38 protein-coding genes, 1 tRNA gene and 3 pseudogenes (2 of these 42 cut by a window edge) are annotated in these 57,671 nt (G+C 73.1%); 22 read left to right on the top strand and 20 right to left on the bottom strand.

Annotation, left to right across the window (positions count from 1 at the left end):
• From IH25_RS42765 to IH25_RS0102330, 6 genes are all read left to right on the top strand, one after another.
• Positions 1-5,635: the 3' portion of a non-ribosomal peptide synthetase gene (locus IH25_RS42765; protein ID WP_051753654.1), read on the top strand. 1,091 nt of this gene lie to the left of the window's left edge; 5,635 of the gene's 6,726 nt are visible here — the last part of the coding sequence; the start codon falls outside the window, past its left edge; it ends in the stop codon at positions 5,633-5,635.
• Positions 5,632-6,531 carry a 3-hydroxyacyl-CoA dehydrogenase family protein gene (locus tag IH25_RS0102350; protein WP_030601961.1) on the top strand — a complete coding sequence of 300 codons (900 nt, stop codon included), beginning with the start codon at positions 5,632-5,634 and terminating at the stop codon, positions 6,529-6,531. The genes IH25_RS42765 and IH25_RS0102350 overlap by 4 nt, the downstream gene beginning before the upstream one ends.
• Positions 6,528-8,222, top strand: coding sequence for an AMP-binding protein (locus IH25_RS0102345; RefSeq protein WP_051753651.1), 1,695 nt, complete (start codon positions 6,528-6,530; stop codon positions 8,220-8,222). The genes IH25_RS0102350 and IH25_RS0102345 overlap by 4 nt, the downstream gene beginning before the upstream one ends.
• A gap of 69 nt (positions 8,223-8,291) precedes the next feature.
• Complete coding sequence (locus IH25_RS0102340) at positions 8,292-9,182, top strand: ABC transporter ATP-binding protein (RefSeq protein ID WP_030601956.1); 891 nt, start codon at positions 8,292-8,294, stop codon at positions 9,180-9,182.
• Positions 9,182-9,961 (top strand): ABC transporter permease, encoded by a 780-nt coding sequence (locus tag IH25_RS0102335; RefSeq protein ID WP_030601953.1) that lies wholly within the window; start codon positions 9,182-9,184, stop codon positions 9,959-9,961. The genes IH25_RS0102340 and IH25_RS0102335 overlap by 1 nt, the downstream gene beginning before the upstream one ends.
• A gap of 83 nt (positions 9,962-10,044) precedes the next feature.
• A complete protein-coding gene (locus tag IH25_RS0102330; RefSeq protein WP_030601950.1) occupies positions 10,045-10,473 on the top strand; it encodes an OsmC family peroxiredoxin in 429 nt (142 codons plus the stop codon).
• 131 nt (positions 10,474-10,604) lie between these two features.
• Here the strand turns inward: IH25_RS0102330 and IH25_RS0102325 are convergent, their stop codons facing one another.
• From IH25_RS0102325 to IH25_RS0102310, 4 genes are all read right to left on the bottom strand, one after another.
• Positions 10,605-12,407, bottom strand: a complete 1,803-nt coding sequence (locus IH25_RS0102325; protein WP_051753648.1) for a carbamoyltransferase family protein — start codon at positions 12,405-12,407, stop codon at positions 10,605-10,607.
• A gap of 147 nt (positions 12,408-12,554) precedes the next feature.
• Positions 12,555-13,862: a KamA family radical SAM protein gene (locus IH25_RS0102320; protein WP_037654163.1), complete on the bottom strand. Its 1,308-nt coding sequence runs from the start codon at positions 13,860-13,862 to the stop codon at positions 12,555-12,557.
• Positions 13,859-19,681, bottom strand: a complete 5,823-nt coding sequence (locus IH25_RS37235; protein ID WP_037654162.1) for an AMP-binding protein — start codon at positions 19,679-19,681, stop codon at positions 13,859-13,861. The genes IH25_RS0102320 and IH25_RS37235 overlap by 4 nt, the downstream gene beginning before the upstream one ends.
• 47 nt (positions 19,682-19,728) lie before the next feature.
• Positions 19,729-22,935 (bottom strand): non-ribosomal peptide synthetase, encoded by a 3,207-nt coding sequence (locus IH25_RS0102310; RefSeq protein WP_157846924.1) that lies wholly within the window; start codon positions 22,933-22,935, stop codon positions 19,729-19,731.
• A 269-nt stretch (positions 22,936-23,204) separates the two neighbouring features.
• On the opposite strand from IH25_RS0102310, the gene asnB reads away from it, so the two are divergent.
• Genes asnB through IH25_RS0102285 form a run of 5 tightly spaced genes read left to right on the top strand, consistent with a single transcriptional unit; the run spans position 23,205 to position 30,476 of the window.
• Positions 23,205-25,079 (top strand): asparagine synthase (glutamine-hydrolyzing), encoded by a 1,875-nt coding sequence (gene asnB / locus IH25_RS0102305; RefSeq protein WP_030601940.1) that lies wholly within the window; start codon positions 23,205-23,207, stop codon positions 25,077-25,079.
• Positions 25,080-25,139: 60 nt separating this feature from the next.
• A complete protein-coding gene (locus IH25_RS0102300) occupies positions 25,140-27,161 on the top strand; it encodes a hypothetical protein (RefSeq protein WP_030601938.1) in 2,022 nt (673 codons plus the stop codon).
• Entirely contained in the window at positions 27,158-28,417 is a 1,260-nt protein-coding gene (locus IH25_RS0102295; RefSeq protein ID WP_030601936.1) for an MFS transporter, read from the top strand. Before IH25_RS0102300 ends, IH25_RS0102295 begins: the two co-directional genes overlap by 4 nt.
• Positions 28,414-29,190, top strand: a complete 777-nt coding sequence (gene cuyB / locus IH25_RS0102290) for a cysteate racemase (protein ID WP_063755123.1) — start codon at positions 28,414-28,416, stop codon at positions 29,188-29,190. Before IH25_RS0102295 ends, cuyB begins: the two co-directional genes overlap by 4 nt.
• Positions 29,187-30,476 carry an ATP-grasp domain-containing protein gene (locus tag IH25_RS0102285; RefSeq protein WP_051753643.1) on the top strand — a complete coding sequence of 430 codons (1,290 nt, stop codon included), beginning with the start codon at positions 29,187-29,189 and terminating at the stop codon, positions 30,474-30,476. Before cuyB ends, IH25_RS0102285 begins: the two co-directional genes overlap by 4 nt.
• 122 nt (positions 30,477-30,598) lie before the next feature.
• On the opposite strand, the gene IH25_RS42030 is transcribed toward IH25_RS0102285, so the two are convergent.
• From IH25_RS42030 to cynR, 6 genes and pseudogenes are all read right to left on the bottom strand, one after another.
• Positions 30,599-31,513 (bottom strand): SAM-dependent methyltransferase, encoded by a 915-nt coding sequence (locus tag IH25_RS42030; protein ID WP_245172661.1) that lies wholly within the window; start codon positions 31,511-31,513, stop codon positions 30,599-30,601.
• Positions 31,492-31,971, bottom strand: coding sequence for a cysteine hydrolase family protein (locus IH25_RS42025; RefSeq protein WP_342447326.1), 480 nt, complete (start codon positions 31,969-31,971; stop codon positions 31,492-31,494). The genes IH25_RS42030 and IH25_RS42025 overlap by 22 nt, the downstream gene beginning before the upstream one ends.
• Position 31,972: 1 nt before the next feature.
• Positions 31,973-32,134: pseudogene (locus tag IH25_RS42925) on the bottom strand (hypothetical protein); the annotation flags it as partial.
• Entirely contained in the window at positions 32,131-33,219 is a 1,089-nt protein-coding gene (locus IH25_RS0102270) for an isocitrate/isopropylmalate family dehydrogenase (RefSeq protein ID WP_030601927.1), read from the bottom strand. The pseudogene IH25_RS42925 and the gene IH25_RS0102270, both read right to left, overlap by 4 nt.
• Positions 33,220-33,260: 41 nt before the next feature.
• Entirely contained in the window at positions 33,261-33,797 is a 537-nt protein-coding gene (locus tag IH25_RS0102265) for an EF-hand domain-containing protein (protein ID WP_030601926.1), read from the bottom strand.
• Positions 33,798-34,075: 278 nt separating this feature from the next.
• Positions 34,076-34,966, bottom strand: coding sequence for a transcriptional regulator CynR (gene cynR, locus IH25_RS0102260; protein ID WP_030601922.1), 891 nt, complete (start codon positions 34,964-34,966; stop codon positions 34,076-34,078).
• 148 nt (positions 34,967-35,114) lie between these two features.
• On the opposite strand from cynR, the gene IH25_RS0102255 reads away from it, so the two are divergent.
• The 4 genes from IH25_RS0102255 to IH25_RS0102240 all read left to right on the top strand — a co-directional run bounded on the left by IH25_RS0102255 (position 35,115) and on the right by IH25_RS0102240 (position 38,141).
• On the top strand, positions 35,115-35,708 hold the full coding sequence (locus tag IH25_RS0102255; protein ID WP_030601919.1) for a carbonic anhydrase: 594 nt from the start codon (positions 35,115-35,117) through the stop codon (positions 35,706-35,708).
• A 53-nt stretch (positions 35,709-35,761) separates the two neighbouring features.
• The gene (gene cynS, locus IH25_RS0102250) at positions 35,762-36,232 is read left to right on the top strand and encodes a cyanase (protein ID WP_030601917.1); all 471 of its coding nucleotides are present in this window, start codon (positions 35,762-35,764) and stop codon (positions 36,230-36,232) included.
• 127 nt (positions 36,233-36,359) lie between these two features.
• Entirely contained in the window at positions 36,360-37,334 is a 975-nt protein-coding gene (locus IH25_RS0102245; RefSeq protein ID WP_030601914.1) for an L-threonylcarbamoyladenylate synthase, read from the top strand.
• 243 nt (positions 37,335-37,577) lie between these two features.
• Complete coding sequence (locus tag IH25_RS0102240; RefSeq protein ID WP_245172660.1) at positions 37,578-38,141, top strand: sulfite exporter TauE/SafE family protein; 564 nt, start codon at positions 37,578-37,580, stop codon at positions 38,139-38,141.
• A 23-nt stretch (positions 38,142-38,164) separates the two neighbouring features.
• Here IH25_RS0102240 and IH25_RS0102235 read toward each other — a convergent pair whose 3' ends face one another.
• On the bottom strand, positions 38,165-39,205 hold the full coding sequence (locus IH25_RS0102235) for a LacI family DNA-binding transcriptional regulator (RefSeq protein ID WP_030601908.1): 1,041 nt from the start codon (positions 39,203-39,205) through the stop codon (positions 38,165-38,167).
• Between the two features lie 106 nt (positions 39,206-39,311).
• Between IH25_RS0102235 and IH25_RS0102230 the strand changes: the two are divergent.
• A pseudogene (locus IH25_RS0102230) lies at positions 39,312-39,713 on the top strand (GNAT family N-acetyltransferase); the annotation flags it as partial.
• Between the two features lie 61 nt (positions 39,714-39,774).
• On the opposite strand, the gene IH25_RS0102225 reads toward IH25_RS0102230, so the two are convergent.
• The 4 genes from IH25_RS0102225 to IH25_RS40430 form a co-directional block, all read right to left on the bottom strand.
• The gene (locus IH25_RS0102225; protein WP_037654159.1) at positions 39,775-40,062 is read right to left on the bottom strand and encodes a lasso peptide biosynthesis PqqD family chaperone; all 288 of its coding nucleotides are present in this window, start codon (positions 40,060-40,062) and stop codon (positions 39,775-39,777) included.
• Positions 40,059-40,433, bottom strand: a complete 375-nt coding sequence (locus IH25_RS0102220; RefSeq protein ID WP_342447323.1) for a lasso peptide biosynthesis B2 protein — start codon at positions 40,431-40,433, stop codon at positions 40,059-40,061. The genes IH25_RS0102225 and IH25_RS0102220 overlap by 4 nt, the downstream gene beginning before the upstream one ends.
• Before the next feature lie 99 nt (positions 40,434-40,532).
• Positions 40,533-42,377 (bottom strand): asparagine synthase-related protein, encoded by a 1,845-nt coding sequence (locus IH25_RS0102215; protein WP_051753637.1) that lies wholly within the window; start codon positions 42,375-42,377, stop codon positions 40,533-40,535.
• A 10-nt stretch (positions 42,378-42,387) separates the two neighbouring features.
• Positions 42,388-42,516 carry a lasso RiPP family leader peptide-containing protein gene (locus IH25_RS40430; protein ID WP_157846923.1) on the bottom strand — a complete coding sequence of 43 codons (129 nt, stop codon included), beginning with the start codon at positions 42,514-42,516 and terminating at the stop codon, positions 42,388-42,390.
• Between the two features lie 293 nt (positions 42,517-42,809).
• Here IH25_RS40430 and IH25_RS0102205 point away from each other — a divergent pair, with 293 nt between their 5' ends.
• The 3 genes from IH25_RS0102205 (at position 42,810) to IH25_RS38405 (ending at position 46,436) form a co-directional block, all read left to right on the top strand.
• Positions 42,810-43,811: a tetratricopeptide repeat protein gene (locus IH25_RS0102205; RefSeq protein ID WP_030601892.1), complete on the top strand. Its 1,002-nt coding sequence runs from the start codon at positions 42,810-42,812 to the stop codon at positions 43,809-43,811.
• 182 nt (positions 43,812-43,993) lie between these two features.
• The gene (locus tag IH25_RS0102200; RefSeq protein WP_037654214.1) at positions 43,994-45,400 is read left to right on the top strand and encodes an FG-GAP-like repeat-containing protein; all 1,407 of its coding nucleotides are present in this window, start codon (positions 43,994-43,996) and stop codon (positions 45,398-45,400) included.
• A 184-nt stretch (positions 45,401-45,584) separates the two neighbouring features.
• Positions 45,585-46,436, top strand: a complete 852-nt coding sequence (locus IH25_RS38405; protein ID WP_051753635.1) for a DUF5995 family protein — start codon at positions 45,585-45,587, stop codon at positions 46,434-46,436.
• A gap of 64 nt (positions 46,437-46,500) precedes the next feature.
• Here IH25_RS38405 and IH25_RS0102190 read toward each other — a convergent pair whose 3' ends face one another.
• The 3 genes from IH25_RS0102190 to IH25_RS42760 all read right to left on the bottom strand — a co-directional run bounded on the left by IH25_RS0102190 (position 46,501) and on the right by IH25_RS42760 (position 49,790).
• The gene (locus tag IH25_RS0102190) at positions 46,501-47,007 is read right to left on the bottom strand and encodes an MSMEG_6728 family protein (protein WP_030601884.1); all 507 of its coding nucleotides are present in this window, start codon (positions 47,005-47,007) and stop codon (positions 46,501-46,503) included.
• A gap of 263 nt (positions 47,008-47,270) precedes the next feature.
• Positions 47,271-48,902: a flavin-containing monooxygenase gene (locus IH25_RS0102185; protein ID WP_030601880.1), complete on the bottom strand. Its 1,632-nt coding sequence runs from the start codon at positions 48,900-48,902 to the stop codon at positions 47,271-47,273.
• A 753-nt stretch (positions 48,903-49,655) separates the two neighbouring features.
• A complete protein-coding gene (locus IH25_RS42760; RefSeq protein WP_268691430.1) occupies positions 49,656-49,790 on the bottom strand; it encodes a hypothetical protein in 135 nt (44 codons plus the stop codon).
• A 580-nt stretch (positions 49,791-50,370) separates the two neighbouring features.
• Here IH25_RS42760 and IH25_RS0102175 point away from each other — a divergent pair.
• The 3 genes from IH25_RS0102175 to IH25_RS0102165 all read left to right on the top strand — a co-directional run bounded on the left by IH25_RS0102175 (position 50,371) and on the right by IH25_RS0102165 (position 52,424).
• The gene (locus IH25_RS0102175; protein WP_030601877.1) at positions 50,371-50,574 is read left to right on the top strand and encodes a cold-shock protein; all 204 of its coding nucleotides are present in this window, start codon (positions 50,371-50,373) and stop codon (positions 50,572-50,574) included.
• 50 nt (positions 50,575-50,624) lie between these two features.
• A tRNA-Met gene (locus tag IH25_RS0102170) sits at positions 50,625-50,698 on the top strand.
• 193 nt (positions 50,699-50,891) lie between these two features.
• Positions 50,892-52,424: an alpha/beta hydrolase domain-containing protein gene (locus IH25_RS0102165; protein WP_030601875.1), complete on the top strand. Its 1,533-nt coding sequence runs from the start codon at positions 50,892-50,894 to the stop codon at positions 52,422-52,424.
• A 92-nt stretch (positions 52,425-52,516) separates the two neighbouring features.
• On the opposite strand, the gene IH25_RS0102160 is transcribed toward IH25_RS0102165, so the two are convergent.
• Together IH25_RS0102160 and IH25_RS37225 are read right to left on the bottom strand one after the other, a co-directional pair.
• Positions 52,517-54,961, bottom strand: coding sequence for a SpoIIE family protein phosphatase (locus IH25_RS0102160; RefSeq protein WP_030601872.1), 2,445 nt, complete (start codon positions 54,959-54,961; stop codon positions 52,517-52,519).
• 37 nt (positions 54,962-54,998) lie between these two features.
• Positions 54,999-57,671 (bottom strand): annotated as a pseudogene (locus IH25_RS37225) (HAMP domain-containing protein); it runs 1,184 nt beyond the window's last position.

Genomic DNA, 57,671 nt, shown 5'->3' with positions numbered 1-57,671 from the left:
CACGGCCCCGCCCCAGGGGCAGGACCCCGCCGACCACGGCGTGGAGGTGGTCACCCGGCCCCGGGCCTGGAGCGAGCCGGACGGCCGGCCGCGCCGCGCCGGGATCAGCTCCTTCAGCCTCGTGGGATCCAACGCCCACCTGGTCATCGAACAGGCCCCGCCCCCGCGCCCGGCGGAGCAGAGGGACGCGTCTCCCCACCTGGACGCGCCCTTGGCCGTCGGCGTGTCCGCCCGCAACCCGCACACGCTGGCCGAGGCCTGCGAACGCCTCGCCGCCGCCCTGGACACCACTCGCCCTCCGCTCGCCGACACCGTCCTCACCCTCACCACGGGCCGCGACCACCACGACCACCGGGTGGGCCTGGTCGCCCGGACCACCGAGGAACTCGCCGGTGCCCTGGCCCTCGCGGCGCTGCGCACCCGGCAGGGCCAGGGCGCGGGCGCCGCCGCGGCACCGGCCCGCGACGGTGTCCATCTGCTGCTCTCCCGGGACATCACCGTCGCGGACCCCGCACACGACGTACCCGGCCCCGAACGCGCGCCGGACGGGCCGGCGGCCCGCGTGGTGGACCGGCAACTCGCCGCCCACCGCCGCCTGTCCGGATACGGCGTCACCGTGGCGAGCCTGCTCAGTTCCGGCGTCGGGCGCTGGGCCGCCCGGGTGATCGACGGTGAGGCGACCCGGGAGGAGGCCGACGCCGCGCTGGCCGCCGAGGACGGGATCGGCCCGGCGCCGGACGGCGACCGCCTGCGGGCCGCGCTGGACCCGCTGTTCACGGCGGAGCGACCGCCGGTCTTCGTCGCCCTCGGCGAGGACGGCGAGCTGGCCCGCGCCGTCGCCGCCCGGCTCGCCGAACGCCCCGGCGCCGCACTCGTCACCGTGGGCAGCGGTCCCGACGCCGTGCCCCGCGCGATCGCCGAGCTGTACGCGCTCGGCGTGGCCATCGACTGGCCCCGGCCCGAGGGCGCCCACCGCACCCCGCTGCCCGGCTACCCCTTCCAGGAGGAGCGCTGCTGGGTCCGTCCGGAGGGCGAGTACCTGCGCTGGGAGGAGCTGTGGCCGGGCGCGGTCTCCCAGCCGGAGACGTCGCCCGCACCCCGGACCATTCCCGCGCCGGAACAGACCGCCCTGCCCCTGTCGCCGCCCCCGGCCACGTCCGCCGGCGCTCCCGTGCCCGTGGGCCCTTCCGTCTCAGCCTCCGCCGCCGCGTCCGTGGGCGGCTCCGTCTCCGTCAACGCCTCCGTCTCCACCGGCGAGACCGTCGTCGACCGGGTCCGCCGGGCCTGGACCGACGCCCTGCACGCCGGGGAAGTCGCCGACGGCGACGACTACTTCGAGCTCGGCGGCAACTCCATCACCGCCCTGGAGGTGATCAGCGCCCTCGACCGCGAGTTCGGCGTGACCCTGAAACTCATCGACCTCTACGACCACCCCACCCTGGCCGACCTCGCCGCGTACGTCGCCGACCGCGCGGGACTGCCGAGGACCGCGCCCGAGCGGCACCGGCCCACCGTTCCGCAGCCCCGGCCGACATCGCCGTACCCTCCGCAGCCGCACACCACCGGCACGGAGCCACAAGAGCCACAGCAGCCGCAACCCCGACCACGCCCCGCCCCCGCCGGCGCACCCACCGCCCCGCCCCCCATCACCCGCGCCGACGCCAGGGTGCTGTCCTTCGGCCAGGAACGCCTCTGGTACCACCAGCAGTTGGAGCCCGGCAGCCCGCTGTACAACATCCCCACCCGCGTCCACCTGCACGGCACCCTCGACGTCGAGGCGCTGCGCGGGGCCCTGCACGACCTGGTGGAGCGGCACGAGATCATGCGGTCGTACCTGCCGGCCCGTGACGGCCGCCCCGAACTGCGCATCGCCCCGTCGCTGCCCGACCTCGGCCGGTTCGTGGACGTCCGCGGCGAACCCGATCCGCTCGCCGCCGCCCGCCGCCTGGTCGAGGAGGAGGCCACCGCCCCGTTCGACCTGGAACACGGCCCGCTGACGCGCGCCCTGATCGTCACCTACGGACCCCGCGACCATGTGCTGTGCCTCAACGTCCACCACGCCGTGGACGACGGCTGGAGCCCGGGCATCCTGGACCGCGAACTCACCGAGTTCTACACCGCCCGCATCGAACGCCGCGCCCCGCGGCTCGACCCGCTGCCGGTGCGCTACACCGACTACGCGCACTGGCAGCGCCAGTGGCTGACCGGGGACGTACTGCGCCGGGAACTCGACCACTGGCGCACCACGCTGCGCGACGCGCCCGTGCTGGACCTGCCCGCCGACCGGCCCCGGCCGCGCCGCAAGGACTTCGGCGGCGGCCTGCACACCTTCACCATCCCCGCACCGGTCGCCGCCGCGCTGCGCGAGACGGGCAGGCGGGAGCGGGCCACCCTGTTCATGGTGCTGCTCACCGCGCTCGACGTGCTGCTCGCCCGGCTCACCGGCGGGCGTGACATCGTCGTGGGCTCCCCGACCGCCGGCCGCGACCGGCCCGAGACCCGGGGCCTGATCGGCTTCTTCAACAACACCGTGGCCCTGCGCACCCGGCTGGCCGACGGCCGGCGGTTCACCGAGGTGCTGCGCGAGGTCCGCCGGGTGGTGCTCGACGCCATGGAGCACGCCGAGGTGCCCTTCGAGAAGGTCGTCGAAGCCGTCGCACCGGCGCGGGACCTGAGCCGCAACCCGCTGTTCGACGTGGTCCTGCTGCACCAGACGATCCCCGTCATCCAGGGGCGGATGCCGGGGCTGGAGCTCAGCTCCTTCGAGGCCGAGGACCGCACCATCGTCCACAACGGACTGGCGCCCGGCACCGCCAAGTTCGACCTGACCTTCTGCGTGTGGGAGCGGGACGGGCACGACGAGCTGCCGGTCGGCCTGGAGTACAGCACACAGCTCTTCGACCGGGAGACCGCCGCCGCCATCGGCGACGCCTTCCTGGCCCTGCTGCGCGCGGTCGCCGCCGACCCCGACGGCGAGGCCCTGGCACTGCCGCTGACGGACGAGGCGTCCGCCGCCCCCCTGTACACCCCGCCGCTGCCCCACGCGCCCGACGCCACCCTGCACTCCCTCGTCCTAGACCAGGCACGGCGCACCCCCGACGCGCCCGCCGTCGCACTGGACGACGCCACCCTCACCTACCGCGACCTCGACCTGTGGTCGGCCGACACCGCCGCCCGCCTGGCCGCCGCCGGGGTCGCACCCGGTGACATCGTCGCCGTACGCCTGCCCCGCTCGGCGCACATGGTCGCGGCGGCGCTCGGCGTCCTCCGGCTCGGCGCCGTCCACCTGCCGCTCGACCCGCGCCAGCCGGACGCCCGCACCGCCGCGATGCTCGCCGACGCCCGCCCGCGCGCCCTGATCACCGACGGCGAGGCCCCACCGTCCTGGACCGGACCCGTCGTCCACCTCGCCGGCCGGCCGCCGCGGACCGCCGAACCCCCGGCGGACCCGGCCGCGCCCGGCGATCCGGCCTACGTCATCTTCACCTCCGGTTCCACCGGCCGGCCCAAGGGCGTACTGGTCGAGCACCGGGGCGCGGCCACCCTGGTGCGCGCCACCCGCCGGGAGTGGGAACTGCGGCCCGGCGAACGCGTCCTGCAGTTCGCCGCGCCCACCTTCGACGCGTGGATCTGGGAGGTGTTCACCGCCCTCGCCGCCGGCGCCGTCCTCTGCGTGCCCGACCACCGCACCGTACTCGTGGGCGACGACCTGGCCGCGGCGATGACCCGGCACCGGGTGCACACCGTCATGCTGCCGCCGTCCGTCGCCGCCTCCCTGCCCCAGGACGCCGACCCGCCCGCGCTGCGGCTCATGGTGCTCGGCGGCGAACCGGTGCCTCCCGAGCTGGTACGCCGCTGGGCGGACCGGTGCCGGGTCGTCAACGCCTACGGGCCGACCGAGGCCACCGTGTGCGTCACCATGGGCGACTGCGTGCCCGACGGCTCCCGCCCCGCCATCGGGCGCCCGCTGCCCGGCACCCGGCTGTGGGTGCTCGACGAACGGGGCCGCCCCGTGCCGCCCGGCGTCCCCGGCGAGCTGTACATCGGCGGCGCCCAGGTGGCCCGGGGCTACCTCGGCCGGCCCGAGCTGACCGAGCGCCGGTTCGTCACCGTGCCCGGCACCACCGAGCGCGCCTACCGCACCGGAGACCTGGTACGCCGCCGGTCCGACGGATCGCTGGCCTTCGTCGGCCGCGCCGACAACCAGGTCAAGCACCGCGGCTACCGCATCGAACTGGAGGAGATCGAGGAGGCCCTGCGGGCCTGCGGCGCCAAGGACGCCGCCGTGGTGCTGGACACGGACACCGAGGGCGGCGTGCTGCGCGCCTTCGCCGTGCCCGGAGCCGACCCGGCCGGCAGCGGCGAGGAACTGCGCGCCCGGCTCGCCGACCGGCTGCCGCCCTACATGGTGCCCGCCGCCCTCACCCTGCTGCCCGCGCTGCCGCTGACCGCGCACGGCAAGGCCGACCGCCGGCGGCTGCTGGCCCTCGGCCGCGAACTCGCCGGCGACGAGGCGCCCGTCCCCGCCGGACCCCCGGCACAGACCCCCGCCGACGCCCTCGAAGCGGACCTGCTCGGTCTGTTCCGGACCGTGCTGGGACGCGGCGGGATCGGCGTGCACGACGGGTTCTTCGAGTCCGGCGGCCACTCCCTGCTCGCCGTCCGGCTGATGAGCCGCGTCCGGGAACTGACCGGCCGCACCCTGCCGCTCGCCACCCTCTTCGAGCACCCCACGGTCCGCGATCTGGCCGCCCTGCTGCGCTCCGGCCCGGACCCGGCCGCGCCCCGCTGCCTCGTACCCATCCGCGAGCGGGGCGACGGCGAACCGCTGTTCTGCGTCCACCCCTCCGGTGGCAATGTCCTCGTCTACCAGCCCCTCGCCGACGCGCTCGCCGGGGACCGCCCGCTGTGGGGCGTGCAGTCCCACGGCCTCGCCGAGCACACGGAACCCGACCGCACCGTGGCGGCGATGGCCGAGCGCTACCTCGCCGAGATCCGCGAGATCCAGCCCACCGGCCCCTACCACCTCGCGGGCTGGTCCTTCGGCGGCGCCGTCGCCTACGAGATGGGCGCACGGCTCCTCCAGGCGGGCGAGCGGGTCGCGCCCGTCCTGCTGCTCGACACCGACCCGACCGCCACCGTGCCCCGCCACACCGACGACGACGCCGCACTGCTGGCCGGCCTGCTGGCCCCGTTCACCCCGCCGGACACCGCCCGGGAACTGCACGCCCGCCTGCCGGGCACCCCCCTGGAGAAGGCCGTCGCCCTGGCCCGCGACCTCGGAGCGCTGCCGCCCGGCACCGGACACCCGGAGATACGGCGGCTGCTGCGCGTCCTGCGCGCCAACGACGCGGCCTTCGCCGCCTGGGAGGTGCCCGACTACCCCGGCGACCTGACGGCCGTACGCGCCACCGGCGGACGGCTGACGGACCAGGGCCTGGCCGCGCTGCGCGAGCGGGTGCGCGGCCGGCTGACCGTGGTGGAGGTGCCGGGCGACCACTTCACGATGCTCACCGAGCACCGCGCCGCCCTGGCCGAACGGCTCGCCGCGCACCGAGCGCGCGAGCGGGCGACGGGGGAGGGGCACAGCGGCACGGACAGCGCAGGACCCAGCACGGTTGGAGGAGGACAGTGAGCCAGGAAACCCAGCGGCCCGTGGGGATCGCCGGCGCCGGGGTCATGGGCGCCGGGATAGCCCAGTGCGTCGCCCAGGCGGGCCACCCGGTGGTGGTGGTCGACCCCAGCCGGGACGCCCTGGACGGCGCCCGCCGCCGCGTCGCGGACGGACTGCGGCTGAGCCGCCTGCTGCGCGGCTCCCGGGGCGGTACGGCACCGGCCGCCGGGACGGACCCGGCGGCACTCATCCGGTGGACCACCGACTACGGCGACCTGGACACCGCGTGGTTCGTCGTGGAGTGCGGCCCCGAGCGCAGGGACGTCAAGGAACGCATCTTCGAACAGCTCGACAAGGCGTGCCCCGAGGACACGGTGTTCGCCACCAACACCTCCGCGATCCCCGTCGACCGCCTGGCCGCCCGCACCCGCCGCCCCGAGCAGATCCTGGGCATGCACTTCATGAACCCCGCACCGCTGAAGGACACCGTGGAGGTCGTGCGCGGCCCCAGGACCGGCGAGACGGCCCTGCGCCAGGCCGAGCGGCTGCTGGAGATGACCGGCAAGAAGGGCATCCACGTCGCCGACGGCCCCGGCTTCGTCACCAACCGCGTGCTCATGCTCACCTGCAACGAGGCTGCCCAGGTGGTGCAGGAGGGCACCGCGGACGCCAGGACCGTCGACCGGATCTTCCGGGACTGCTTCGGCCACCCCATGGGCCCGCTGGAGACCGGCGACCTCATCGGCTGGGACGTCATCGTGGACACCCTGCACGTGCTGCGCGAGCACACCGGCGACCCCAAGTTCACCCCCTGCGAGCTGCTGGTGGGGATGGTGGAGCGGGGCGAGACCGGCCGCAAGGCCGGGCGCGGCTTCTTCACCCACACGGCGGCCGGGGCCCGGGGAGGCGCCCGGTGAACCGCGAGCGCACCCTCGCCGAGGCGTTCCTCGACGCCGTCCACGACCGGCCCGACGACCCCTTTCTCACCCTGGTGGAACCCGACGGCGACCGCACCGTCACCCTCGCCGAGCTGGCCGGGCACGCGGCCGGCGCCGGCCGGCTGCTGCGGGAGGCCGGGGCCCGGCCCGGCGACCGGGTGCCGCTGGTGTTCGACTCCGGCCTCGCCGCCGTCGCCGCGTTCTTCGGCACCCTGCTGGCCGGCATGACCCCGGCCATGGTCGCCCCGCCGATGGGCCGCCGCCAGGGCGCCGCCTACCAGGAGCACATACGCGGCGTCACCGAACGCTGCGGCTCCCGACTCGGCCTGGCCGACCGCGAGTTCGCCGGCGCGCTCGACGGCGCCGCCGCGCACCCGTTCCTGCCCCTCGTCCCGGACCGGCCCGCCCCGGTCCCCGACCGGCCCGACGCCCCCGAGGCGGCGGGCCCGGTCGCCCTGCTCCAGTTCACCTCCGGCAGCACCCGCGTCCCCAAGGGCGTCCAGGTCACCCACGCCGGAGTGCTCGACAACACCGCCGTGTTCGCCGAGCGGTTCGGCCTCGGCCCCGGCCGGCCCTTCTGCTCCTGGCTGCCGCTCTACCACGACTTCGGCCTCATCGGCGGCCTGCTCAGCTCCCTGCTGTCCGGCGGCCGGCTGATGCTGATGCCCCCTCAGGCGTTCATCCGCTCCCCGCTGGGCTGGCTGCGCGCCGCCCAGCGGGGCGCAGCCACCGTCACCGGATCACCCAACTTCGGCCTCGCCCTGTTCAACCGGCGCTTCGCCGCCGAGCCCGCCGAACACCTCGACGGCCTGGACCTGTCCGGCCTGCGCACCGTCGTCGTCGGCTCCGACCCCGTCGTCCCCGAGACGGTCGAGGCGTTCCAGAAACTCCTCGCCCCCTACGGCCTGCACGACCGCGCCGTGCGCGTGGGATACGGCCTGGCCGAGAACACGCTCGTCGTCACGGCGGTACCGGACGGACAGCCGCTGCGCACCCTCACCGTGGGCCGCCCGGAGGGTGCACGCGGCCCCGTCCGGCCGACCGGGAGTCCCTCTGACGGCCCGGTGGTGACCGCAGTATCGTGTGGCACGCCTGCCGGCCATCAGGAAGTGAGCATCGTGGACGAGCACGGAACGACCGTCGGCCCCGACGTGATCGGTGAGATCACGGTGTCGGGGCGCAGCGTGGCGCTGGGGTACCTGGACGACCCCGAGGCCACCGAGGCGGCGTTCCCCGGCGGTGCCCTGCGCACCGGCGACCTCGGCTTCCTGCACGACGGCGAACTGTACGTCACCGGGCGGCTGAAGGACGTGGTGATCGCCCGCGGCCGCAACCTCAACGCCCTGGACGTGGAACGCGCCGTGCGCACGCTGCCCGGCGCCCACGAGGGCGAGTGCGCGGCCTTCGGGGCGCGCACCGCGGAGGGCGAGGAACTGGTCGTCGCCCAGGAGGTGCGCCCCGCGCCCCCGGAGGACCACCGGGCCCTCGCCCGCGAGGTGACGGCGCTGATCGTGCGGGAGTTCGGCATCGCCCCCGCCGATGTGCTCCTCGTCCGCATGCGCACCCTCCCGAGAACGTCCAGCGGCAAGCTCCGGCGTTCCGGGTGCGCCGACCTGTACGAGCGCGGCGAGCTGGTGACGCTCTACCGCCAGGGTTCCGCCGCCGTGTGAAACGGGGCGGACGGCCGGGCGGCGGCAGGCGCTCGAAGTGACATCGGGTCCGTGTGCGAGAGGAGTGAAGTGCTCGAAGTCATCGACTTAGTCAAGCGCTACGGTGAGGTGACCGCCGTCGACGGTGTGTCCTTCCAGGTGGCGGCCGGTGAGATCGTAGGGCTGCTGGGAGTCAACGGCGCCGGGAAATCGACCACGCTGGAGACGATCGTCGGCCTGGTCACACCCGACTCGGGCACCGTCACGGTGGGCGGCCACGATGTGCGCGCACATCCGGAACAGGCCCGCGCCCACATCGGGTTCGCCGCCCAGGACACCGCCCTGTACCCGAGGCTGACCGTGCGGGAGAACCTGCGGTTCTTCGGCCGGCTCACCGGTGCGAGCCGCCACGACGCCGACGCGCGGGCGGACGAGCTGATCGGCCTCCTGGGCCTGACCGAGCAGGCCGGGCGGCTCGCGGGCGTCCTCTCCGGCGGCGAGGCGCGCCGCGCCCATGTCGCGGTCGCCCTCATGGCCCGCCCCCGCCTGCTGCTCCTGGACGAGGCCACCGTGGGCCTCGATGTCCGCACCCGCACCCACATGCTGGAGCTGGTGGTCCGGGCGGCGCGGGAGAGCGGCGCCGCCGTGCTGTTCTCCAGCCACTACCTCGCCGAGGTGGAGACCATCTGCGACCGGGTCGTGATCATCCACCGGGGCCGGGTGCTCGCCGACGGCACCGTGGCCGAGACCATCGGCCGGCACGCCAAGTCCGCCGTCGAGTTCACCTTCGGCGACGGTACCCGGCAGCGGCACGAGGTCTCCGACCCGGCGGCCGAACTGCCCGCGCTGCTGGCCCGGCTCGACACCGGCGCCGGCGCCCCCGAACTGAAGTCCGTCAACGTGCTGCCGGCCTCCCTGGAGACCGCGTTCTGGGCCCTGACCGGCGAGGAACCGGCGGGACTCGTCGAGGAGGTGGCGTGATGCGCCTCGACCGTCTGGCCGTCATCGGCGGCAACGAGTGGCGCATGCTCTGGAAGGACCAGGCCGTCGTGATGCTCCTGATCGTCACCCCCGCGGTGATGATGGGCATCATGGCGGACGGGCTCGCCCCGGTGGTCCGCGAGAGCTTCGACGCGGGCGCCACCATGAGCGGCGCCGACTTCGCCGTGCCCGGCTTCACCGTCATGTTCGCCTTCTTCATGACCGGCTTCATGGGCAACGGCTTCTTCCTGGAACGCGGTTGGGGCACCTGGCAGCGGCTGCGGGCCTCGTCCGCCCGTTCCGCGGAGGTACTGCTCGGCAAGACCGCGCCCTACGCGGCGGTCTCCACGCTCCAGATCCTGCTGATGCTCGTCTTCGGCTGGCTCGTCCTGGATCTGCACCTGCGCGGCTCCGTGGCCGGGCTCGTGCTCATGATCGTCGCGGTGGTGGCCGTCATCATGGCGATCGCTCTGTTCCTGGTCGCCCACTGCGGGTCCAGCCAGCAGATCAGCGCGCTGACCAACCTGGTCGGCATCGTCGGCGGGGTGATCGGCGGCGCCTTCCTGCCGGTGGACTCCCTGCCCGGCTGGACCCAGGTCGTCGCCTATGTCACCCCCCAGTACTGGGCGGTGGACGGCCTGTCCGGTGTCCTCGGCGCCGGGGACGGCCTGGCGGACGTGGCACCCAACGCCGCGATCCTGCTGGGCGCGGCCGTCGTACTCACCGCCGTGTCGGCACGCCGCCTGTCCCTGACGGAACAGGAACGCGTCGCCGCCTGAGGACGCCTGGACGTCCGGCGTCCGCCGGGGGGCGCTCCACGCCCCCCGGCTCCACTCGCACAACCGATAGCGAAAGGTTCACCATGGCAGTCATCCGTACCGCCGGTTCCCACTGGGAAGGCACCCTCCAGGACGGCCGGGGCACGGTCACCCTCGCCTCCTCCAACGCCGCCACCCACGAGGTGAGCTGGCCGAGCCGGGCCGAGGAACCGGCCGGCCGGACCAGCCCCGAGGAGCTGATCGCGGCGGCCCAGTGTGCCTGCTACAACATGTCCCTCACCCACACGCTGGAGAGCAAGGGCCACACCCTGGAGTCCGTGGACACCAAGGCGGAGGTCACCTTCGAACTCGGCGCGGGCCTGACCCGGCTGGCCCTGACCGTCCGCGCGACCGTCCCCGGCATCTCGGCGGAGGACTTCCGCCAGGCCGCCGAGACCGCGAAGGCCAACTGCCCGGTCACCATGGCCCTGTCCGGCATCAAGGAGATCACCCTGGACGCGGCCCTCGCCTGACCGACCCCACCCCGGCGGCCACGGAACACACCGCGGCCGCCGGGCCCGCCGTACGGCAGGCCCGGCGGCCTTGACGGAAGGACCGGGGCGGCGCGGGCCGGAAGTCCCGGAACGCGGGCCGCCCCCGCTCGTCACAGCAGGGTGTAGACGCTGTCGCTCACCTGGTTGTGGCGCGGCGGGCGGGTGCCCTTGAACCAGCTGACCCAGGACCGGGGCAGGGCCGCCCGGTCCAGGACGAAGTCGTCCAGCACCAGGCAGTCGATGTCCGAGCGCAGGAAGCAGAGCAGGGCGTCGACCGGGGTGTGCACGATCGGCTCGCCGCGCAGGTTGAAGGACGTGTTCAGCAGCAGAGGGCAGCCGGTGCGGTCGGCGAACGCCTTGATCAGGCGGTAGAACCGGCCGTTGTGCCGCTCGGTGACGGTCTGCACCCGGGCCGAGTTGTCGACGTGGGTGATGGCCGGCAGATGCAGCGGGGAGGCCACCTCGCAGGTCTCCAGCATGAACGGCGACTCGTGGTCCAGCGCGAAGTGCTCCCGGGCGTGCTCGGCCAGCACCGCGGGGGCGAACGGGCGGAAGGCCTCGCGCATCTTGACCGAGGCGTTGATCCGGTCCCGGGTGTCGTCACCGCGCGGGTCGGCGAGGATGGACCGCCCGCCGAGGGCGCGCGGGCCGAACTCCTCCCGCCCGTGGTACCAGCCGATCACCTTGCCCTCGGCCAGCCGGGCCGAGACCGCGTCCAGCAGGCCGGGCTCGTCGCCCCGGAAATCCAGGAAGGAATGGCCGGCGTACGCGCCCAGCAGTCCGGCGATCTCCTCCGAGTCGGTGCCGGAGCCGAGCAGCGCCGAACGCTGCCGGCCCTGCGACGGCCGCTCGCCGGTCAGCCGCTGATGGGCGACGGCCGCGCAGCCGAGACTGCCGCCCGCGTCGCCGGCGGCGGGCTGCACGAAGACATGCTCGAACGGCCCCTCCTCCACGATGCGGCGCACCGCGACCACGTTGAGCGCCACACCGCCGGCCATGCACAGGTTGCGACTGCCGGACATCCGGTGGGCCTTGTCGACCATGCGCAGCAGGGTTTCCTCGGTCACCAGCTGGATGGAGCGCGCCAGGTCGTAGTGCACGGTCTCGATCTCCGACTCCGGCACCCGCGGCGGCACGCCGAGCAGCTTCTCGAAGCGCTCGCCCAGCATGCCGTCCGGGTCGGCGAAGTCGAAGTACTCCAGGGCGAGCCGGAACGTGCCGTCCTCGGTGACGTGGATCAGCTGCTCGATCTGTTCCTTGAACCGTGGCTCGCCGTAAGGCGCGAGGCCCATCACCTTGTACTCGCCCTCGTTCACCTCGAAACCGAGGTAGCCGGTGACGGCGCTGTAGAGCAGGCCCAGCGAGTGCGGGAACTCGACCTGCTCGCGCAGCTCCAGCTCGGCCCCGCGCCCGACGCCCCAGGTGGTGGTGGCCCACTCTCCGACCGCGTCCACGGTGAGCACGGCGCTGTCCTCGAAGCCGGAGAAGTAGTAGGCGCTGGCGGCGTGCGAGAGGTGGTGGTCGACGAACTCGATCGGGCCCTGCCAGCCGAGCAGGTCGCGGATCTCCCGGCGCGGGCGGTCGGCGTCCAGCCGGTACCGGGCCATCGGGCCGTTGTCGGGGAAGGCGGGCAGACCGGCCCAGAGCTGGCGGTGCAGCTTCTTGGCCGGGTCCTCGTAGTAGGCCACGCAGTCCACGTCGGTGATCCGCAGGCCGGCCTGGCGCAGGCAGTCGCGGACGGCGTTGCGCGGCAGCTCCGGGTCCTGCTTGCGCCTGGTGTACCGCTCCTCATGGGAGGCGGCCACGAGCTTTCCGCCGACCAGCAGGGCGGCGGCCGAGTCGTGGAAGTGTGCCGAGATTCCCAGGATCACCGGCCCGTCGCCGGTGGTGGGGTCGGTGGTCTGCGCGGTCATCGCTGGTCTCCTTGGCTCCGGGAGGAGTACGGCTTGTCGTCGTCGGGGGTCCGGCCGTCCGGCGGTACGGAGGAGGTCATCGGGCCTCCGGGAACAGCGTCTCGGAGGCGGTCACCGTGGCCTTCGCGAACAGTGCGTCGCAGGAGGTCATCGGACCTCCAGGAACGGCGCGTCGGAGGGGAAGAGCGGTTTGAGATCGGTGAGCCAGGCCGCCCGGGGGTCGTACTCGGCGAAGAACGGCCGCCCGACGAGCTGCGGATCGCGGGCCTGGAGGTAGCGCAGCGCGAGGGCCCGCCGGCCGGCGATCTCGGTGACGCCGTCGACCACCACCTTGCCGGGGGTGGCGGACATCGACGGTCCGCGGACGGTGCGGGCCAGCCCGGTGACGCCGGACAGCGCGTCCCGGTAGATCTCCCAGGCCCGCACCAGCGGCACCCCGAAGTAGTCGCGCGGGCCGGTGTCCCGCTCCACGAAGAGGTAGTACGGGACGGCGTCGAGCGCCAGTTGGCGGGTCCACAGCTCCCGCCAGACGGCGGCGTCGTCGTTGATGGTACGGATCAGCGGGGCCTGGGTGCGGATCACCGCCCCGGCGGCCCGGACCCGCTGGACCGCCTGCCGCACCACGTCCGGGTACAGCTCGCGGGGGTGGGTGACGTGCGCCATCAGGGCGAGGTGCTTGCCGGCGGCGCGGATCTCCTCGAACAGCCGCATCAGATCGTCGGCGTCGCGGTCGGTGGTGAACCGGTACGGCCAGTAGGTCAGCGCCTTGGTGCCGATCCGGATGGTCCTGATGTGCTCCAGCTCCGGGTCGAGGAACGGCTCCAGGGCCCGGCGCAGCGGCCCGATGCCCATGATCATCGGATCGCCGCCGGTCACCAGGATGTCGGTGATCTCGGTGTGCTCGCGCAGGTAGCCGCGCAGCGCGTCGTCCTCGTCGGGGGCCGCCGCTATCTTCAGTCCGGGATCGCCGACGAACTGGGCCCAGCGGAAGCAGTAGGTGCAGTAGGCGTGGCAGGTCTGGCCCTGGCGGGGGAAGAAGAGCAGCGTCTCGCGGTACTTGTGCTGCACGCCGGAGAGCGGCTTGCCCTGCCAGTAGGCGACGTTGAGATCCGTCTGCCCGGCCGGGTGGGCGTTCATGCCCGCCCTGATCTCCCGCACGACGCGGTTCAGTTCGGCCGGCCGGGCGCCGCCGCGCAGCAGTTCGGTGACGGTCTTCAGCTCATCGGGGGCCAGCATGTCGGGCTGCGGGAAGACGAGCCGGAAGACCGGGTCCTCGGCGGCGGCGTCCCAGTCGATCAGCTCGTCCACCACGAACTGGTTGGTCTTGAACGGCAGGATCGCCGCCACCGCCCGGGTCTGCAGCTTCGTCTCGTCGTCCGCCCCGCAGCGGTCGAGCAGGGTGTCCAGGTCCCGCGCCGTGTAGGCGCGGAAGCGCGGTGTGCTGATGTCGGTCACGCTTGCTTCTCCTCCGGCCGTCCGCTGCTCGCCGCGACCGCGCGGGCGATCTGCTCGGCGGCGGTCCGGGCCGCCTGGCCGCGCAGCAGCGTGAAGTGGTCGACACCCGGCACCGAGACGGTGCCGATGTCCATGCCGAGTGCCTCGGACCAGCCGAGGGTGGGGGTGCTCCCGTCGGGACGCTCCTGGTCCCCGGCGAGCACGAGGGTGAACCGGGTGTCCCGGAACCGGGCGCGCCGCAGCCGGTAGTTCACCAGGGCGGTGGCGTGGGCGTCGAACACCCGGTACCTGCGGTGCAGGGCCCGGGTCTCGTCGTCCGCCGCCGCGGAGTCCGCCGAGGCGCCGTCGGCCGCGACCGCGCGCAGCAGGCCGGTGTCGGGCCGCTCGCCGGTCATCCGCTCCAGGTCGCGGGCAAAGGACTCCACCCGGTCGGTGGCCGGGTCGGCGAAGTGGGCGAAGGCCCCGGACCCGGGCGCGTAGCTGTCCAGCAGGGTCACCGAGGCGGTCCCGACCCCCTCGATGGAGAGCTGCCGGGCCATCTCGTAGGCGACCACGCCGCCCATCGACCAGGCCGCGAAGTGGTACGGGCCCTCCGGCTGCGCCTGCTGGATCTCGCGCAGGTAGGCGGCGGCCATCTCCTGCACGGTGCGGAAGACGGTGCCGGTCTCCAGGCCGGGCGAGCGGACGCCGAGCACCGTGATGTCGGCCGGCAGCGCGGCGGCGAGCTCGCGGAAGCAGAGCACGTCACCGCCGATCGGGTGCACCACGAAGAGCAGCGGGCCGCCGGGGGTGCCCGGGCGCAGCGGCAGCAGCACCTCGCCGGCCTGCTCGGCGGAGGGCCCGGTCAGGCCGCGCACCGTCCGGGCCAGGTGCTCGATCCGCGGTCCCTCCAGCAGCTGGCGCAGCGACAGCGACACACCGGTCCGCTTGCGTATCCGGGTGAGCAGGATGGTGGCGAGCAGCGAGTGGCCGCCGACGGCGAAGAAGTCGTCGGTGACGCCGAAGTCCCGCTGGTCGAGCAGGTCGGCCCAGATCTGCCAGATCAGCTCCTCGGTCTCGTCGCGGGGCGCGATCCGCTCGGCGGTCCGCCGGGGCGCGCCGCGGCGCAGCGCGGACCGGTCGAGCTTGCCGTTCGGCAGCAGGGCGAACCGGTCGACGAACAGGAAGAGTCCGGGCACCATGGCCAGCGCCATCCGCTGCCGCGCGTAGTCGCGCAGCGTCTCGGCGCTCAGCACGGAGCCGGGCGTCCTGACGACGTAGGCGACCAGGGTGCCGTCGCCCTCGCCGTCCTTGTCCACGTCGACGTGGACCTGCCGTACCTCGGGGTGGGTGGCCAGCTCGGCCGCCACCTCGGCCGGGTGCACCCGCACGCCGCGCACCTTGAGCAGGTCGTCGCGGCGGCCCTCGATGTGGATCTCGCCGTCGGCACCGACCACGGCGAGGTCACCGGTGCGGTAGACGAGATCGTCCGGGCCGGTGGCGCGCGGATGGGGCCGGAACGCCGAGTCCGCGCCGGTGTCACCGAGGTAGCCCAGGGTGCGGTAGGGCGTGCGCAGGACGATCTCGCCGCGCTCGCCGGGGCCGCACGGGCGGTCGTCGGCACCGAGCACGACGGCCTGGCCGCCGGGCAGCGCCCGGCCCACCGGCACCGGACCGGCGTCCTGATCGGGCGTCACCCGGTGGTAGGTCTTGATCATCGTGGTCTCGGTGGGACCGTAGAAGTTGACGATCTCGGCGTCCGGGCCGAGCAGCTTCTCGCGCAGCCGCGCGACCAGCCCGCCGTTCAGCGGCTCGCCGGCGAGGCAGAGCAGCCGCAGGTGGGGCAGCCGGGCCGGGGCCGGATCGGCCTCGCGCAGCCAGGCGGTCACCACGCTGGGCGTGGTGTGCACGATGGTGATCCGCTCCCGGGCCAGCCACTCCACGGTGCGCGCGGTGTCGTCCAGGTCGGCGGCGGACGGCAGGCAGAGGGTCGCGCCCCGGGTGAGCGGGACGAAGACGTCGCGCAGCATGGCGTCGAAGGAGAGGGTGGTCAGCTGGGCTACCCGGTCGCCGGGGCGCACATCGAACTCGGCGGTCTCCCAGTCGATGAAGTGGTCCAGGCCGCGGTGCCGGCCGAGCACCGCCTTGGCCTCACCGGTGGTGCCGGAGGTGAAGAAGATGTACGCCGGGTCGTCGGGCCCCACCGGGCCGGGCCCGGGTGCGCCGTCGGCGCTCTTGACCAGGCTGTCGAAGGACAGCCGGTTCACCTCGACGCCGGTCGGCGCGTCGGCGGCGGTGCTCGGTTCGGTGAGCAGGACCCGGCGGACGTTGGCCTTGCCGGCCATGGTTGCGAGCCGGGGCCCGGGCAGCCCTTCGTCCATCGGCATCGCCACGGCGCCGGCGCCCAGTGCGCCGACCAGTGCGGCCACCGTGGCGGGGGACTTTCCGCCCAGGATGCCGATCCGCTCACCCGGACGCAGTTCGCGGGCCGCGCCCAGCGCCGCGTCGGCCAGCCGGCGGTACGTCACCTCGCCCTCGGCCCAGTGGACGGCGACGGCGTCCGGGGTGGCGGCGGCCTGGCGGTGGACGAGCTCGGCGACCCGGGTGTACTCCGCCGGGGGCAGCTCGGTGTCGAAGGGGTGGCTCTCGCCGTAGGCCAGGCCGAGCGGGCGGGCCGGCTGCTCGGCGGCGAAGCGCAGCAGACGGGTGAGCCGCTCCCCGAGGGCATCGGCGTACTCGTGCTGGACGGTGTCCGCGTCGTACTCGAGGTCGAGCACGGTGCCGCCCGGCTCCGGGCGGACCACCACGGTGAGGTCGAACTTGGCGGTGGGCGCGGCACCGGTGCCGTCCGCCGCGTCGGCCACCACGTCGACGGGCCGCAGCACGGCCGTCTCGCCCGGCTGTTCCTCGCGGGGCGGCATCCGCAGCAGCACCGAGAACAGGGGACCGCGCTCGCCACCGCGGGCGGCGGCGACGGCGTCCATGACCTGGGCGTAGGAGGCGTCCCGGTGTCCGGCGGCCTCCACCAGGGTGGCGCGGACCCGGCCCAGCGCCTCCTCGAAGCTGGGGTCGCCGGACAGGTCGAAGGCGTAGGCGTGGGTGCGGACGAAGAAGCCGACGACATCGTCGAACTCCTCGCGGTCGCGGCCGATGCTGTCGCTGCCGATCACCACCTTGTCCTGCGCCGACGCGCGGGAGAGCGCGTAGGCCAGGACGGTCATCATGGCCATGTACTCGGTGGCGTCGGCCCCCGCGCAGTACCGGGCGAGCCGGTCCGCCACCTCGGGGGCCAGCGGCAGGCGGATCACCCGCGCCTGGTGCGGGCGTTCACCGGGGACCGGGCGGCCGAGCGGCAGGTCGGGCCGGCGGGCGTCGGCGAGCAGCTCGCGCCAGTAGGCCAGGTCGGCCTCGGCCCGCTCGCCGGTGGTCCGGCCCGACCGCCAGACCGCCCAGTCCCCGAAGTCCAGCCGGGGCTCGGCCGAGTCCAGGTGGGCGTGCCGGTCGGTGCCGGCGAGCAGCGCGTCGATCTGCTCGGCGACCATCCGCCAGGAGACCGCGTCACAGCACAGATGGTGGATGGTCAGGCCGACCAGCAGTTCCCGTTCGGCCACCCGCACGGTGCGCACCCGCACCGGGGGGCCGGTGACCAGGTCGAACGGGACGGCGGCGGCCTCGGTCAGCGCGGCCACGGCGGCGGCCCGGTCGGCGTGGGCCGGCAGCCGTGCGAAGTCCACATCGGCGGGCCCCGCCAGCTGCATCGGGCGTCCGTCGGCCTCCTCGCGGAAACGCAGCCGCAGCGCCTGGTGGCGGCGGCAGACGGTGCGGACGGCGTCCCATACCGCCTCCTCGTCCAGCTCGGCCGGGAGGGTGAAGACGCCCGCCATGTTGTAGGCGGCGCTGCCCGGGTCGAGCTGCTGGAGGTACCACAGGCCCTCCTGCTCCGGGGAGAGCGGCCGTGGCGCGTCAGGGGCGGCGGGCACCGGTACGGGCTCCTCCCGCACCGTACTCGCCCCGGCCCGCAGTGCCTCGTCCACCGCCGTCGCGAGGGCGGCGACCGTGGCGGACTCGAAGAGCGTGGTCAGGCTCAGGTCGACGGCGAAGTCGCGCCGGAGCCGGGCCAGCACCCGCGCCATCAGCAGCGAGTGGCCACCGAGGTGGAAGAAGTTCGTGTGCCGGGAGCCGACCTCCTGCCGCAGCACCTCCGACCAGATCGCGGCGACCCGGCGCTCGGTGTCGGTCCACTCGCCGTCGTCCGGTGCGGCCTCGGCGGCCGGGGCCGCCTGCTCGGGCTCGGGCAGCGCGGCCCGGTCGAGCTTGCCGTGCCCGGTGAGCGGCAGGCGCTCCAGCGGGATTACGTGGGCGGGGACCATGGCGTTGGAGCCGTGCCGGGCCACATTGGCGCGGACCGCGGCGGCGTCGGGGCGGGAGCCGGGCGCGGGCACCAGGTAGGCGGCGAGGGCGGGGCCCTCCTCGCCCGGGCGGACCACCACGGCGGCGTCCTTGACCTCGGGCATCCGCCGGATCACCGCGGCGACTTCCGCCGGGTGGACCCGGACGCCCAGGATCTTGACCTGGTCGTCCGCCCGGCCCTGGATCTCCAGGTTGCCCTGCGGGTCGAGCCGGCCCAGGTCGCCGGTGCGCTGCACCAGGTCGTCCGGGTCGTCCGGGTTGAGCGGGTTGACCTCGAACAGCGGTGCGGCGTCCGGTGCGGGGCGCCACAGACCGCGGGTCAGATAGCGGGTGCGGATCAGTACCTCGCCGGGCTCCCCGACGCCGCAGCGGCGCCCGCGCTTGTTGACCACGAGCAGTTCGGCCCCGTCGGTGGCGGTGCCGACCGGGAGGATGCCGTCGGGCACCTCGCCCCGCGGGACGGGGTACCAGGCCTTGAGGATGGTGGCCTCGGTGGTGCCGTAGAGGTTGACGAACCCGAGGTCCGGGGCGCCGGTGGCGGCGCGCCAGCGGTTGACCAGGCTGCCCGCGAGCGGTTCGCCGGAGAGGCAGACCAGCCGCAGTGCCGGGAAGCCGGTGCCGGCGGGCAGTTCGGAGAGCAGGGTGGCGAGGACGCTCGGAACCGTCTGCAGAATCGTTACGGCGTCGGTGCGCAGCCAGTCCAGCACCCGCGCCACGTCCACGAACGGACGGTCGGTGGGCGGCAGGCAGACGGTGGCGCCCGCGATCAGGGCCGGGAAGAGGTCCTTGAACAGCGCGTCGAAGGTCAGCGCGGCCATCTGGGCGACCCGGTCCCCGGCGCCGAAGTCCAGGGCCCGCTGCTCCCAGACGCAGAACTGGGTGAGCGCGCCGTGCCAGCCCAGCACCCCGCGCGGAGTGCCGGTGGTGCCGGAGGTGAAGCACAGGTAGGCGGGCGACTCGATGCCGACCTCGGGGAGTGCCGCCCCGCCGTCGTCCAGCCCGGCCGCCCGCACCACGGGCCGGCCGGCGAGCTCGTCCGGCAGGTCCTCCCCGGTGGTGTCCAGGATCAGCCTCGGCCGCGCGGCCGCGAGCACGTCCAGGACCCGGCCCTGCGGCTGGGTGACATCGATCATGGTGAGGATCGCGCCGGCCCGCAGAACGCCCAGGAGGGCCACGACCGTCTCCACCGACCGGCCGCCGCGTACCGCCACCACGTCGCCGCCGCCGACGCCGGCCGCGAGCAGGCCGCGCGCCGTGGCGTGGTAGCGCTCGACGAGTTCGCGGTAGCTGCACGCTCTGTCGCCGCGCAGCACCGCGACGGCGTCGGGGTGGCGCGAGGCGGTGGCCTCGATCAGCGCGGGGACGGTGTGCTCGGGCGATTGCCGCGCCGCCGTGGGGGAGGGGCTGCGGTGATCGCTGACATGCGTCATCTCGGTGTCAGTTCCAATCTTCCGGTCGGGGACGACCTGCGGGCCGGTCAGAGCGGGATCTCGTCGATGTACGCGTCGGGTCCGTCGACCGCCGCCTCGATGAACGCGGCGAGCTGACGCGCCATCACGGCGGCGCGTTCGGCGGAGATCCGCCCCCGGGCGTGGACCAGGCGTGCCTCGTACCCGGTGGTGAACGGGAAGACCTCGAACTTGAGGTCGTAGTGCGTGTGGCGCGGCGGAAGCTGGTGGACCGCCACGCTGCGGCCGCCGGCCTCGCGCCGCCAGGCCGGCATGTTCTGGAACACGAAGAGGTTCTGGAACACCGGCAGCCGGTCGGCTCCGCGGGCGCCGCCGAGGTCGGCGACGATCCGTTCCATGGGCACCACCGAGTGGCGCGCCCCGTCCACGACCACGGCCCGGGCCCGGTCCAGGACGTCGAGGAAGGTGGCGTCCTCGTCGATGTCCAGGCGCTGCGGGACGGTGGTGATGAAGTTGCCGGCCATGCGGCCGGTCCACTCCGGTGTCCGGTTGGCCATCGGGGTGCCGACGACCACGGTCTCCTGGCCGCAGATCCGGGACAGCCAGGCGGTGTACCCGGCCAGCAGCGCCATGAACTCGGTGACCCGGCGCTCCCGGCACAGGGCGCGCAGCCGGGTGCCGAAACCGGGCGACCAGGTCAGGTCGACGGCGTCGGCGGGGGCGCTGAGCGCGGCCGGGCGCGGCCCGTCGGCGGGCAGGTCCAGCCCGTCCGGCGCGCCGGCCAGTACGGTGCGCCAGTGCCGCAGGGACTCCTCGACGGCGGCCAGGTGCTCGGCGTCGGCTTCCCGTTCCCGCTGCCAGGCGGCGTGGTCGACGATCTGCCGTCGTCCGGGCTCGGCGGGCAGGCCGTCCGCGGCCAGGAGCGCGACGAGGTCCTCGGCGAGCAGCGACCAGGTCCAGCCGTCGGTGATGATCTGGTGGGTGACCACCACCAGCAGGTGGTCGTGTTCCCCGAGGCTGACACCCCGGGCCCGCAGCGGGGCCCCGGAGCCGAGGTCGAACGGCTCGTGGGCGAGGTCGGTGATGTGTGCCCGGGTGAGCTCGGCGGGGTCGCTGCCGGCCGGGGCGTCCGTCCAGGGCAGCGGCGGGCCGTCGGGGGCGATCACGGCGCGCGGTTCGCCGTCGACCGCGACGTACCGGGTGCGCAGCACCTCGTGCCGGGCCAGCAGGCGGGCGAAGGCATCGCCGACCTGCTCCCTGGTCGCGCCGGTGATCCGGAACGCGGTCGGGGCGCTCATCGCGGTGCTGTCCGGCTCCAGCTCTTGGAGGAACCACAGGCGTTCCTGGGCGCGGTTGGGCCGCAGGACGCCGTCGCGCGGGACCTCGGGGGGAAGCTCCCGCGGGCGGTGGCCGCCCTTCGCGAGGAGTTCGCGCAGCGCGTCCAGGGTGGGCCGGGCCAGGAAGTCGGCGAGGGACAGCCGCACACCGAACTCCTCGGCGATGTCGCCCAGCAGCCGTACCGCGTGCAGCGAGGTGCCGCCGGCCTCGAAGAAGTGCGGCTGGGAGCTGCCGAGCACCGCGGCCCAGGCCCGTTCCACCGGGTCCGGGGACCCGGCGACCGGCTCGGGGCCGGCCCGCCCCTCCACCAGCCGGCGCAGGGCCGCCACGTCGGCTTTGCCGTGCGCGGTCTTCGGGATGGCGTCCACCGGCGTGAGGGTCGCCGGGATCGAGCTCGCGGGCAGCACCCGGGCGAGGTCGGCGCGCCAGTCGTACCGGCCGGCGTCCGGGGCCGGCACGGCGACGGCGGCCAGCCGGACCATGCCCGCGGCGTCGGTCCGGGTCAGCACGACGCACTCCTCGACGTAGGGCAGGGCCAGCAGGGCGGCCTCCACCTCGCCGAGTTCGATCCGCACGCCGCCGACCTTCACCTGGCGGTCGTTGCGGCCGTGGTAGAGGTACGCGCCGTCCGGCCGGCGGGAGGCCAGGTCGCCGGTGCGGTACATCCGCCGGCCCGGGTCGGCCGGGTGCGGTACGAAGCGTTCGGCGGTGAGCTCCGGCCGGTTGAGGTAGCCGCGGGCGACGCCGGCACCGGCGATGCACAGTTCGCCGGTCTCGCCGGCGGGCAGCTCGGCGCCTCGCTCGTCCAGGACGAGCAGTTCGATGCCGGTGATGGGCCGGCCGATCGGGACCGGCTCGTCGAGCGGCCGGCCGGGCTCGCACTGCCAGTGGGTGACGTCCACGGCGGCCTCGGTGGGGCCGTAGAGGTTGTGCAGTTCGGCGTGCGGGAGCCGTTCGAAGAAGCGCTGGGCGAGATCCTGGCCCAGGGCCTCGCCACTGACCATCACCGCGCGCAGCCCGGGACAGGCTCCGGGCGGCAGCCGGCGGAGGAACTCACGGAGCATGCTGGGCACGAAGTGGGTGACGGTCACCCGCCGCTCCGCCAGGAAGCGCGCCAGGTAGTCCGGGTCGCGGTGGCCGTCGGGCAGGGCGAAGGCGAGTTCCGCCCCGGTCGTCAGCGGCCAGAGGAACTCCCACACCGAGACGTCGAAGGTGTACGGGGTCTTCTGCGCGACCACGTCGCCGGGCCCGAGGCCGAAGCGGTCCTGCATCCAGCGCAGCCGGTTGACGATGGCCGCGTGCTCGGTCAGCACGCCCTTGGGGCGGCCGGTGGAGCCGGAGGTGTAGATGACGTAGGCCAGGTCGGCGGGCGCGGCCGCGTCGGTCCCGGCCGTGTGGGTCACGGTCGCGTCGGTCCCGGTCGCCGTGGCGCGGGCGGTGGACCCGGTGCCGGGGGTGTCACCGGCGTCGGCGGTCTCACCGGCGTCGGCGGTGGACCCGGAGCCGGCGGTGTCCCCGGTGTCGCGCGGGGAGAAGCACGGGATGCCCCCGGCGAGGGCGGCGAGCCGCTCCGGGGCGCCGGTCAGCACGGCGACGGGCGCGGCGTCCCCCAGCAGATCCCGGACGCGGTCGTCCGGGTCGGCGGTGGACAGCGGCAGCCAGGCGGCGCCGGCGCGGAGCACCGCGACGATCGCCACCGCCAGGTCCACCGAGCGCTCCAGATGGAGGGCCACGACGCGGTCGGCGGCGGCGCCGGTCCGGACCAGCCGGGCCGCCAGCGCGGCCGAACGGCGGTCGAGCTCGCGGTAGTCGACCACCTCGCGGTGGTCCGACACCGCGGGCCGGTCAGGCGTCCGCCGGAACTGCTCGACCAGCAGGGCCACCAGAGTGGTGGCCGAATGCGGGTACGGATTCGGCTCCGACCGGGAACCAGGCACAGTAAAATCTCTCCCCGGATTGATTGATGGAGCGTCAGATCGACGAGCAACGCGATTGATTGACGCGCAATCAGCTCGGAACGCTCCCAATGCTCCCTGGAGACTCGCACGGCCCGTGGTGATCAGGGAAGATCACCCCCGACGTGATCTATTTCACAGTACAAGTGTCATGATCACTACTGCTAAAGTCGCAGGCCGCAGCCGGTCGGGCCAGCGAATCGGGTGGCACCGGACGGTCACTAAGTCGTCGTTTACGAGGGGGAGTTGGCGTGTGCGGACTCGCGGGCTTTGTGGGGTTGCGGCACGATCCACGATGGGCGCGTGAGACGCTGGAGGCGATGGGCGCGGTGATCGCCCACCGCGGCCCGGACTCCCTGGGCTTCCACGTCGACGAGGCCGTGGCCTTCGGCTTTACCCGTCTCGCCATCAGGGACCTCGCCTCCGGCGACCAGCCGATGTACGACGAGAGCCGGCAGATCGTCGCCATGACGACCGGCGAGATCTACAACTACCGGCAATTGCGTGAGCTTCTCGTGTCGCGCGGCCACACCTTGCACACACAATGCGACACCGAGGTCATTCCGCACCTTTACGAGGAGTTCGGCCGGGACTTTGTCGGCAAGTTGGACGGACAGTTCGCGATCGTCCTTTTCGACTATCGCGAGCGGGTCTTCCTGGCCGCCCGCGACCATTTCGGAGTAACACCGCTCTTCTACGCGCACCGGGACGGCGAAATCGTCTTCGGCTCCGAAATCAAGGCCATGCTGGAACACCCGGCGGTTCAGCGCCGGGTCGATCCGGTCGGCCTCGACCAAGTTCTCACACTGCCCGGTTTGGTGAGCCCGAGAACGATGTTCGAAGGCGTCCACAGCGTGCCGCCCGGCACCGCCGTGGAGTTCCGCCCGGGCGAGACGCCCAAGACCTGGACCTACTGGGACCTCGCCTACCCCCGCGCCGACGCGGAACTCGAGCGGCACGACGAGTCCTACTACGTCGACCGGGTCGAGGAGTTGCTGATCCGGTCGGTCGAGAAGCGGCTGCAGTCCGACGTGCCCGTGGGGCTCTACCTCAGCGGGGGACTCGACTCCTCACTGATCGGCGCCGTCATGCGCCACCTGCTGCCGGACAGCGAGATCCGCTCCTTCGCGGCGGCCTTCCCGGAGCGCGAGCTCTCCGAGAGCGACTACCAGCGGCTGATGAGCGATGTGCTGGACACCGCCCACTGCGAACGCATGGTGGCGGACGAGGAGATCGGCGCCCGGCTGCGCGACGTCGTCTGGCACACCGAGTGTCCGCTCAAGGAGTCCTACAACTCCGCCGCACACGCCCTGTCCGAGGCGGTCCAGGACGCCGGCGTCAAGGTGGTGCTCACCGGCCAGGGCTCCGACGAGTTCTTCGGCGGCTACGTCGGCTACCGCTTCGACCGCTTCCGCCGGGACCAGCCGGGCACGGCGGTCTCCACCGACCTCGCCGAGGCCCGGCTGCGCGCCCGGCTGTGGGGCGACGAAAGCTTCTTCTACGAACGCAACGACGTCGAGTTCCGCTCCGTCAAGGCCGGTCTGTACTCGGCCGCGGTGCGCGAACGGCAGCACACCGTCGACTGCCTGGAGCACCCGCTGGTCGACCGGGAGCGCCTGACCGGCCTGCACGACCTGCACCGCCGCTCGTACCTGGACCTGAAGCTGCGGCTCGGGGACCACCTGCTCGGCGACCACGGCGACCGTATGACCTTCTCCCACTCCGTGGAATCCCGTCATCCGTTTCTCGACCGCGAACTGATCGAGTTCCTGGCCACCGTGCCGCCGGACCTGAAACTCCAGGGCCTGGAGGAGAAGTACCTGCTCAAGCAGGTCGCCCGGAACTGGATTCCGGGCCGCATCGTGGACCGTGAGAAATTCGGCTTCACAGCGCCGGGCAGCCCCCACCTGCTCCGCCAGGACGACCCCGCCATCAAGGCACTGCTCTCCCGCGACCGCATCGAGGCCGACGGCTACTTCGACCCGGACCGGGTGGAGCGACTCGTACGGCAGTACTCGACCCCCGGGTTCCGCATCAACGTCCCGTTCGAGACGGACCTGCTGATGACGGTCATCACCTTCAACATGCTTCTCGACCTGTACGACCTTCCGGCGTACACCGCCTGACGACCGGGCCGCGACGCGCCGACCACCACCCCCACCCGGACCACAACGCCGAGGGAACCGATGCAGCACAGCGATCCGACTCGAAGGATCACCGAAGGACTCAGCGACTTCCTGTCCGGCCCGGGCGGCACGCTCGCCCTCGCCCGGATGCAGACACTGGGCCGGCCGAGCACCCGCTCCACCGAGCTGACCGCCCCCACGCCCGCCCCCGGCCGTCTCGCGGTCTGGATCCACGAGGACGGCGTGCTGCGGCGGGACGCCCAGCTCCGCGAGGAATGGCGCTACTGGGCCGACCTGCCCGAGATCACCCTGCGCGCCGGGCACCGCCGCGTGGCCGTCCTCGGGGAGTCCGCCACCCGCGGCTACTTCTTCGACCCGGCGTACTCGCTGGCGAGCCTGATCGACTCCCGGCTCGCCGACAGCGGTGTCGACGTGCTCGACCTCGCCCGCACCAACTGCTCCCTCCAGGAACTGCTGCGGACGGCCGCCGAGGCCCGCGCGCTGGGCGTGGACGCGCTCGTGGTGCACGCCGGGAACAACTGGAACAACGTCGACCCGACGCCCACCGAGCGGCACGAACTGGCCGGACTGCTCGCCGCCGGCGGCTTCCCGGCCGCCACCGCGGCCTTCCGGGAACTGGTCACCGACGTCGCCGCGAGCGCGCTCGACCTGCTGCGCGAGATCGCCGGCGAGACCCCCGTGGTACTGGTCGTCCCGGAGTTCAACCTCGCCGACTGGGTGGACGAGCCCATGCTCGACTGCCCGGCGCTCCCGGAGGGCCGGCAGCCCCGCTGGCTGGAACTGCGCCAGGCGGCCGAACAGGAACTGGCCGCCGGACGGATACGGCAGGCCCGCCCGCTGGTCGACGAGATGCTGCGGCTGGACGGCGGCAGCTCGCCTGTCTCCCACCGGATGGCGGCCCGCTGCGCACCAACCCCCGGCGAGGCGCTGGAGGCACTGCGAGCGGCCAAGGACTCCGTGGTCAGCCCCTTCGCGGTGCACTCCCCGCGCACCCTGACCTCCGTACAGAACCTGCTGCGGGAGCACGGCGACAAGCTCGGCTTCCGGGTGGTCGACCAGCAGGCCCTCTTCCAGGACGGACCGCAGGACGGGCAGCAGGGCGCACCGGGGCGGCGTTACTTCCTCGACTACTGCCATCTGAGCTTCGAGGGCCTGCTGCTCACCGCCGACGCCGCGGTGGCCGCCCTGGCCGACACCCTGACGGTGCCCGCCGGATCCGGAGCGCCCGTCGTGCCCGCCGCCGACCGGCTGGCCCTGGCACACTTCCTGGCCGCCGTGCACAACGCCCACTACGGCCAGGGCGAGGACACCCTGCGCCACCACATCGCGCGGGCGCTGGACGCGGACCCCTCGGTCGCCGAGCGGATCGAGGACTACCTCGACTACCAGACCAGGCGCGCCCCGAACTGGATGTGCTCCTCCTACGAGCGCTCCGCCGAGGACCCGTCGGTGCGCCGCTACCTGGTGGTCGGCGACGGACGGCTGAACGGCAAGCTGGCCGACCACACACTGCGCGAGGTCATGCTGGACGAGCTGGAGCGGCGCGGCCGGCAGGTGCGCGAACGCCACCAGGAGCTGCTGGTGGCCGAGCAGGCCGCCCAGACCGACCTGCTGGCCGATCCCGCGCTGGCCGGCACCTTCAACGAACGGCGGGAGGCCGCCTTCGCCCGCCGGGTCGCCTACCTGCGCGCACACGCGCCGGTGACCCGCTCCACCCTGGTGCTGGCCGATCCCGCACCGCTGACGGTGGACGTGACCTGGCGGCTGCCGGGCCGGGCCCCGGTGAGCGGCGTCCGCCTCACCGTCAACGGCCAGGAGGTGGGCACGGCCGAACTCGGCACCGACTGGCGGACCGACACCTTCGCCGTGGCCCCGGAGCTGCTGCGGCGCGGCCGCAACACCGTCGAGATCCACTGGCCCCTCGCCGGTGACGGCCACGACGGGCTCCTGCTCGACGCCGGGTCCCGGCTGGAATGCGGGGACATCGTCCCGTGCCACCCGGTCCACGGTCACATCAACGACTGGTCGCTCCGCCCGGTCGGGACTGTCGGCGCCCGATGAGCGCCGGCCCGGCCCTGTGGGCACGGCTGAGCTCCGTGCTGATGCTGGAACGGCGCGAGACCAGACTGCTGCTGGCCAGCGCCACCGCCGACTCCTTCGGCACCGGCATCTTCACCGCCACCTCGGTGCTCTTCTTCACCCACGTACGCGGCTTCGACATCACCTCGGTCGGTGTCGCCATCTCGCTCGGCAGCCTCTGCGCGTTCGTGCTCAGCCCCCGGATCGGCAGGCTGGCGGACCGGGTGGGCGCCAAGAAGAGCCTGATCACCCTGTTCGTCATCCGGGCCGCCGGATACGGCCTGTACCTGCTGGCCACGCAGTACTGGCTGTTCGCGGTGCTCGCCTGCGTGGTCACCACGGCCGACCGGTCCAGCCCGGCGATCAACATGACCGTGATGGGCCGGCTGTTCGAGGACAAGGAACGGGCGACCATCCTGGGCACGATGTACACGGCGCGCAACGGGGCGATCGTGCTCGGCTCGCTCGCCGCCACGCTGCCCGTGGTCACCGGCTCCACCTCGCTCTACATGGTGGGCGTGGCGATCAACGCGGCCTCCTTCATCGCCGCGGCGATGCTGGTGGCCCGGCTGGAGGTACCCGAGCCCGCCACCGCGGCGGACGGCGAGAAGCGGGGGCGGCAGCGCGGACCGTCGCCCCTGCGCGACCCGCGCTACCTGGCGATCACCGTGGTCAACGGCGTCGCCATGACCCACAACACGATCCTGTCCCTGGTGCTGCCCCTGTGGGTCACCGAGGCGACACACTCGCCCCACTGGGGCCTGACCACGCTGCTCGCGCTGAACGGCGCGCTGGCGATGGCCGCCCAGGTGCCGGTGAACCGCAGGTTCGCCGACTTCGGCGCCGCACTGCGCGCCGCGGTGCTCGGCGGGGCGGCCGTCTTCGCGGCGTGCCTGGCCTACGCCGTCTCGGGCAGCGTGACGCAGGGGTGGGCGGCCTTGGCGGTCCTGGTGGTCGCCATGATCGCGCACACCGCGGGGGAGTGCCTGTTCACCGCGAGCACGCCGCTCTCCTTCGAACTGGCCCCCAAGGAGTCACTCGGCCAGTACCTGTCGTTCTACAACCTGGGCCGGGTGGGCCAGGACCTGGTCGGGCCGGTGCTCATCGTGGCACCGCTGGTCGAACACGGCACCCCCGTCTGGCTGCTGATCGGTGTGGCGGTGCTGGCGGCCGGCTTCGTGCCGTGGGTCCTGCTGCGCCGGCACACCCTGGCCACGAGCGAACGGGCCGTCGTATGAGCGCGGTCGTCTCCGAGCAGCCGGACACCCTCGGCGGGCTGCCGCAGCGGTCCCCCATCGTGGGCGTGCTCGGCGGGATGGGGCCGGCCGCCACCGCGGACTTCTTCACCAAGCTGGTGCAGGCGACGCCCGCCGCGAAGGACCAGGAACACCTGCGGACCCTGGTGTGGTCGGACGCCACCGTGCCGGACCGCACCGCCGCGATCCTCTCCGACGGACCCAGCCCGCTGCCCCACCTGCGGGAGGGGCTGCGGCTGCTGGAGTCGGCCGGGGCCACCGTGATCGCCATGCCCTGCAACACCGCCCACGCCTATCTGCCGGAGCTGCGCCGCGAGTCCTCGGTGCCCGTGCTCAGCATGGTGGACGCCACCGTGCGGCATCTGCGCCGCTCCGCGCCGGCCGTCTCCAGGGTCGGGCTGCTCGCCACCACCGGGACACTGGTGGCGGGGCTGTACCAGGAGACCCTGCGCGAGCACGGCCTGGACGCGGTCGTCCCGGCGCCGCTGCTCCAGCAGCGGTGCGTGATGCGGGCGGTCCGGCTGGTGAAGGCCGGCCGGCTGGAGGCCGCCGGGCAGAGTCTCGAACCGGCCGTCCGGAACATCACCGAAGCGGGCGCCCAGATCGTCGTCGCGGCGTGCACCGAACTGCCCCTGGTGCTCGGCGGGCGGGCCGGATCCCTCCCCGTGTTCGACTCCACCCTGGCCCTGGCCCGGGAAGTCGTCACCCTCCTGCTGCGTCGCCCGCAGAACGAACACATGAAGGAAGCACTATGACAAAGCGCGTCTGCCTGGTCTCCCCGAAGCCCCCGATGCTCCAGCGGGCCAGGCAGCAGAAGCTCGACGTGGTCTGTGTCTACACCCCGGAGGAGTTCCGCACGGTACCACCGAGCGCCCTGGAGGACGAGACCTGCCTGGTGCTGCGGCACCGCGAGGACCCGCGGGCCATGGTGGAGGCGGTACGGGCCCTGCACGCGCGGGCGCCGTTCAGCGCCGTGTTCACCGTGCAGGAGGAGGGCGTCGTCCCGGCCGCCCTGCTCAATGACGAACTCGGCCTGAACGGCGTGCACTCGGACACCGTGGCGCTGCTGACCGACAAGTGGCGGATGCGCCAGCACACGGCCGCACAGGGCGTCAGCACGGTGCGGGCCGCCCTCGCCACCGACGTCACCGACATCACGGAATTCGGCGCGGCCGTGGGCTACCCGCTGATCGCCAAGCCGGTGGGCGGCTCGGCGAGCCTCGCCATCCACAAGATCGAGAACGCGGCGGAGGCCGAGCGGGTACACGCCGCGCTGGCCGAGGTCGGCATGCACCGGTTCCTGCTGGAGGAGTACCTGGAGGGCCCGGAGATCAGCGTCGACGTCATGTCCTTCGCGGGCCGGCACGTGGTCATCGCCATCGCCGACAAGATCACCGGCGCCGGGTTCCTGGAGTACGGGCACTCCATCCCGGCCGTGCTGGACGCCGGGCTGGAGGCGGAGGTCTCCCGGACGGTCGGTGCGTTCCTGGACTCGGTGGGGCTGCGGGACGGCCTGTCGCACACCGAGGTGAAGCTCACGCCGGCCGGTCCGAAGGTGGTCGAGGGCCACAACCGGCGCGGCGGCGACCGGATCAACACCATGACCGAACTCGTCTACGGCATCGACCTGGAGGCCGCCGGACTGGCCTGGATGACCGGGGAGTCGGAACCGCTCACCGCCCGGCCCGCCGCGAAGTGCGGGGCCGCGGTCGCCTTCTTCGAGGCCGAGCCGGGCCGGGTCGTGGCCATCGACGGCGCCGACGAGGTCCGCGACCATCCCGCCGTCGTCGAGTTCCATCTGCAGTTCGCCGTGGGCCAGGTGGCTCCGCCGGTGCGCTGGTCGCCGGACCGGGCCGGCTACCTCGTGGTGACGGCCGAGACCGGCGAGGCCGCGAGCGCGCTCGCCCGTTCCCTCGCCGGCCGGATCCGGTTCACCACCGAGCCGGTCGACAACGACGCCGACGAACTGCGCCGCCAGCGCGACCTGCTGACGGACCTCGACCAGGCCGACTACGTCGACGTACTGGAGCCGCGCCGCTGACCCCAGCCCGGTCCGCCACCCGGTCCGCCGACCGCCGTCACCCAGTCCGGTCCGCCGTTCACCGAGACTCCGGCCCGGTCCGCCGTCCGCCGTGCCGCCGCCTTCCCGCCGAGGCCCTCTGCTCAGCACCCCCGGCCGGACGGGAGGCGGGGCAGGGTGGCGAAGCACCAACGGTTGGCCGCCAAGGCGTCGTTGGGCTCCGGGCGGGGGCCACGGCCGTGCACGGCGGTGAAGTCGTACGGCGTGCGGGTGGTCACCGTCCAGCCGCGCGCGGTGAGTTCGCCCGCCGTGTCGGGACGCGGCCCGCCGTCGAACAGCGCGAGCAGGTCGATGCCGGCCCGCTGCCGGGCGGCGGCATAGACGGGACCGGCCCGTACCCGCTGGGCTTCGACGCCCAGTTTGACCTCGTAGGCAAGCGAACTGCCCGCGGCGCTCAACCGGTCGATCGTCGCCACGAGGCGGCGTTCGGCCGCCGCCGGGAGGTAGAGCAGCAGCCCCTCGGCGATCCACGCGGTGGGCGCGGCGGGGTCGAAACCCGCCGCCCGCAGAGCCTCGGACCAGTCGAGCCGGAGATCGGCCGGAAGGACCCGGCGCCCGGCCGCGGGGGCGGCGCCGGCCCGGTCGAGTACCGCCTGCTTGAACGTCAGCATCCCGGCGGTGTCCACCTCGTGGACCACACAGTCCGGCGGCCAGTCGAGTCGGAACGCCCGGCAGTCCAGGCCCGCCCCCAGCAGGACCACCTGCCGGACGCCCCGGCGCGCCGCGTGGAGCAGGTGGTCGTCCAGGACGCGGGTGCGCAGGCCGAAGTACCGCCCGAGCCGGCCCCACAGCGGGTCGGCCTCACCGGCGGGCACCTGTTCCGGGCGGACCGGCCAGCCGGCCGAGGCCGGTGCCGCGCGCACGAAGTGCTCCGCGAACGGATCTTGGGCCAGGGCGTCGGGGCGATGGGTCTCGATGGCCCGGGCCGCGGCCACCAGCAGGGCCGTGCGGCCCACACCCACCGCCACCGCGGGGTTCAGTCCGGCGGTCGCGCGCACGTCTCCTCCTCGGCTCGGTACACCGGTGCGGTCCACGCCCGGGCGTCGTCCGCGGTGGTGGTCCGGGCGCCGTAGACCAGCCGCATGAACCGCAGCACCGCGTCGTACGGCAGGTGCAGCGCGGCCGTGCAGTCCGTCAGGACGGTCACGTGGAAGCCCTTCTGGAACGCCGTGCGGGCCGTGGTGTCCACGCACACGTCCGCGTACAGCCCGGCGAGGACCACATGGCCCACGCCCCGCGTGCCGAGGTACTCCTCGAAACCGTCGGACAGGAAGGCGTCGAAGCAGGCACGTTTGGTGAACACCCGCTCGCCCGGGGCCGGGACGACGGCGTGGAACCGCGCGCCCCAGGAACCCTCCAGGCACTTGGGCCGCCTGCCGAGCGTACTCCCGCAACCGCCAGCCGGGCCCCTGGTGTTCAGGGTCGCCGACGAAGCGTACGAAGAGCACCTCGACACCTTGCTCGCGCGCCCGGGCCACCGCCCGGACACAGCCGGCGACAGCCCGTTCCAGCACGGCCGTGTCCGTGCCGAAGCGGGCCCGGGCCGCCGGGCCGGTACAGAAGTCGTTCTGCAGGTCCACGACGACCAGCACCGTCCCGTCCGGTGCCGCGCCGGTCATGACCCGCCGACCAGGGCGTCGCCCTTCGGGGCCCCGCCGGTCCGGGAGGCGTCGAGCAGGGCGAGCAGGGCGTCGACCACGGCGCTGGTGGAGTGCCGGCCGCGGAGGTCCGGGGTGCGCACGCCCCGCTCGTCCAGGGCGCGCAGGGCCCGCTCGGTGGCCCCTACCGCTCCGGGGCACCCGGCGTGGCGTTCCGCGACGAGTGCCGCGGCGCGGATCGTCGCCACCGGGTTGACGAGGTCCCGGCCGGCGAGGTCGTCGGCGGACCCGTGGACCGTCTGGTACTCGACCAGGCCGGACAGCCCGGGATCGAGGCAGACGTTCTCGGTGCAGCGGCTCTCCTGCCGGTCGGAGCCGAACCGGTCGAGCAGCATGACGTGCATGATGTCGGCCCACTCGTTCCCGGCGACGACCAGCGTGCGGTCGGGCAGCCCGTGGGTGATCAGATCGCGGTTGACCGTGTCCGGCTGGAACAGGCCGACGCGTATGCCGAGCCGGTCCGCGAGTTCGGCCACCCAGGCGTCGAGGGCGCCGTCCAGCAGGTGGAACTTGTAGGCCATGACGATGCGGTCGGGCGGTCCGTCCGGCCACTCGCGCCGGGCCCGGCGCACCGCGTACGTGACCACGGCCTCGGTGATCTCCCGGCTGAAGGTCATGGTGCGGGTGACCTCGCCGTGCGTGTGCCGGTTGTCCCCGGTGTAGAACCCCTGGGCCTGGTCGCGCACCAGCAGCAGCGAGCGGCCGGCGCCGGTGAGGAGGTCGACCTTCACGGACCGCAGCCGCTGCCGGACGAGGTAGAGCGACTGGGCGTTCACGGCGGTGCGGAAGATCGCCCGGGTGCCCCGCGCGGCCAGGGTGCGGCAGAACCGCTCGTAATGGTCCGCGTCCTCGGCGGTCAGCGCCTGGATCCTGGCCACGTCCCGTTCGGCGCGCAGCGACTGGTACGAGTGGTAGTGGCGGGGGGAGCGCTCGATGGTCACGCCGTGCGGGTGCCCGGCGGTCAGCGCGCCGAGCACCCGCTCGAAGACGTCCGCGACCTCGGGCCCGGTGCCCCGGCCCACCGCCAGTCCGACGACGGGCCGCACGGTGCCTGTGTCCCCCGCGGGCGCGGCGACTGGGGGAAGGTTCATCGGGCGGCGTCCGCGGTGAGGTGGTCGCCGGGGATGCCGGCCTTCTCCGGGCGGTAGTAGTCCCTGATGCCGTCCGCCCACGTGGTCACGGGGACGCGGTCGCCGCCGACGGGCTCGAAGGCGTCGAACAGGGCGTCGATGTTCGCGCGTCGGAACCCGATGGCCGTCATCAGGGCGGTGAAGTGCGCACGCTCCACGAAGCCGTCACCGTCCGGGTCGCCGATGGTGGCGAGGGCGTCCGCGAACTCGTCGACCGTGGCGTCGAACCGCTGTGGGTCGAGCACGATCGCGGTGAACTCCTCCGGGCTGACGCGCCCGTCACCGTCGGTGTCCAGCTCCCGGACGAGTGTCTCCCAGTAGCGGCGGAAGGCGTCGAGCAGCCTGGTCTTCGCGCTGTCGCCGGCCTCGGGCACCGCCTCGACGACCCGTGTGCCCATCAGCTCGAAGTCGTCCGCTTCCAGGACGCCGTTGCCGTCGGCGTCGAACAGGGAGAAGACGAGCTGGACGCGGTCGTTCGCCTCGGTGGTGGGCATGGTGTGTCCCCTTACGACGGAAGAGCGGTGCGGCGGATGACCGAAGGACTGTCCGGATCGCCGGGGAACCTTCCGGCGGACGCCGGCGGATCCGGCCCTGCGGCCCGACCACTATCGGCACGCCCCCGTCGCCCCGGCGCGGAAAGCCGGGCGCGTGCACACGAAAGAAGGGAATCCGTCGGCCGGCGCATGAAACGCCACCATCCTGGAAAGCGCCCCCAACCCGATGGTCCCTGTCCAACACCCGCCGAAACCAACCCCGTTGGCCATAAAGGTCGTCACCCACACGCGCGGACGACATCGTGGGTGAGGTCGGTGAAGGCGCGCGCCGCGGCACTCCGGTAGGCGTCGGCGCGGGTGAGGAGCGCGACGGTGCGCACCGGCAGGGGCGGGTCGAGAGGGGTGCGGGTGAGGTGGGGGTGGTCCTGGGCGATGGCGTCGGGCAGGACGGTGGCCAGCGTGGTGCGCCGGACGATCGCGATGAGGGCCTGGATGGAGTTGGCCTCCATCGCCGTGCGGGGGCTGATGCCGTGCCGGGCGAAGTAGTCGTCGATATGAGTACGGGTGGCGAAGTCCCCGGTGAGCAGGGCCAGTTGCATCCTGGCGAGTTCCTCCACGGGCAGCGCGCGGCGATCGTCGGCGGGATGACGGGCGCTGGTGACCAAGGTGAGGGCCTCGGTGAACAGCTCGGTGGCGGTGATGCCGGGCAGGTGGGTTCCGGCGAAGGCGATGCCGAGGTCGATCTCGTCGGCCAGCAGGCCGGCCTCGATGCGGTCCTGGGTCATCTCCCGCAGGGTCAGGGTGATGCCCGGGTGACGGCTGTGGAGCTCGGCGGCGAGCGGGCCGGTGAGGTAGGCGGTGAAGGTGGGGGTGACGGCGAGGCGCAGATGACCGCGGGTGAGGTCCCGCACGTCGTGGACGGCGCGTTCGGCGGCGGCGAGGTCGCGCAGGGCGCGGCGGGCGTGGTGGACGTACGCCTCGCCGGCGTCCGTGAGGCGCACGGTACGGCCGGTGCGGTCCAGCAACTGCGCTCCCAGCATCCGTTCGAGCTGCTTGATCTGCTGGGACAGCGTGGGCTGGGAGAGGTGCAGCTCTTCGGCGGCACGGGTGAAGGTGCCGTTCTCCGCCACGGCGAGCAGATAGCGCAGATGACGCAGTTCCAGGGCCATGAGGAAACTATAGATGTGGCCTATAGGAGTCAGGCCCAGCAAGTCTTGGACGCTATGGCCAGCGGTCGTGCAGGGTGGGCTGCGCCGGCCCGACAAGGGCGGCGATCCCCTTCGAGGGGACCGACCCGATCTGAAGGGAAGTGACCCCGTGCATGATCTGGCCGAAGGCGTCGCGCGGTTCCGGCGGGACGTCTTCCCGGCCAAGGAGGGCCTCTTCGCCCGCCTGGCCGGTCAGCACAGCCCGCACACCCTGTTCATCGGCTGCTCGGACGCCCGGGTCGTCCCGGAGCTGATCACCGGCAGTGAGCCGGGCGAGCTGTTCGTCGTCCGCACCGCCGGCAACCTCGTGCCCGCCCACGGCACCGGCCCGGACGGGGTCGCGGCGAGCGTCGAGTACGCCGTCGCGGTCCTGGGCGTGCGGGACGTCGTGGTGTGCGGTCACTCGGCGTGCGGTGCGATGACCGCCCTCGCCCGGGGCCACGACCTGTCCGGCACCCAGGCGATCGCCGGCTGGCTGCGGCACGCCGACGCCGCCCGGGCCCGCGCCGCCCGCACCGGTGACGTCGAGGCGCTGGTACGGCACAACGTGCTGGCGCAACTGGCCAGCCTGGCCACCCACCCCTCGGTCGCCCGCGCCCTGGCGGAGCGGACGCTCACCCTGCACGGCTGGGTCTACGACATCCCCACCGGCCGTGTCGACACCCTCGCCCCCACCGGTCACCCGACCACCTCGGCGTCCTGACCCGCCCTGCTCGCGGACCCGCCGCGACAAACCCCGTAAGGAACGTGACTCTGATGGCACACGCCCAGTTCGACCCCGCCGCCCGCCAGGCCCTCGCCGTGAAGGCGGTCGAGGCCAAGACGCGCAAGAACCTCACCTGGGAGCAGATCGCCGGCGCCGCCGGGCTGTCGGTGGCCTTCACCACAGCCGCCGTACTCGGCCAGCACGCCCTGCCGGAAGAGCCGGCCGAGGCCGTCGCGAAGCTGCTGGACCTGGACGAGGAAGCGGTGATGCTCCTGCGGACCATCCCCACCCGCGGCTCCATCCCCGGCGGTATCCCGACCGACCCGACGATCTACCGCTTCCACGAAATGCTCCAGGTCTACGGCACCACCCTGAAGGCCCTCGTCCACGAGCAGTTCGGTGACGGCATCATCTCCGCGATCAACTTCAAGCTCGACGTGAAGAAGGTCACCGACCCCGAGGGCGGCGAGCGGGCGGTCATCACCCTGGACGGCAAGTACCTGCCGACCAAGCCGTTCTGAGCACACACTCCGTACGCGGACCGCCCCGGCGGAACCGCGGGCCCCGGCGTGAGCCGGACAGGCCGGGGCAGGGGGCCGCGCGGTGCCGTCGGCCGGGGCCGGGCGGAGCGGTGAGAGAATTGCCGGCGTGAAGGCAACAACCAGTGACATCGAGAAGGCGGCCGAGGTGCTGCGCGCCGGGGGCCTGGTGGCCCTGCCGACCGAAACCGTCTACGGTCTGGGCGCCAACGCCGAAGACCCCGCCGCCGTCTCGCGCATCTTCCAGGTCAAGGGGCGCCCGCCCACCCACCCGCTGATCGTCCACATCGGTGGCGCGGAACAGCTGGACGAGTGGGTCGAAGAGGTGCCCGCGACGGCGCGCCTGCTGGCCGAGCACTTCTGGCCGGGCCCCCTCACGCTCGTCCTGCGGCGCGGCCGGCGGGTGCCTCTGGAAGCCACCGGTGGCCTGGAGACGGTGGCCGTGCGTGTGCCCGACCACCCCCTGGCGCTCGCGCTGCTGGAGACCTTCGGCGGCGGTGTCACGGCTCCGTCCGCCAACCGCTTCGGCTCGGTCAGCCCCACCACGGCGCACCACGTCCGCGCGGAGCTCGGTGACGCCGTCGACTTCGTGCTGGACGGCGGCCCCTGCGAGGTCGGCGTCGAGTCGACCATCGTCGACGCCACGGGCGAGGTCCCGAGCATCCTCCGGCCCGGCGGAGTGACGCGCGAGGACCTCGAAGCGGTGCTGGGGCGCCCGGTCGCCGTGCCCGCCACGAGCCAGGTCCGGGTGCCGGGCCAGCACCCGTCCCACTACGCGCCGCGCGCGCGGGTCGTCCTCGTCGAGCCGGAGAAGGTCGTCGCCGAAGCGGAGCAAGCGCAGGAGCTGGGGCATCGCGTCGGTGTCCTGCTTCCGCCCTCGCTCGCCGGCGCCCCGGTGAAGACGCACGTCGTGGAGACCGTCCCCGCTTCGATGGCCGCCTACGCGCGCGGGCTGTACGGGCTCCTGCGCGAGCTCGACCAGCGGGGCTGCGACCTCATCGTGGCGTCCCTGCCGGCGGAGGAGGGGCTGGGACTCGCGATCGCCAACCGGCTCCGCCGCGCCGCAGGACCCCGGCCTTTGTGACTGATCGTTCCAAAACGAGGTACCGGGGCCGTCGCGAGCGCGATGCTTCCCGAAGCGAATAGCCGGAGCGCCGGACGAGCCGGCGCGCGTCCCCCGGCGGCTCCCGCGCAGGCGGGAGCCGCCGGGGGACGCCGCTTTTCGCTGCCGACGTCGCTCGAACCCCGGCACGGCCGGGGCGAGCCGGCCGGTGCGGCCACCCTTGACGGCGGATCAGCGGGCTCACATACTGACGGCCAAATCGATGTGGCCAAATCGATTTGGCTCTCCGTCCAGGGCCGGATCGCGGCTGAGATCGATCTGCGCGGCGCGGGCTGGATCACCGGGGCGAGGCTCGCCGCCACCCCGGCCGGGCTGGCGGTGCTCTGGATGGTCCCGGAACGCGGCCTCGGCGTGTTCGTGGGCGTCTCCACCGTGCTCGCGGCCGTCGTGAGCCTGGCCGCGCCCGCGTTCACCCCCGGCCGGGCCGCCTACGTCGGAGCGGGCGCGGTGACCGGGCTGACGGAGACCGCGACCGGTGTCGGCGGGCCTCCGCTCGCGCTGGTCTACCAGCACCGGCCGCCCGCCGAACTGCGCTCCACCGTCGCCGCGTGCTTCCTCGTCGGCGAAGTCGCCTCCCTGGCGCTGCTGTTCGGAACCGGGAAGGCGCAGCCGACGGAGCTCGGCCGGGCCGCCCTCCTGCTGCCGGCGATCGCCGCCGGCGCGTGGCTGAGCCGACTGGTGCACCACCGGCTCGACGCACGCAGGATGCGCCTGTTCGTCCTGGTCTTCGCACTGGTCTCCGGGCTCGTCCTGATGCTCGGGGCCTGACGACGGTCCGGACGGGACCGGTCTCAGGTCCGGGCGGCCCGGACGGACGACGCCCGGGCGATCACCCGCGGCTCGGGGGACACCGCCACCGACGGTACGGCGGTGTCCCCGCGCAGCCGCCCCAGCAGCAGCTCCACCGCGTCGGACGCCGCCCGGTCCAGGTGCAGATCGACCGCGGTGAGCGGCGGTTCGCAGGTGCGGGCGCGCAGGCCGTCGTAGCGGGTCACCACCATGACGTCGTCCGGTACGGACCGCCCGCTGTCCCGGACCGCCCGGACCGCACCCACCGCGAAGGCGTCCACCAGCGCGCAGACCGCGTCGATGCCGGGATGCTCGGTGAGCAGGGCGGCGCACCGCTCGTAGCCGGCCTGCTCGCCGCCGGACTCGGCGACCCGCGCCACGATCGGTGTCCAGCCGTACTCCTCCGCGAGCTGCTCGTACGCGGCGATCGCGTCCACGGACGAGTGCCGCGAACCGGCGCCCACGATCAGCGCCGGCCGCACGGCACCCCGCTCGCGCAGGTGCCGCAGCAGCAGCTCCGCGACCAACCGGCCGCGCAGATCGACGTACGGGATGTCCTCCTCGGCCGCCACCGGCCGGCCCAGCGCCACATACGGCAGCCCGCGCTCACGCAGTTGGGCCGCCGCCGCGTCCTCGGCTTCCGGCTCGACCACGATGGCCCCGTCGATGTCGACGGAGTACAGCGCCGAGCCCGATTGCACGGGCGGCACGAGCACGAGCGCGTAGTCGTACAGCAGGGCGCGCTCCGCGGCGGCCGCCGCGACCTCCATGTAGAAGCCGAGCCGGGACGGCCCGCCCGCCACCGCGAACGGCATCGAGGAGGCGAGCGCGATCACCTTCGCCTGCCCGCGCCGCAACCGCTGTGCCCGCAGATTGGGCCGGTAGCCGAGATCGGCCGCGACCTGCCGGACGCGCTCCCTCGTCCGGGGATCGACCTTGCCGAGCCCATTGAGGGCATGGGACACGGTCGTACGCGAAACCCCGGCGACGCGTGCGACATCCGCGATCGTCGGCGGCTTCGCACCGGGGGCGGACGTAGCCATCTGCGCGGACACTCCTCACTGACGAGAACAGCAGACCCACCCATCTTCCCCGACCGTGCCTTCCCTCCCACCGTCCGTGGCATGACGCACCGATGATCTCTTCGACAGAGCGAGGATCGCCCGCTGGCATGAGCGATGGACATCGGAGCAGGCGGCGATCTGGGCCATCGCGCGCCTCGGCGAGCGGCCCATGGGGATGATCGGCTGGGGGGACATCGATCTCAGGGGCGGGAGCGCCGAGATCCTGTACTGGCTGCTGCCGGCCGGTCGTGGCGGCGGCGTCATGACCGACGCCACCGTACGTATCAGCCGGTGGGCCGTGGACGATCTGGGCCTGCACCGGCTGCGCCTCACCCACTCCGTGGCCAACCCGGCGTCCTGCCGGGTGGCGACGAAGGCCGGCTTCGCCTTGGAGGGCACTATGCGCCGTGCCCTCCTGCACGCGGACGGGTGGCACGACGAACACCTCCATGCCCGTGTACGCGGCGACGAGTGGCCCGGTGAATGAGCCCAGCCGGCCCTGGCGCGCGGCCCGGGTCTTGATACTGGCGAGTGGCTCCGAGCCGCCGCTACCCGGTGGTCCCGTCGTCCGGTGTGGAGTGCAGGAGGCCGGCGGAGCGGAGGTGTTCGAGGAAGGTGTGGACGTCGGATTCCGCCTGTGCGTGTCCGATGCCGTACCGGGACACCAGATGCTCCGCGGTCGTGCGGGGATCCGATCCTCGCGTGAGGTGCTCCAGGATCGCCGCCGCGGTGGTGTTCAGCTGCCAGTACCGTCCGCCGCGCTCGTCCAGGAGGATCAGTCCGTCGTCGGTCGCGACGGTCGTCACATGGGAGTGCAGTCGGGTGCTCCGTGTCATGGACGGACCTCCCCTGCCCGGGAGTGGCTTTCGACCGTGATCAGTGGCCGCCACAGGGTGGTGTCGGTGCTCTCCCCGACCGCGGTCCCCTCCGCCTCCACCCAGGCGTGCGCGCGGAAAGGCATCGTACGGACCCCGACCCGCCACGTCGGCCACGCGCCCCGCACACGGCACAGCAGGGCGATGGCCACGGACCGCTGGAGACAGCCGTCACCGGCGCACATGACGCTCACCCTGAGGACCGCCGCTCGCGCCGCCGCCGCCTCGTCGTAGGTCGCCGGTCTCGCTCCCTTGGCCAAGCGGGTCAGCACGCGCCGCACGTCGCGGGGCGGCCGGCGCGTCAGGAGGCGTGCCGCGCCGACGGCCAGCACCGCGCACAGTCGCCGTCCCGGAGTCAGGGGCCGCTGATCCCCGGGCCGCGTCAGGGCCGCACCTCTCGCTTTCCTCACCTTGTTCCTCCGGTAGGTGTGTCACGGGCCGGGCCCGCCGGGCACGGTGCCGCCGGCGGCGATGCGAGACGTGGGCGACAGGCGGCCACGCAGCCAGGACTCGCAGTTCAGCGTCAGGATGAGGGCAGCCGGCAGGGGCCCTGGCCGCTGCGGGGCCAGGCACGCCTGCCGCAGTTCCCCGGCGTCGATCAGTCCCATCCCGGCCAGCAGCGAGTCGTCGCACAGCGCCGCGAGCCTGTGCCGCTGACCGCGCAGGGCCGTGTGGACGTCCTCGGCCATGTCGTTCTTCGTGGACCGCTGGAGCATCCCGCGGGGCACGGCCGGCTCCAGGGCTTCCCGCAGGAGCGGTTTGAACTCCCAGGGGCTGGAACGTTCCTCGGGGCGGGTCGCCAGGCAGATCTCCACCACACGGTCGTCGAGATAGGGCGTGGCGGTCTGCACACCCGCCTCGGCCGTCAGCTGGTTGACCAGCCGGGCGATCCGTCCGGACGTCCTGATGTTCTCCAGGGCCAGGTGCTGCGTACGGGTCTCGGCCAGCGGCCGGGCCCGGCGGGCCGCGTCGGTCAGGGCATCCGCCACCGCCTGTGCGGCCTGCGCGGTGATCCACGGGGGGAGCCGCAGGGTCTGGTGCCACAGGGGCGGGGGAACGCGCCACTGGCCGGGCATCGGCGAGCGCAGGTGCCGGGCGCTGTGCGCGAGCCACGCCCCGTACGGGCGGCGGTCGCTGACCATCCGCCAGGTCTGCCGCACCGACCACCGCCGCAAACCCCTCTGTCCGTAGAGGTGGTTGAGGGCCGACAAGGGGTGTTGCCGGATCAGCGTGTGCACGTACGACGGCGGGGCCGTCAGGACCTCGTCACCACCGTGGCCCGTCAGGTGCAGCCGGGAGCCGGCCGACCGGGCGAGGCGCGCCAGCTCCAGGAAGCGCGCGCTCTGCAGCCCCTGGAAGGGCTCGTCATGGCGGGGCCGGCTGTCGAAGAGCCCTTCCAGGGCATGGGGCAGTCCGCCCGCGCCGATCAGCCTGTGGTCGGCGCCCGGCATGTGACCCGCGGCTCGTACCGCCGCCCCGGTGTCGTCGTCCTCACTGGTGAGACCGGTCAGGGTGAGGGCGACGAGCCGGGTCGCCCGCTGCCACGCCAGATAGGCGACCGGGGTGGAGTCGAGCCCGCCGGACAGGTCGCAGCTGACGACCGCGCCGGTCTCGACCCGGGCGTGTACGGCGGTGCGGAGAGCCTCACGCAGCAGGACGGCGGTCTGCGCCCGCGTCGACTCGGGGCGCGGCGGACTCCATCGCCGCCCGGTCCGTGCCCTGCCGTCCGGGGTCAGTTCGAGGAAGTGGTCCCCGGGCAGGGAGCGGACACCCTGCCACACGGTCGTCTCCGACAGCGGATGCGGTACGCCGGGCAGGAGCAGCCGCAGGGCCAGTGCGGTCTCGTCCAGTGCGGTGGCGCCGACGGCCAGGGTGTCCGCGCGATTCGACGCCAGCGCCCTTGCGTCGTAGAACAGCCGCCGGGTGTGGGCCAAGGTGCCCCACGCGCGGACCGTTCCACCGGCGGAGACGACGACATGATGGCTGCCCGGGAGGCTGGACGCGGCCCTTTGCATGTCCGCCGGCGTCCGTGCGCCGGCCAGGCGGCTCTCCAGCAGGCGCCGGTCCACCGGGCAGAAGCCCAGCACCGCGACGGTTCCCGTAGGGGTACGGCTCACCAGGAGCCGGTCGCCGTGGAGTACGCCGACGACCAGCGGCCGTCCCGACGGATGAGTGGCCAGGACCTCGGTGCCCGGGGCGGTGGGGGCGCGGACGCCGTCGCAGTCGGGAAGGACGACGAACTCGCCCTCACCGCCCGGTTCGTGGGTGTCCGGCACGGTCAGGACCTCAGTCCCACAGCCAGATGGTGTCCCAGGTCTGGGAACCGATGCCGTTGGTCAGCTCCGTGAACTCCCCGAGTTCGACCATGATCGGGGACTCGTACTCCTCACCCGCCACTTCGGGGTTCTTCTCCATCGTGTTCCTCCTTCCAGCGGCCCGCGGAGAGCCGCTACGGGGCCTGGTGCCATGAAGGGCAATGACCATCCTTCAGCATGAACACCTGGAGCGGGGCGGGAATTTGGCTACTCTTCGTGCCAATATGCTTCTTTCTGTATATAGGTCATAAGTACGACATCGATGGCGGTTGATGCCGTGGGCGACCGAATGGCTCCCCCCGACCTCGAGTCCCGGGCGGAAGCGCCAGAGCGTGAGCGACGTTCGCCCCGGTCACCAGCGGACACAGTCCGGGCCGGGGATACCCTGACAGGATGTCGAATCAGGCGGTGGCGGCCGGAGTAGGTCTCGCGCGGGTGATGGCGCACTGTGGGGGCAGCCCCTCGGCAGCCGTGCACTATCTTGCGGGCGCCATGGCCTCCGCACCCGGGAACCCCGAACCGTACGCGGTCCTCGCGGAGTTGTGGCGGGAGAAGCCGTCGGAGCTGGCCGAGGTCGTTCAGGGTGCCGGCTCCTTGAGGACGGTACTGGCGCGGTCGTACATCAGCTTCCTCCGGGACGACATGGACGGCGCGGCCCTGGCGATCGGATCGGTCACGGGTGTACGACCGGACATCGCCTGGGCCGAAGCCCCCTGGTTCGGCGACGAGCGATTCCTCGGCGGGGTGAGCGCCGACGCGCTGGCCGAGGCCGCGATGCGGACGATGGATCGTGGCCACGACTTGGACAGCGACCCCATGCGGGAACGTTTCCGACCCTGGTTCGAGGCCATCGACGCGGTATCCGCCCGCCGGCCGCTGCCGGAGCCGTTGGCGAAGATGGCGATCCTGCTGCGGGCATGCGGCCTCACCGATGCGTCGTTCGCCCTCTGCGACCGGGCGGACTCCGTGGAACGGATCATGCTGACGGAAGTCGTGCGAGCGGGCACATGGCGCAAGGTGGGTGATCCCCTGCAGACCGTCGCCGCGTTCGAGCGCGCTCTCGCCCTGGAACCGGCCAACTGGTCGCTCTACCTCGACCTGGCCGACGTGCGTGCGGAGCAGGGCGACTTCGCCTCCGCGGTCCGGCTGGCCGAGCAGGGGATGAGGTACGAGCCGGGTGAGCCCTCGCTGCGCGCGGCCGGGGCCGCCTACCGCGCACGCCTGACCGGCTCGGCCGCCGATCTGAGGGAACTCGTCGAACTGGCGCCGGAACTGCCGAACGACTCGTACCGGAACCTGCTGATCGACCACGCGTGCGCCGGCCCCGCGCTGCCCGCCGAACTCGTGGCCGCGGCCCGGCGCTTCCAGACCCGACGAGGCTCCGCCTCGCCCTGAGCAGCACTTCCGGCGGCACGAGCGCGGTGGCTTGGCCCGCCGGGGACCGTACCCGCACCTCGGCCCACCAGAGGGTGGACGGCGCTGGCCCGGGGGGACTCCGTGGATGCCGCACGAGTTCCCTCTACGATGCCCTGACCGCGGCGCACACCAGGTACGCCGTGGGGGAGGGGATCCGGTTCATGGCGAACAGATATGCATCGCGCGGCGGTTGGAGAACGGGGGCGCTCCTGATCGCCGCCGTCATGGGCGCTCCGCTGCTGTCGGCCACGCCCGCGGCAGCCGCGCACGGGGCGGTGCCCGGCGACTTCAACGGCGATGGCTACCGCGACGCCGTGCTGCCCGCGCCCGGGGCGAACGTCTCCGGCAAGGCGGGAGCCGGCGCCGTGGTCGTGCTCTACGGGTCGAAGTCGGGGCTGTCGACGTCCCGGCGGGCGACCATCACGCAGAACACCGCGGGGGTGCCGGGCGCGGCGGAGACGGACGACGGGTTCGGTGCCGCCACCGCGACGGCCGACCTCAACCGGGACGGCTACGCGGACCTGGTGGTCTCCACCCCGTACGAGGACACCCCGAGGGGCAGGGACGCCGGCATGGTGACCGTCCTGTGGGGCGGCAGGAAAGGGCTGACCTCCGGCACCGACCTGCCGGCGACCACCGCGGGCAGCTACTACGGGCTCGACGTGGCCGCGCTGAGCACCGGCCCGGGTGTGAGGACAGAGGTGCTCGTCGCCGGGTACGAGGGGGCGATGAGCTTCAAGGGGCCGTTCAGCAGCAACGGCACCTACGGCCAGGCCGTGGAGAACCGGGAGACCGCCAGCGTCGGAAGCGTCGCACTGGGCGATCTCGACGGAGAGGGCTACCCCGACGAGGTGGCCGTCACCGTCCCGCTGAGCGAACTGAGCGGCGGCGCGGTGTACATCGACCCCGTCATCGGGGGCGAGCAGCAGAAGGGCAACGGCTTGATCGCGGCCACCGGGGACGTCAACGGCGACGGATACGCCGATCTCGCCGTCGGCGACCCGGACGAGCCGGACAAGCCCGGAGCCGACGGCACGCTCGGCGGCCGGGTGCTCCTGTGGTACGGCTCGGCCCACGGCATCGCGCGGGACGCCAAACCCGTGCAGCTGACCCAGGACACCCCCGGCGTCCCCGGCGCGAGCGAGAAGGAGGACGGCTTCGGCGACGCCCTCACGGTGGCCGACCTGAACCGGGACGGGCTGGCGGACATCGTGGTCGGCGCGCCGCTGGAGGACACGGGCAGGAGGAACGCCGGGCAGGTGACGGTCATCCCCGGCCGGCGTACCGGGGCCCTGGGCGGCGGCGCCTACGCCTTCACCCAGGACACCGCGGACGTCCCCGGCGCCGATGAGTCCGAGGACGCGTTCGGCAGCACCGTGGCCGTCGGTGACATCAACAAGGACGGCAAGCCCGAACTCCTCGTCAGCGCGGCCGAGGAGAACTTCTCCACCGGCGCGGTCTGGGTCCTCCCCGGCGGCACCGGCGGCCCCACAGCCAAGGGCAGCCGCATGATCACCGCCGCGTCCGTGGGCTTCCCGCAGAAAGAGAGCACCCGCCTCGGCGGCTAGTGGCTCCTCGGAGTGATCCGACCGGGCGCGTACACAGCGGCGGCCCGGCGGCCCGGCGCGTTCGCCGGCTCGACGCCGTAACCTCCCGTCCTTCCCTCTCGTTCCAGCAGGCGACGCACCTACCGCCGGGCAGGACGAGGAGGGACGCGCCATGGGCCGTCGGCCGCGCGGAGTCGGTACACGCATGGCCGTCGCCATGGCGGCCGTCATCGCCCTGAGCGGCGGCACCGCCTCCGCCGCCACCCCGGCCCCTGCCCCGGCCGGACCCCTGGTGTGCCAGGGGCCGGCCCTCGGTTGCGTGCGGGACGCACGCCGCACCCTGGAGGGGATCCGGGACCGGCTGGGCTGCGACCACCGCGCCCCCTTTCCCGCCATCTACGTCCATCTCGAGCGCTCGCTGGAGGCGGCGGTCGCCGACGGCGAACACTTCGACGAGCCGTCCTGGCTCGCCGGCAGCCTCAACACCGGCTTCGTCAACCTGTACCTCGACGCCTACGAGGCCGACCGCGCGGGACGCCCCGTCCCGGCCGCCTGGCACGCGGCGTTCGCGGCGGCACGCACCGCCGATGTCAACGCCGGGCAGGACGTGCTCCTCGGAGCCAACGCGCACATCCAGCGGGACATGCCGTACGTCCTCGCCGCCCTCGGCCTCACCCGTCCCCAAGGAGGCACGCGCAAGCCCGACTACGACCGCTTCCAGGCGGTCCTGGACCGTGCCTACGGCCCCGCCGTCCAGGACGTCGCCGGCCGCTACGACCTGATCGTCGCCCTCGCCGACGACCGCTGGAACCCCATCGCCGGGCTCACCGGCCGGCAGCTGTTCCGGTCCTGGCGCGCCCAGGCGTGGGAGCACGCCCGGCAGCTCGTCGACGCCCCCGACCAGGCCGCCCGCGACCGCGTCGCCCGCAGGATCGAGACGAACGCCGCGCAATGGGCTCAACTGCTGAGCGCCGTCCGCCTCCCCGGCTATCGGACGGTCCGCGACGACTACTGCCGGACACACACCACTTTCGAGCCCGCGCCGGCGCGTCCGTAGCGGGCCAACGCGTGCCCCGCTGCCGGACGTCCGGTCGCGACCGGCCCCTCCGGCAAGGGCACCACTAGGGTGACGGCGGCGCCGACGGGATGCCGGACGGCCCGTCGGCCTCGCGGTCCGAGGACGGCCATACGTAGGGCAGGTCGTCGGGGACACCGGGGAACAGGCCGGCGTAGAGCTCCCGGTCCTTGCGGACGAGGGCGGACTGGTGGCTGCGGTGGAAGGCGTCGTCACCGAGCCATGGCGGCAGTTCCCCGGCCCGGGCGAGCGCGGCCTGGTCGCGCACGGGAGCGCCGGGACGGGCTCCGGCGTAGCCGGCGACCAGTGACGCGGCGCAGCTGTCCTGGTGCCCCTGCTCCCGCCATACCCGGCAGACCTCCAGCCCGTAGCGGACCAGGGCCTCCTCGTACCCGCTCCACATCCGCACGGCCGGGTGCCTGCGCCAGCCGTAGCCGGGCACGGTCAGCCCGCGCAGGACCTGGAGCGCCTCGACCCGCTGCTTGCCCAGGCGGCGGCGGTCCAGGAGCAGGGCGGAGCGTCGGAAGTCGGAGTCGGGCAGGAACGTCTGCATGGATACCGTCCTGGTGTGGCCGCGAGTGGGGGCGGCGCCGGCCGACGGGCGTGTTCCGGTGGCCGTTCGTCCCGGATGCCGTGGCCGGTGCCGTGTCCCCGTCTTCCTTCCCGCTCCGTCGCGGCGACGGGTGCGCCGTCGGCCGAACGGGTCAGGCGCGCCGCCGTCGCGTGCGGTCGCGGCGGCCGGGCAGCACGGTCCACGTCGCCGGCGGCTGGGCGGCGCGCGGTCCACGTCGCCGGCCGCTGGGATGCCCGTCGCTTTCAGGCCAGGGCAGAGAGGGTGAAGCCGGTGTAGCCGTTCCGGGCCACGGCGTCGCACTCCTCCCGGTACCGGTCCAGCCCGCCCGCGTAGGCGAGGAACACACGGGGTTTGCCCGGGACGTTCGCTCCCGTGTACCAGGAGTCCACCGCCGGATAGAGCGTACGGGCGGCGACCTCGGCCACGTGTTCGCCCCAGCCCGCCTCCGCGTCCGGGGTGGCGTCGATCTCCGTGACGCCGTTCCGCCGCAGGTGGGCGATGCAGTCGGTGATCCACTCGACCTGCTGTTCCAGGGACACCGCGATGTTGGTGAGCACGGACGGGCTGAGCGGTCCCAGAACGCTGAAGAGGTTGGGGAAGCCGGCCGAGACGAGCCCCAGATAGCTCCGGGGCCCCTGCGCCCATCTGTCCCGGAGGGTCACGCCGTCCTTGCCCACGATGTCGATGGCGAGTTGCGAGCCGGTCAGGGCGTCGAAGCCGGTGGCGAAGACGATCATGTCGAGGACGTGCTCCCCGGCCGAGGTACGGATGCCCCGGGGCGTGATCGACTCGATCGGGGTCGTGCGCAGGTCGACCAGCGTCACGTGCGGCCGGTTGTAGGTGGCGTAGTAATCGGTGCCCAGGCAGGGACGCTTGGTCGCGAAGGGGTACGTGCGCGGGGAGAGCAGTTCGGCCGTCGCGGGGTCGGTGACGATCGACCGGATCTTGGCGCGGACGAACTCCGCGACGGTCTCGTTGGCCTTCTCGTCGGTCAGGATGTCGGTGTAGGTGCGCAGCAGTCCGTTCAGGAAGCCCGTGCCCCAGGCGGCCTCGTAGGTGGCCGTGCGCTCCGTCTCGTCGGCCTCCAGGGCCGACCGGGTCGGCGGCTCGAAGACGGTTCCGCCCCGGGACAGCCGCTGGGCGCGCCGGAACTCGGGGTAGCGGGCCTTGAACCGTGCGGTCTCCGCGGCCTCCAGCGGGCGGTTGTGCGCCGGCAGTACGTAGGCCGGGGTGCGCTGGAAGACGGTGAGGGAAGCCGCCTCGTCGGCGATGACGGGGACGGCCTGGACGCCCGAGCACCCGGTACCGATCACGGCGACCCGCTTGCCGGCGAAGGAGACGTGCTCACGCGGCCAGCGGGCGGTGTGGTGGATGGCGCCCGTGAAACTGTCGGCGCCGGGTATCCCGGGATCCTTGGGGACCGACATGCAGCCGGTGGCGAGGATGACGAACCGGGCGGTGACGGTCCGTCCGGTGTCCGTGGAGAGCTGCCAGAGGTGACGGTCCCGGTCGTACCCGGCACGGGTGACCCGGGTGCGCAGGGCGACGTCCCCGCGCAGGCCGAACCGGTCGGCGACGTGGTGGATGTACCGCAGGATCTCCGGCTGGGAGGCGTACCGTTCGCTCCACTCCCACTCCTGGTCCAGCTCCGGGGAGAAGGAATAGGAGTAGGACAGGCTCTCGATGTCGCAGCGGGCTCCTGGATACCGGTTCCAGTACCAGGTGCCGCCGATGTCGTCACCGGCTTCCAGGACCAGCGCCGACAGACCGAGCCGCCGCAGCCGGTGCAGTTGGTAGAGGCCGGAAAGCCCGGCGCCGACGACGACGGCGTCGACCGGGTCCGCTGCGGCCGGTGGGCCGGGCGTGGTCACCATCGGGTCTCCTGTTCCTCCGGATCGCCATGCGGATCACCTTGTCGTCCGGCATCGGGTCCACGAGCGTCCGTGCTTCCTCTGCCGGAACCTCGAAGGTAAAGAGATGGTCAATCAATCGTCAAGGAAATCCGGATGATTGACCTGAACCAGCCTTCCGCGGGCTGCGGGCCCATGGATGCGTCGGTCCGGCCGGAGGCCCTCCAGGGGTACGGGTCCCATGCCGCCGTTGGGACCCCGGCCGGAGTCGTCCGGGTTCCCGAGGGGTCGAGGTGCGTCGGGGAGGCGATTGTCAGAGGGGACGTGTACAGTTCGGCGGCTCACCTTCAGGGGCTCCGGAAGTGGCTCTGCATGGTGATGAACCTCTGTCAAAACACCCGAAAACCGGCCGGTCGCCAGTGCGGTCGTTCACTCGATCCGGTGTGTGATGTCGCTCACGCCCACTCGGTAAATATCGGGAACTACCAGCGCCTTTTCCGGGCTGGGGTGCCCGGTGTGTGCTGATCGACATACGAGTACCCGTCGCACGAGGGCGGTAAGGCAAGGCATAGTGGGGGCACCGCCGCCGTCGCGTGTGACGGGCATCACAAAAGTCTGATTTCACTTGCGTGTGCGTCGGTAATCGCATTCGGGCAAAAGGAAAGAGCCCCACCCGACGCCGGCCAAGCATCCTGGTGGAGCTCCTCCTCACACACCGTGTGCAGTGCGGCCGACTGTTGGTCGGTCAGGCCCCGGCCCTCGGGCCGGGGCTTTCCGCTACCAGGGCCACCCGTTCAGCACGGCCTCGTAGGCCACGCGGATCAGGAACCCCAGCCACCGGGCGGCCCGTTCGGGCCGGTCCCGCTTGCTGCAACAACGGCAGTGCCCCTGTGACTCGTACTGCTCCGTCATCGGGACCCTCACCCCCTGTTCCTCTCGGGACTGCGGATTTCGCAGCTCCGTGGAGGCCCACGGCCTTCGTGGACCCCACGCGTGTGAGCCCACGCGACAGGCCCTGGGAGTAAGGGGTGAGGAGACTTTACCGGAGCGCAACGGATCTCGTTTCCCGTCAACCACCCCACTGCAAAAGCGAATTGGCACGGCGTGCCATGCCAAGCGGTCGCATAGTCGATGGAGTCGGAAGCTCAAGGGACGCTCAAGCGCGCTAGCTGCGCAATGTCGTGACGCCGCGTCTGGTACGCCGTGCCAGTTCCCGGCACCGGCGTGCTGAAGCTCACACGCGAAGCGCACGCCACGGGTGAACGTGCGACCTTCGCGCTCCGTGCGCCCCCCGGCCGGCGGCGCCGGGTGCCGGCCATTCGCATATGCATCCTCCCGGGCCGCTGCTCCTCCCGTACCGCCTCCGACTGATGGACGGATGATCGAATAACGACGCCCCGGCCGGGGTAGAACGGACGCCGGGTGCCTTCCCGCAGGGAAGACCCCCGCTACTCACCCGGCCGGCACCCCCGGCCCGATCGAAGGACGCAGTATGGCCAGCGGCACCGTGAAGTGGTTCAACTCCGAGAAGGGCTTCGGGTTCATCGCCCAGGACGGCGGCGGCCCGGACGTCTTCGCCCACTACTCGAACATCTCCGGCACCGGGTACCGCGAGCTGGTCGAGGGCGAGACGGTCACGTTCGACATCACCCAGGGCCAGAAGGGTCCCCAGGCCGAGAACATCGTCCGCGGCTGACCACGCCCTGCCGCCGGCCTACGGAACCCCGTGTAGAGTGGAATCACCGACGCGGGGTGGAGCAGCTCGGTAGCTCGCTGGGCTCATAACCCAGAGGTCGCAGGTTCAAATCCTGTCCCCGCTACGAATGGGGGGCCCGTCATCAGCCGGGCCCCCCTCACGCTTCTCCGCCCGCCCGGCCGTGCGCCGCACCGGTCGGCAGACCCACGTCACCGTCACCACGCGCCGGACACCGGTGGATTCACCGATGGCAGCCCGCCGCCGCTCCTCCAGACTGCGGTCTCAACCCATTGGGACCCGCATTCACGGAGGCAACCGTGCGCAAGCTCGCTCGATTATCCCGGCGGTCCGTCACCGCCACCGCGCTGGGGGCGCTGCTGTGCGGCGGCTTCCTCGGCACGTCGCAGGCCGCCCCGGCCGCGGCCTCCGTCGCCGAGGCCGCGAGCCCCACGATCACCGTCCCGCCCGCCGGCAGCCACGGCTTCCCGTTCCTCGCCGCGGCGGAGGACCTCGGCTCGTCCGGCTACACCGAGAGCGAGTACTTCATCTCGGGCACCGCCACGTCGTACGCCAAGTCCGGCCTGTGGACCTCGGACGGCCGCTGGAACGTCCGCGCGTCCGGTACCGCCCCCTACAAGAGCCGCCTGCTGGTGCGCCGCCCCGTCGACCCGGCGGCGTTCAACGGCACGGTGGTCGTGGAGTGGCTCAACGTCAGCGGCCAGCTCGACCTCTCCCCGGACTACTGGTTCGAACGGGACGAACTGCTCCGGCGGGGCTACGCCTGGGTCGGCGTCTCGGCGCAGGCCGTCGGGGTCGACGGCGGGCTGGGCGAGATCAAGGGGCTGAAGGGCTGGGACCCGGCACGGTACGGCAGCCTGGTCCACCCCGGTGACGCCTTCGCCTACGACATCTTCTCCCAGGCGGGCCAGGCGCTGCGCACCCCGGACGGGCCCGACCCGCTCGGCGGGCTCCCGGTCCGGACACTGCTCGCCGACGGCGAGTCGCAGTCGGCGGGCTTCATGACGACGTACGCCAACGCCGTCCAGCCGGTGTCCAGGGTCTACGACGGCTTCATGGTGCACAGCAACAGCGCGATCGCCGCGCCGATCAGCGGCGTGCTCGCCGACACCCTGCGGATGCCGAACCCGTCCCGGATCAGGACCGACCTGCCGGTGCCCACGTTCGTCGTGCTCACCGAGACCGACGTGCCGGGCGCCGCGACCGCGCGGCAGCCGGACACCGACAGCGTCGTGCACTGGGAGCTGGCCGGCACCGCGCACGGCGACCAGTGGGCCTACGACGCGGGCGAGCCCACCGTGCGGAAGTCGGCGGGCCCGGCCGCGCCGTCCGCCGACTGCGCCGCCGGTTCGGCCCCCTTCAACGACGGGCCCGGCCACTGGGCGATGAACGCGGCACTGCGCCACCTGGCCGACTGGGCGAGAGGCGGTGCGCGGCCGCCGAGCGGGCAGCCGCTGAGCACCGTGCTGCGCGACCCGGCCACCGGCCTGGCCACCGGCGGTGTCCGCCTGCCGGACGTCACGGTGCCCACCCGCACCCTCACCGGTGCGCGCGACACCACCGGCAGCGGTGTCTTCTGCGGCCTGTACGGCGCCCGCGACCCGTGGAACGGCGACGCCGACGCCTGGGACCGCCACGACGACGGCGACCCGTCCGACCCGCACTTCCCGCCCACCGCGGAACCGGTACTCAGCCGGCTCTACCCGACCCACGCCGACTACGTGGACAAGGTCCGCACGGCCGCGCAGACGTCCGTCGGCGCCGGATACCTGCTGCCGGAGGACGCGGCGGCGATCGTCGCCGCCGCACAGGACTCGGGCATCGGCGGCTGACCCACCGGCCGCCCGCGGCCCCATGCCCCGGCCCCACCGCGGCGCGGGGCCGCGGACGGGGGGCGGATGCCCGGCCTCCGCCCCGGCAGCGGCTACACCACCCGGATGCCCACGATGCAGGTGTCGTCGTCCGTGTCCGACCTGCTGTAGGTCAGCAGGCCGTCCAACTGCTGGTCCAGGGTCTTCGGTGCCGTGCGGGCCGCGGTCAGCAGATGGGCCAGGGACTCCTCCACCGAGCGGTCCCGGCGCTCGATCAGACCGTCGGTGTACAGCAGCAGGGTGTCCTCCGGCGCGAACTCCAGCTCGGCCTCCTCGTAGACGGCCTCCGGCAGAGCACCCAGCAGCAGGCCCTTGACCAGCGGCAACGGCGCCGCCTCCGAGCCGCGTACCAGGACCGGCGGCAGATGGCCCGCCCGCGCCCAGCGCAAGGTGTGCCGGTCGGGGTCGTACAGCGCGCAGACCGCCGTGGCGGTGACCGCGCCGGTCAGATGGTGCGCCACGATGTTCAGCCACGACAGCAGCTGGCCCGGACCGGCACCCGTCACGGCGAGACCGCGCAGCGCGTTGCGCAGGACGACCATGCTGGTGGCCGCCTCGATGCCATGGCCCGCGACATCACCCACGCACATCAGCACCAGCCCGGACGGCAGCACCACCGCGTCGTACCAGTCGCCGCCCACCAAGTGCTCGGTCTCCGCCGGGCGGTAGCGCACCGCGACCTCCAGACCCGGCACCGTCAGCGGTGTCCGGGTCGGCGGCATGATGGCGTGCTGCAACTGCAGGGTCAGCCGGTTGCGCTCGGCGGCCTGCTGCTCGGTGTGGGCGAGCTGGTCCCGGGTCGCGGCGAGCGCCACCTCTGTCCAGTGCTGTGCGGAGATGTCCTGATAGGCACCCCGTACGACGAACAGCCGGCCGTCGGTGTCCAGCACCGGCTCGGCGACCACCCGGATGTGCCGGGTGACGCCGTCGGGCCGCTGCAACCGGAAGGCCGCCGAGGCGGGCCGGCGGTGGTGCAGCACCGTGCGCAGGAACCGGCCGAGGGGCACGGCGTCGTCGGGGTGCGCGTACGCGGGCAGGTCCTCCAGCGGGACGGGCGTGCTCGTCGGGGGCCGGCCGTAGAGGTGGAACAGCTGGTCGTTCCAGGTGATCTCGCCCGTGAGCAGGTTCTCCTCGAACCCGCCGATACGGCCCAGGCGCTGGGCGTGCTGGAGCAAGCTCGCCAGGCGCGCCGTCTCGTCCTCGATGCGCCAGATCAGCAGCACGCTGTTGCCGTGCCGGCTGATGCTGATGTCCGCGACCGCCGACAGCGACACCTGGTCGACCAGCGAGGTCAGCTGCATGCGGCGGGCCCGGAACGGCTCGCCCGTGGCGTACACCCGCTCCACCCGGTGGAACAGCTCGCTCTTGCCCGCGGCCATCGGGTACGCCTCCAGCAGCAGCGCCCCGTTGACCACCGCCCGCGGCCGGCCCGCCGGATCCAGGAAGTGGTTGTTGATGTGCTGGATGCGGAAGTCGACCAGCTGCCCCGAGTCGTCGAGGTGCGGCACGAGGACCAGGGCCGGGTCGTGCAGCCCGTCCGCCAGGTCCATCAGCTCGGCGGTGTCGGGCAGGACGCGGGGCTCCTGTTCGGGGTCCCGGCGCGGCGTGTACGTCTCCAGGGTGTGCGCGCACAGCTCGGCGAGGGCGTCCACCTGCCGGACGACGCCCGACGGCTGGGGTTCCAGCGGGCCCGGCCAGGCGATCTCCAGCACCCCGTGGATCCGGCCCCCGGTGCCCGCGGGCACCGCCACCCGGCCGCCGTCCGGGTACAGGTTCCGGCCGATGGTGGGCAGCCCCGTCTCGGCGAGGGAGCCGAACCACTGACCGGTGCGCTCGGTCAGGCCCCGGCGCGCCACCGTCGCCACCTCCGGCGGCACATAACGCCATCGGGTGGCCTCCGCCGGGGAGAACCCGGCACTGCCGGCGAGGGTCAGCGAGCCGTCGGCACCCGCGGCCCAGACGGCCACGGCCACCGCGCCGAGCGGGCGCAGTGCGTGCTCCAGCAGGGATTCGGCGACGGCCTGGGTGTCGTCCGCGGCCAGCGCCCCGCTCTCCGCCGCCCGCAGCCGCACGGCCGCGGCGTCACGCTCCACGCTGTCCGCGGTGGCGGCCAGGAAGCTGTTGGTGATCTCCGACAACCGGTCACGGGCGGCCTGGTTGATGACCTCCACCGCGAACTCCAGCGGAGTCACCCCGGCCTGCTCGGTCAGCTCGGCGAGCTGCCGGGCGGCCTGCGCCGGACCACAGCCCAGCCGCTCCACCAGGATGCCCTTGGCCAGCTCTATCAGCGCCCTGCCTTCCGCCTCCACCTGCGCGGCGCGTACCTCGCGGCGCAGCCGCTCCACGGTGGCGGCGAGCCTGCCCACGGGGGACGTGGGGGAGACCCCGGCCAGATCCGACGGCACCGGATCGCCGGCGGCCGGCCGCTCGACAAAAGCGGACGGCTCGGGACGCAGCTCGACGCCCTCCGGCTCGTGTGACTGCTCGGTCGTGCTCACGATAGGGGTACTCCTCGGCGCGAACGCGCTCGCGCGCTCACGCGGACAGCCAGCGCCGGACGCAGGCGATGAGGTCGTGGGTGTCGACGGGCTTGGTGACGTAGTCGCTCGCGCCCGAAGCCAGGGACTTCTCCCGGTCGCCGGGCATCGCCTTGGCCGTGACGGCGATGATCGGCAGATCGGCGTACTGCGGCAGCTTGCGGATCTCCGAGGTGGCCGTGTAGCCGTCCATCTCCGGCATCATCACGTCCATCAGCACCATCGCGATGTCGGGGTTGCCGAGCAGCGTGTCGATGCCCTTGCGCCCGTTCTCCGCGTGCAGCACCCGGAATCCGTACATCTCCAGGATCCCGCTCAGCGCGAACAGGTTGCGCGCGTCGTCGTCGACGACCAGGACCGTACGGCCCCGGAAACTGTCGTCGACCGGCGGGGCGAGGTCCTGCCGGTCCTCGGCCCGGACCAGGGACAGCACGTCCCCGGGCTCCTCGGCCGACAGGTGCAGCGCGATGCGCTCGCGCAGCTCGTCCAGGCTGGACAGGAACTCCAGCGCCCCGTTGTCCAGGTGCGAGCGCAACGCCTCGTCCCTGGCCACCTCCGGCCGGCGGCCGCTGTGGACCAGCACCGGCACGCCCGCCAGCCCCGAATCGCCCTGCAGGGCCTGAAGGAACCGGCTCGCCTCCCCGTCAGGCATGTCCAGGTCCAGCACCACGCAGTGGCACGGCTCGGCGGCCAGCGCGCCCGCCGCCTCCTGCGCCCCCACGGCGGTGATGACCTCCACGGCGGGCAGCGGGGAGCCCTCGTCCGGGCTGTGCCGCGCCACTTCCGCGACCACGCTCTCGGCGACCAGGGTCAGCAGCCCGCGCGGCCGTTCCTCCACCACGAGCAGCCGGCGCGCCCGCTGCCGGGCAGGGGAGGACTGCGGTGCCGCGCTGTCCTGGGCGGACGCGGCGGCCACTTGCAGCTCGGCCGGTTCCTTCGGCGCGCGCCGGCCGCTGCCGAGCAACTGCTCGAAGTCCGGGCGGGCCACCGGCAGGTACAGCGTGAAGGTGCTGCCCCGGCCGGGAGTGCTGTCCACCGCGACGGCGCCGCCGAGCAGATGCGCGATCTCCCGGGTGATGGACAGACCGAGACCGGTCCCGCCGTACTTGCGGCTCGTGGTGCCGTCCGCCTGCTGGAACGCCCCGAAGATCGTCTCCAGGTGCTGCTCCGGGATGCCGATGCCGGTGTCCCGTACCCGGAACGCCACGACGGCACCTCCGCGCACGACACCGTCCGGGACCTCCTCGTCCGCCGCCGACTCGATGGCCAGCTCGACGCGGCCCTGCTCGGTGAACTTCACCGCGTTCGACAGCAGGTTGCGCAGGATCTGCCGCAGCCGGGAGTCGTCGGTCAGCAGGTCGGCGGGCGCGCCCGGCGCGGTGCTGACGGCGAACTCCAGCCCCTTCTGGGACGTCATCGGCCGGAAGGTGGCCTCCACGTAGTCGATCAGCTGGCGCAGCGGCACCCGCTCCGGGGCGACGTCCATCTTGCCGGCCTCGACCTTCGACAGGTCCAGGATGTCGTTGATCAGCTGGAGCAGGTCGCTGCCCGCCGAGTGGATGATCCCGGCGTACTCGACCTGCTTCGGGGTCAGGTTGCGCGACGGGTTCTGGGCCAGCAACTGGGCCAGGATCAGCAGGCTGTTCAGCGGGGTGCGCAGCTCGTGGCTCATGTTGGCCAGGAACTCCGACTTGTACTTCGAGGCCAGCGACAACTGCTGGGCGCGGGCCTCCAGTTCCTGCCGGGCCTGCTCGATCTGCAGGTTCTTCGCCTCGATGTCGCGGTTCTGCGAGGCGAGCAGGGTGGCCTTCTCCTCCAGCTCGGCGTTGGAGCGCTGCAGTTCCTCCTGCTGGGACTGCAACTCGGCGGAGCGGGCCTGGAGTTCGGCGGTCAGCCGCTGCGACTCGTCCAGCAGCTCGTCGGTGCGGGCGTTCGCCACGATCGTGTTGAGGTTCACGCCGAGCGTCTCGCGCAGCTGCTCCAGGAAGTCCCGGTGGATCGCGGTGAAGGCGGTGACCGACGCCAGCTCGATCACCCCGAGGACCTGGTCCTCGAACAGGATCGGCAGCAGGATCAGCGCGGTCGGGACCGTCTGGCCGAGCCCGGACGAGATCGTGACGTAGCCCGGCGGCAGCGCGTCGACGGTGATGGTACGGCGGCTGCGGGCGGCCTGGCCGACCAGCGAGCGCCCCACGGGGAAGCGGGCGGGCCGCTGATCGTCGTCCGGTCTGCCGTACGAGCCGACGAGCCGCAGCTCCGGGCCGCGGTCGCCGTCCTCGGAGAGGTAGAACGCGCCGTACTGGGCCGCCACCAGCGGCGTCAGCTCCTCCATGATCAGCTCGGCCACCACCGGCAGCTCCCGGTGGCCCTGCATCAGGCCGGAGATGCGCGCCAGGTTGGTCTTGAGCCAGTCCTGCTCCTGGTTGGCCCGGGTGGTCTCGCGCAGGGACTCCACCATGGAGTTGATGTTGTCCTTGAGCTCGGCGACCTCGCCGGAGGCCTCCACGGTGATCGAGCGGGTCAGGTCTCCCTCGGCCACGGCGCTGGCGACCGCGCCGATCGCCCGTACCTGACGGGTCAGGTTGCCGGCCAGCTCGTTGACGTTCTCCGTGAGCCGCTTCCAGGTGCCCGAGACGCCCTCCACCTCGGCCTGGCCGCCGAGGCGCCCTTC

This window comes from Streptomyces achromogenes subsp. achromogenes, from assembly GCF_000720835.1.
In the GTDB taxonomy this organism is placed as follows: Bacteria; Actinomycetota; Actinomycetes; order Streptomycetales; family Streptomycetaceae; genus Streptomyces; species Streptomyces achromogenes.
The sequence above is the reverse complement of the archived record's forward strand: the minus strand, read 5'-3'. Positions and strand labels throughout refer to the sequence as shown.

Excerpts from the sequence above, each read along its gene's own strand:
- cynR (WP_030601922.1), bottom strand. The coding sequence starts at position 34,966 with ATGGCCCTGGAACTGCGTCATCTGCGCTATCTGCTCGCCGTGGCGGAG.
- cynS (WP_030601917.1), top strand. The coding sequence starts at position 35,762 with ATGGCACACGCCCAGTTCGACCCCGCCGCCCGCCAGGCCCTCGCCGTG.
- IH25_RS0102175 (WP_030601877.1), top strand. The coding sequence starts at position 50,371 with ATGGCCAGCGGCACCGTGAAGTGGTTCAACTCCGAGAAGGGCTTCGGG.
- IH25_RS40430 (WP_157846923.1), bottom strand. The coding sequence starts at position 42,516 with ATGGAGAAGAACCCCGAAGTGGCGGGTGAGGAGTACGAGTCCCCGATC.
- IH25_RS0102285 (WP_051753643.1), top strand. The coding sequence starts at position 29,187 with ATGACAAAGCGCGTCTGCCTGGTCTCCCCGAAGCCCCCGATGCTCCAG.
- IH25_RS42760 (WP_268691430.1), bottom strand. The coding sequence starts at position 49,790 with ATGACGGAGCAGTACGAGTCACAGGGGCACTGCCGTTGTTGCAGCAAG.
- IH25_RS0102205 (WP_030601892.1), top strand. The coding sequence starts at position 42,810 with ATGTCGAATCAGGCGGTGGCGGCCGGAGTAGGTCTCGCGCGGGTGATG.
- IH25_RS0102325 (WP_051753648.1), bottom strand. The coding sequence starts at position 12,407 with ATGACCGCGCAGACCACCGACCCCACCACCGGCGACGGGCCGGTGATC.
- IH25_RS0102200 (WP_037654214.1), top strand. The coding sequence starts at position 43,994 with ATGGCGAACAGATATGCATCGCGCGGCGGTTGGAGAACGGGGGCGCTC.
- IH25_RS0102235 (WP_030601908.1), bottom strand. The coding sequence starts at position 39,205 with ATGGCTACGTCCGCCCCCGGTGCGAAGCCGCCGACGATCGCGGATGTC.
- IH25_RS0102190 (WP_030601884.1), bottom strand. The coding sequence starts at position 47,007 with ATGCAGACGTTCCTGCCCGACTCCGACTTCCGACGCTCCGCCCTGCTC.
- IH25_RS37235 (WP_037654162.1), bottom strand. The coding sequence starts at position 19,681 with ATGACGCATGTCAGCGATCACCGCAGCCCCTCCCCCACGGCGGCGCGG.
- IH25_RS38405 (WP_051753635.1), top strand. The coding sequence starts at position 45,585 with ATGGCCGTCGCCATGGCGGCCGTCATCGCCCTGAGCGGCGGCACCGCC.
- IH25_RS0102265 (WP_030601926.1), bottom strand. The coding sequence starts at position 33,797 with ATGCCCACCACCGAGGCGAACGACCGCGTCCAGCTCGTCTTCTCCCTG.
- IH25_RS0102300 (WP_030601938.1), top strand. The coding sequence starts at position 25,140 with ATGCAGCACAGCGATCCGACTCGAAGGATCACCGAAGGACTCAGCGAC.
- cuyB (WP_063755123.1), top strand. The coding sequence starts at position 28,414 with ATGAGCGCGGTCGTCTCCGAGCAGCCGGACACCCTCGGCGGGCTGCCG.
- IH25_RS0102330 (WP_030601950.1), top strand. The coding sequence starts at position 10,045 with ATGGCAGTCATCCGTACCGCCGGTTCCCACTGGGAAGGCACCCTCCAG.
- IH25_RS0102185 (WP_030601880.1), bottom strand. The coding sequence starts at position 48,902 with ATGGTGACCACGCCCGGCCCACCGGCCGCAGCGGACCCGGTCGACGCC.
- IH25_RS0102225 (WP_037654159.1), bottom strand. The coding sequence starts at position 40,062 with ATGACACGGAGCACCCGACTGCACTCCCATGTGACGACCGTCGCGACC.
- IH25_RS0102335 (WP_030601953.1), top strand. The coding sequence starts at position 9,182 with ATGCGCCTCGACCGTCTGGCCGTCATCGGCGGCAACGAGTGGCGCATG.
- IH25_RS0102295 (WP_030601936.1), top strand. The coding sequence starts at position 27,158 with ATGAGCGCCGGCCCGGCCCTGTGGGCACGGCTGAGCTCCGTGCTGATG.